The 57,671-nt window shown below is 55.9% G+C and carries 41 protein-coding genes and 1 tRNA gene (2 of these 42 running past the window's edge); 21 read left to right on the top strand and 21 right to left on the bottom strand.

The window, feature by feature from the left end; genetic code table 11:
* From ACNSPV_RS11440 to ACNSPV_RS11390, 11 genes are all read left to right on the top strand, one after another.
* Positions 1–444: the 3' end of an ATP-dependent RecD-like DNA helicase gene (locus tag ACNSPV_RS11440; protein WP_348583335.1), read on the top strand. It extends 1,776 nt beyond the left edge of the window; 444 of the gene's 2,220 nt are visible here — the last part of the coding sequence; the start codon falls outside the window, past its left edge; its stop codon occupies positions 442–444.
* A 152-nt stretch (positions 445–596) separates the two neighbouring features.
* Positions 597–1,622, top strand: a complete 1,026-nt coding sequence (locus ACNSPV_RS11435) for a rod shape-determining protein (protein WP_249236805.1) — start codon at positions 597–599, stop codon at positions 1,620–1,622.
* A gap of 187 nt (positions 1,623–1,809) precedes the next feature.
* The gene (locus ACNSPV_RS11430; RefSeq protein ID WP_348583338.1) at positions 1,810–2,169 is read left to right on the top strand and encodes an OadG family transporter subunit; all 360 of its coding nucleotides are present in this window, start codon (positions 1,810–1,812) and stop codon (positions 2,167–2,169) included.
* Positions 2,170–2,184: 15 nt separating this feature from the next.
* Entirely contained in the window at positions 2,185–3,393 is a 1,209-nt protein-coding gene (locus ACNSPV_RS11425) for a sodium ion-translocating decarboxylase subunit beta (RefSeq protein ID WP_348583340.1), read from the top strand.
* 402 nt (positions 3,394–3,795) lie between these two features.
* Positions 3,796–6,477 carry an ATP-dependent helicase gene (locus ACNSPV_RS11420; RefSeq protein ID WP_348583341.1) on the top strand — a complete coding sequence of 894 codons (2,682 nt, stop codon included), beginning with the start codon at positions 3,796–3,798 and terminating at the stop codon, positions 6,475–6,477.
* A 7-nt stretch (positions 6,478–6,484) separates the two neighbouring features.
* Entirely contained in the window at positions 6,485–7,264 is a 780-nt protein-coding gene (gene thyX / locus ACNSPV_RS11415; RefSeq protein WP_249236800.1) for an FAD-dependent thymidylate synthase, read from the top strand.
* Positions 7,261–7,926 (top strand): dTMP kinase, encoded by a 666-nt coding sequence (locus tag ACNSPV_RS11410; protein ID WP_348583344.1) that lies wholly within the window; start codon positions 7,261–7,263, stop codon positions 7,924–7,926. The genes thyX and ACNSPV_RS11410 overlap by 4 nt, the downstream gene beginning before the upstream one ends.
* Positions 7,927–8,232: 306 nt before the next feature.
* Positions 8,233–9,048 carry a hypothetical protein gene (locus ACNSPV_RS11405; protein WP_348583346.1) on the top strand — a complete coding sequence of 272 codons (816 nt, stop codon included), beginning with the start codon at positions 8,233–8,235 and terminating at the stop codon, positions 9,046–9,048.
* A gap of 18 nt (positions 9,049–9,066) precedes the next feature.
* Positions 9,067–10,212: an endolytic transglycosylase MltG gene (mltG, locus tag ACNSPV_RS11400; protein WP_348583347.1), complete on the top strand. Its 1,146-nt coding sequence runs from the start codon at positions 9,067–9,069 to the stop codon at positions 10,210–10,212.
* Positions 10,213–10,226: 14 nt separating this feature from the next.
* Positions 10,227–11,450, top strand: coding sequence for a U32 family peptidase (locus ACNSPV_RS11395; RefSeq protein ID WP_348583348.1), 1,224 nt, complete (start codon positions 10,227–10,229; stop codon positions 11,448–11,450).
* Between the two features lie 110 nt (positions 11,451–11,560).
* Positions 11,561–13,261, top strand: coding sequence for a PASTA domain-containing protein (locus tag ACNSPV_RS11390; protein ID WP_348583349.1), 1,701 nt, complete (start codon positions 11,561–11,563; stop codon positions 13,259–13,261).
* Between the two features lie 179 nt (positions 13,262–13,440).
* Here the strand turns inward: ACNSPV_RS11390 and ACNSPV_RS11385 are convergent, their stop codons facing one another.
* Together ACNSPV_RS11385 and gltB are read right to left on the bottom strand one after the other, a co-directional pair.
* Positions 13,441–14,919, bottom strand: a complete 1,479-nt coding sequence (locus tag ACNSPV_RS11385; protein WP_348583352.1) for a glutamate synthase subunit beta — start codon at positions 14,917–14,919, stop codon at positions 13,441–13,443.
* A 13-nt stretch (positions 14,920–14,932) separates the two neighbouring features.
* Positions 14,933–19,468, bottom strand: coding sequence for a glutamate synthase large subunit (gltB, locus tag ACNSPV_RS11380; protein WP_348583353.1), 4,536 nt, complete (start codon positions 19,466–19,468; stop codon positions 14,933–14,935).
* Positions 19,469–20,020: 552 nt separating this feature from the next.
* Here gltB and ACNSPV_RS11375 point away from each other — a divergent pair.
* Positions 20,021–22,792, top strand: coding sequence for a hypothetical protein (locus tag ACNSPV_RS11375; RefSeq protein ID WP_348583355.1), 2,772 nt, complete (start codon positions 20,021–20,023; stop codon positions 22,790–22,792).
* Between the two features lie 363 nt (positions 22,793–23,155).
* Here the strand turns inward: ACNSPV_RS11375 and hcp are convergent, their stop codons facing one another.
* The 3 genes from hcp to ACNSPV_RS11360 all read right to left on the bottom strand — a co-directional run bounded on the left by hcp (position 23,156) and on the right by ACNSPV_RS11360 (position 27,411).
* A complete protein-coding gene (gene hcp, locus ACNSPV_RS11370; protein ID WP_348583357.1) occupies positions 23,156–24,736 on the bottom strand; it encodes a hydroxylamine reductase in 1,581 nt (526 codons plus the stop codon).
* A gap of 112 nt (positions 24,737–24,848) precedes the next feature.
* On the bottom strand, positions 24,849–26,201 hold the full coding sequence (gene gdhA, locus ACNSPV_RS11365; RefSeq protein WP_348583358.1) for an NADP-specific glutamate dehydrogenase: 1,353 nt from the start codon (positions 26,199–26,201) through the stop codon (positions 24,849–24,851).
* Positions 26,202–26,580: 379 nt separating this feature from the next.
* Positions 26,581–27,411, bottom strand: a complete 831-nt coding sequence (locus ACNSPV_RS11360) for an Mrp/NBP35 family ATP-binding protein (RefSeq protein ID WP_249236790.1) — start codon at positions 27,409–27,411, stop codon at positions 26,581–26,583.
* Positions 27,412–27,603: 192 nt separating this feature from the next.
* Between ACNSPV_RS11360 and ACNSPV_RS11355 the strand changes: the two genes are divergently transcribed.
* The 4 genes from ACNSPV_RS11355 (at position 27,604) to ACNSPV_RS11340 (ending at position 33,327) form a co-directional block, all read left to right on the top strand.
* On the top strand, positions 27,604–29,187 hold the full coding sequence (locus ACNSPV_RS11355) for an oligosaccharide flippase family protein (RefSeq protein ID WP_348583360.1): 1,584 nt from the start codon (positions 27,604–27,606) through the stop codon (positions 29,185–29,187).
* Between the two features lie 227 nt (positions 29,188–29,414).
* Complete coding sequence (locus ACNSPV_RS11350) at positions 29,415–31,310, top strand: nucleoside-diphosphate sugar epimerase/dehydratase (protein WP_348583361.1); 1,896 nt, start codon at positions 29,415–29,417, stop codon at positions 31,308–31,310.
* A gap of 133 nt (positions 31,311–31,443) precedes the next feature.
* Positions 31,444–32,730, top strand: a complete 1,287-nt coding sequence (locus ACNSPV_RS11345; RefSeq protein WP_348583362.1) for a diaminopimelate decarboxylase — start codon at positions 31,444–31,446, stop codon at positions 32,728–32,730.
* A 192-nt stretch (positions 32,731–32,922) separates the two neighbouring features.
* Entirely contained in the window at positions 32,923–33,327 is a 405-nt protein-coding gene (locus ACNSPV_RS11340) for a hypothetical protein (RefSeq protein ID WP_097775441.1), read from the top strand.
* Between the two features lie 50 nt (positions 33,328–33,377).
* On the opposite strand, the gene ACNSPV_RS11335 is transcribed toward ACNSPV_RS11340, so the two are convergent.
* Both ACNSPV_RS11335 and ACNSPV_RS11330 read right to left on the bottom strand, forming a co-directional pair.
* A complete protein-coding gene (locus ACNSPV_RS11335) occupies positions 33,378–34,013 on the bottom strand; it encodes a CatA-like O-acetyltransferase (RefSeq protein WP_348583364.1) in 636 nt (211 codons plus the stop codon).
* Positions 33,991–34,998: an RluA family pseudouridine synthase gene (locus ACNSPV_RS11330; RefSeq protein ID WP_348583365.1), complete on the bottom strand. Its 1,008-nt coding sequence runs from the start codon at positions 34,996–34,998 to the stop codon at positions 33,991–33,993. The genes ACNSPV_RS11335 and ACNSPV_RS11330 overlap by 23 nt, the downstream gene beginning before the upstream one ends.
* Before the next feature lie 164 nt (positions 34,999–35,162).
* Between ACNSPV_RS11330 and ACNSPV_RS11325 the strand changes: the two genes are divergently transcribed.
* The 4 genes from ACNSPV_RS11325 to ACNSPV_RS11310 all read left to right on the top strand — a co-directional run bounded on the left by ACNSPV_RS11325 (position 35,163) and on the right by ACNSPV_RS11310 (position 41,173).
* A complete protein-coding gene (locus ACNSPV_RS11325; RefSeq protein WP_339395854.1) occupies positions 35,163–35,882 on the top strand; it encodes a JAB domain-containing protein in 720 nt (239 codons plus the stop codon).
* Positions 35,883–36,051: 169 nt separating this feature from the next.
* On the top strand, positions 36,052–38,109 hold the full coding sequence (gene uvrB / locus ACNSPV_RS11320; protein WP_339395855.1) for an excinuclease ABC subunit UvrB: 2,058 nt from the start codon (positions 36,052–36,054) through the stop codon (positions 38,107–38,109).
* A complete protein-coding gene (gene uvrA / locus ACNSPV_RS11315) occupies positions 38,096–40,960 on the top strand; it encodes an excinuclease ABC subunit UvrA (protein WP_348583367.1) in 2,865 nt (954 codons plus the stop codon). The genes uvrB and uvrA overlap by 14 nt, the downstream gene beginning before the upstream one ends.
* Positions 40,961–41,095: 135 nt before the next feature.
* Positions 41,096–41,173 (top strand) — tRNA-Pro (locus ACNSPV_RS11310).
* Between the two features lie 134 nt (positions 41,174–41,307).
* On the opposite strand, the gene ACNSPV_RS11305 is transcribed toward ACNSPV_RS11310, so the two are convergent.
* The 7 genes from ACNSPV_RS11305 to ACNSPV_RS11275 form a co-directional block, all read right to left on the bottom strand.
* Positions 41,308–42,405: a tyrosine-type recombinase/integrase gene (locus ACNSPV_RS11305; protein WP_242985239.1), complete on the bottom strand. Its 1,098-nt coding sequence runs from the start codon at positions 42,403–42,405 to the stop codon at positions 41,308–41,310.
* Positions 42,406–42,480: 75 nt separating this feature from the next.
* Entirely contained in the window at positions 42,481–42,681 is a 201-nt protein-coding gene (locus ACNSPV_RS11300; RefSeq protein WP_005927005.1) for a helix-turn-helix domain-containing protein, read from the bottom strand.
* A gap of 348 nt (positions 42,682–43,029) precedes the next feature.
* Complete coding sequence (locus ACNSPV_RS11295; protein WP_005936957.1) at positions 43,030–44,205, bottom strand: IS110 family transposase; 1,176 nt, start codon at positions 44,203–44,205, stop codon at positions 43,030–43,032.
* Positions 44,206–44,468: 263 nt separating this feature from the next.
* Positions 44,469–45,281, bottom strand: coding sequence for a DUF6551 family protein (locus ACNSPV_RS11290; RefSeq protein ID WP_348583368.1), 813 nt, complete (start codon positions 45,279–45,281; stop codon positions 44,469–44,471).
* Positions 45,272–45,946, bottom strand: a complete 675-nt coding sequence (locus ACNSPV_RS11285) for a type II toxin-antitoxin system PemK/MazF family toxin (RefSeq protein ID WP_005930921.1) — start codon at positions 45,944–45,946, stop codon at positions 45,272–45,274. The genes ACNSPV_RS11290 and ACNSPV_RS11285 overlap by 10 nt, the downstream gene beginning before the upstream one ends.
* Positions 45,947–46,014: 68 nt before the next feature.
* Complete coding sequence (locus tag ACNSPV_RS11280) at positions 46,015–46,242, bottom strand: hypothetical protein (protein WP_015538297.1); 228 nt, start codon at positions 46,240–46,242, stop codon at positions 46,015–46,017.
* A 348-nt stretch (positions 46,243–46,590) separates the two neighbouring features.
* A complete protein-coding gene (locus ACNSPV_RS11275; RefSeq protein ID WP_112146515.1) occupies positions 46,591–46,989 on the bottom strand; it encodes an RNA polymerase sigma factor in 399 nt (132 codons plus the stop codon).
* Between the two features lie 888 nt (positions 46,990–47,877).
* Here ACNSPV_RS11275 and ACNSPV_RS11270 point away from each other — a divergent pair.
* On the top strand, positions 47,878–48,237 hold the full coding sequence (locus tag ACNSPV_RS11270) for a helix-turn-helix domain-containing protein (RefSeq protein ID WP_418268279.1): 360 nt from the start codon (positions 47,878–47,880) through the stop codon (positions 48,235–48,237).
* Positions 48,238–48,324: 87 nt separating this feature from the next.
* Here ACNSPV_RS11270 and ACNSPV_RS11265 read toward each other — a convergent pair whose 3' ends face one another.
* The 7 genes from ACNSPV_RS11265 to ACNSPV_RS11235 all read right to left on the bottom strand — a co-directional run.
* Complete coding sequence (locus ACNSPV_RS11265) at positions 48,325–48,543, bottom strand: hypothetical protein (RefSeq protein ID WP_097773622.1); 219 nt, start codon at positions 48,541–48,543, stop codon at positions 48,325–48,327.
* Between the two features lie 138 nt (positions 48,544–48,681).
* Positions 48,682–49,113: a response regulator transcription factor gene (locus ACNSPV_RS11260; RefSeq protein WP_348583370.1), complete on the bottom strand. Its 432-nt coding sequence runs from the start codon at positions 49,111–49,113 to the stop codon at positions 48,682–48,684.
* An 83-nt stretch (positions 49,114–49,196) separates the two neighbouring features.
* A complete protein-coding gene (locus tag ACNSPV_RS11255; protein WP_055186328.1) occupies positions 49,197–49,658 on the bottom strand; it encodes a hypothetical protein in 462 nt (153 codons plus the stop codon).
* 7 nt (positions 49,659–49,665) lie between these two features.
* Positions 49,666–50,445 (bottom strand): ABC transporter permease, encoded by a 780-nt coding sequence (locus tag ACNSPV_RS11250; protein WP_055186327.1) that lies wholly within the window; start codon positions 50,443–50,445, stop codon positions 49,666–49,668.
* Positions 50,446–50,447: 2 nt separating this feature from the next.
* Positions 50,448–51,233: an ABC transporter permease gene (locus ACNSPV_RS11245; protein ID WP_007882992.1), complete on the bottom strand. Its 786-nt coding sequence runs from the start codon at positions 51,231–51,233 to the stop codon at positions 50,448–50,450.
* Positions 51,226–57,330: an ATP-binding cassette domain-containing protein gene (locus tag ACNSPV_RS11240; RefSeq protein WP_418268306.1), complete on the bottom strand. Its 6,105-nt coding sequence runs from the start codon at positions 57,328–57,330 to the stop codon at positions 51,226–51,228. The genes ACNSPV_RS11245 and ACNSPV_RS11240 overlap by 8 nt, the downstream gene beginning before the upstream one ends.
* Positions 57,331–57,491: 161 nt before the next feature.
* A protein-coding gene (locus tag ACNSPV_RS11235; protein ID WP_081028501.1) for a TnpV protein crosses the window boundary here: on the bottom strand, positions 57,492–57,671 show its 3' portion. 177 nt of this gene lie beyond the right edge of the window; only the last 180 of its 357 coding nucleotides appear in the window; its start codon lies off the right edge, out of view; its stop codon occupies positions 57,492–57,494.

Below are 57,671 nucleotides of genomic sequence, written 5' to 3'. Positions count from 1 at the left end.
CAGGTGCGCAACAATTACGAGATCATCTGGAACCGCATCGGCGGGGAACAGGGAGTGGGCGCCTACAATGGCGATATCGGCATCGTGGAGAGCATCAATCCCCGTGACCGCTCCATGGTGGTGCGCATGGATGACCGACGGTTGATCTATCCGGCAGAGAACCTGGGCGAGCTGGAGATCGCTTACGCCATCACGGTGCACAAGAGTCAGGGCAGCGAGTTCCCGGCGGTGATCCTGCCGGTGGCGCAGGTGCCGCCGCGGCTGTGCTACCGCAACCTGTTCTACACCGGTGTCACCCGCGCACGCAAGCTGTGCATCGTGGCAGGCCGGCGGGACGTTGTGAACCGCATGATGGGAAACGTCCGCCAGAATCTGCGCTACAGCGGCCTGTGCTATCTGCTGCAGGCAGAGCTGCCGCCGGGGCAGATAAAAACAGAGGAATGACCGATGCCTGCAGAGTAGAATCTGCCCGGGAAGCCGTTCAAAACCGGTATACTTTTTACGGCAACTATGCTATACTGTAAGCTGGTATGATTTCCGGCCTGCATCAACAGACCGTTGTTTCGATAGAGGAACCAGAAAGGAACAGAGAATTTATGGCACAGAACGATATCGGTATCGACCTTGGTACCACCACCATCATCATCGCACAGGCGGGGCAGGGCGTTGTACTCAACCAGCCCAGCGTTGTGGCAATGGACACGCGCAAAAACACCGTGCTGGAAGTCGGCGATAAGGCTCTGGCCATGGTGGGCCGCACCCCAAACTATATTTCCGCGATCTTCCCGCTGAAAGACGGCGTTATCAGCGACCACACCATGACCCGTGAGCTGATCTGCCGCTTTGTCAAGCAGGTATACAACTCCCATATGGTCAAGCCCCGGGTGGCAGTCTGCGTGCCTGCTGCGATCACCGGCATCGAAAGCGATGCTGTGGTGGAAGCTGTGGTGGCTGCCGGTGCCCGTCAGGTGTATCTGATCGATGAGCCCATTGCCGCCGCTCTCGGTTCCGGCATCGATATCACCCAGCCGGAAGGCCGTATGATCATCGACATCGGCGGCGGCACCACCGATATTGCAGTGCTGAGTCTGGGCGGTAAGGTCAAGGCCACCAGTGTGCGCGTGGCCGGCAACCACTACGACGAGGAGATCCTCAAGTTCGTTCGCAACAAGTACAGCGTGGCCATCGGCCAGCGTACCGCTGAGGAACTGAAAAAGAATGTGGCCTGCTGCCCCCAGAAGACCGATTTCCACGAGACCATGGAGATCAAGGGCCGCAGCCTGCTCACCGGCCTGCCGGTGCGCGTGAATGTTTCCACCGATGATCTCTACGATCCGGTCATGATGCTCAGCGAGCAGATCGGCACAGCAGCCCATCAGGTGCTGGAAAAGACCCCGCCGGAGCTGGCCGGTGATATCTACCGCAACGGTGTCATGCTCACCGGCGGCGGTGCACAGCTGCACGGCCTGACCGAGTACCTGAGCGAGGAGCTCAAGGTGGAAGTGACGGTTTCGCCCGACCCCGTGAACTGCGTGGCGCTGGGCACGGCCATGAGTCTTGGCCTGAACGACAAGCTGGAGACCGGTTTTATGGACGCAACGCCCCGCATCGGCCGCCGGTAAGCCCGACAGGCCGCAGCAGAGAAAAAGGCGGGCACGATTTCTCCATGCACCCGAATGAAAGCGGCAAAAAGAAAAATTGTCGGTTTTTATTGAAATGAATTGGAAAATAAGGTATAATATTTCCAAATTGATTTTCTGCTGACGACCTCGGGGCCGGATGCGGATTCTGAAAAACAGGAGGAAAACCATGGATTTAGGTTTTGACGTGGTCGTTACCATTACCGGCATCGTACTGGTGTTCTTGATCCTTATCCTGCTGATGGCCATCATCACGCTGGAAGGCAAGATCTTCGATTCGATGGGTACCAAGAAAAAGGCCGCAAAGGAAGCCGCCAAGGCTCCCGCCGCAAAGCCCGTTGCACCCGTGCAGCAGGCCGCAGCCGCTCCCGCTCCTCAGGTGGAAGAGGGCATTCCCGGTGATGTGGTCGCTGCCATTATGGCTGCGATCCACGCAATGGGCAACGGCAAGTACACCCTCAAGGCCGTGCGCCGCAGCAAGAACGGCTGGGGCAATGCGGGCGTGAATGACACCACCGCACCGTTTTAACAGAGGAGGAAGAGCATGACACAGTTTATTGATACTCTGGTCGGTATTTTCCAAAGTTCCGGCTTTGCACGCTTCGGCGAGCCGGGCGGCTACCTGTACGCGATCATGATCTGCGTGGGCTGCTTTTTGCTGTACCTGGCCATCGTCAAGGAATTTGAGCCGCTGATCCTGCTGCCGATGGCATTCGGCATGATCCTGGCAAACCTGCCCGGCAGCGGCGTCATCCACATGCAGTATTTCGTCGGTGACGGTCTGGAACACCCCATGTGGGTGGAGATCCTGAACAACGGCGGTCTGGCCGATATGCTCTATATGGGCGTCAAGCTGGGCATCTACCCGCCGCTGATCTTCCTGGGCATTGGCACCATGACCGACTTCGCACCCCTGATCTCCAACCCCAAGAGCCTGCTGCTGGGCGCTGCCGCTCAGTTCGGTATCTTCGGTACTTATATGGGCGCTCGCCTGCTGACCGCTACCGGTCTGGTGGACTTCACCCAGAAGCAGTCTGCTGCAATCGCCATCATCGGCGGTGCAGACGGCCCTACTGCCATCTTCGTCACCTCCCGTCTGGCTCCTGAGCTGCTGGGCTCCATCGCTGTTGCGGCGTACAGCTACATGGCTCTGGTGCCCGTCATTCAGCCGCCCATCATGAAGGCTCTGACCACCAAGAAGGAACGTACCGTCGTGATGAAGCAGCTGCGCACCGTCTCCAAGACCGAAAGGATCATCTTCCCCATCATGGTCACCATCATCGTTTCCCTGATCGTTCCGGATGCCGCCGTTCTGGTGGGTATGCTGATGCTGGGCAACCTGATGAAGGAGTGCGGCGTTGTGGATCGTATCCAGAAGACCGCCGGCAATGAGCTGATGAACATCATCACCATCTTCCTGGCACTGTCTGTTGGCTGCACCACCTCTGCAAACACCTTCCTGAACACCCGCACCCTGTTCATCATTGTGCTGGGCCTGATCGCATTCTCCTTCGGCACTGCCGCAGGTGTGCTGTTCGGCAAGCTGATGTATGTGCTGAGCGGCGGTCAGGTGAACCCGCTGATCGGTTCTGCAGGCGTTTCCGCTGTGCCTATGGCTGCCCGTGTTTCTCAGAAGGTCGGTCAGAGCGAGAATCCCTCCAACTTCCTGCTGATGCACGCAATGGGCCCCAACGTGGCCGGCGTTATCGGCTCCGCTGTTGCTGCCGGTATCCTGATCAACATTTTCAGCTAAGCGCTTTCTGAAAAGCATTTTTCCGCCCGTCGGTTCGCAAGAGCTGCCGGGCGGTTTTTGTTTTACGATTTGAAATGCCCGCCGCGTTTGCTTTGGGCATAAAATAAGGAAATTATATTATTTATTTCGTGTTTGTCGCAGCCTGCGGGCTGCTCCAAACACATTTTCACAAAAAGGCCGTAACGAAAAACGGCTGCTGTTTTATCAGATGCAATTTTTCTCTACGACCTCTTTCGTGAAAAAGTAACTCCGAAAAGCCCGCAGGCTTTTCGGAGTTACAAATTATAAAAATATTTTTTCCGCTGAAAATAGCCAGAGCGAACGCGGCGGCTATTCTCAATCGTTTTAAAATGTGGTATACTGTACTTTGATAGTATAAACATAAAAGGAACAGGGGAAACCATGGCAACAGATCTCACACAGGAATTCTGCGCTCTGCGCGATACCTATATCGAAAAACAGTTTGGCCGCCTGAACGATATGCAGCGGCAGGCGGTGTTCACCACTGACGGCCCGCTGCTCATTCTGGCCGGTGCGGGCAGCGGCAAGACCACTGTGCTGGTCAACCGCATTGCCAATCTCATCCGGTTCGGCTCAGCCCACGGCTCCAGACAGACGCCACGCCCGGCCACCGAGGATGATGTGAAGGCTCTGCGCAACGCCATTATGACAGGCACTGCCGCGCCCGGCTGGCTGGATGGGATGCTGCGCCAGAACGCGGTGCGCAGTTGGAACGTAATGGCAATCACCTTTACCAACAAGGCGGCAGGGGAGCTGAAAGAGCGTCTGCGCCGGATGCTGGGCGGTGAAGAAGGCGATGAGGTGTTCGCATCCACCTTCCACTCGGCCTGTGTGCGCATCCTGCGCCGCTGGGCAGAGGAGATCGGCTATCCCCGCAGCTTTACCATCTATGATACGGACGACTCCCAGCGTGTAATGAAGGCGGTCTACAAAGACCTGAATGTGGACGACAAATTTCTGCCCATCAAAGCGGCCATCAACCAGATGAGCCGCTGGAAGGATCAGCTGGTCAGCCCGGAACAGGCCCTTGCCAGCCCTGCAAAGGATACCAAGGGCGCGCTGACCGCCCGCATCTATGCCGCTTATGAAAAGCGCCTGAAGGAAGCCGGTGCCTTCGATTTCGACGACCTCATCTACCAGACCGTGCAGCTGCTGGCCGAACATCCGGATGTGAGGGAGTTCTACCAGAACAAATACCGCTACCTGCTGGTGGACGAATATCAGGATACCAGCGTGGCGCAGTTCCGTCTGGTCAGCCTGCTCACCGGTCCGGAGCGCAACATCTGCGTGGTGGGCGATGACGACCAGAGCATCTACCGCTTCCGTGGGGCTACCATTGAGAATATCCTCAACTTTGAAAAGCTCTATCCCGGCACAAAGACCATTCGCCTGGAACAGAACTATCGCTCCACCTCCAATATCCTGAATGCCGCCAACTGCGTCATCCAGCACAACACCGAGCGCAAAGGTAAGACCTTGTGGACCGACAACGGCGAGGGCGACAAGGTGCAGGTGTACACCGCCGAAAATGAGCAGGATGAGGCCAGCCACATCGCGGATGTGATCGGCCAGCACCTGAAAGCGGGCGGGCATCTGGCAGATCATGCTATTCTGTACCGTATGAATGCCCAGTCGGCCCCCATCGAAAGCTACTTTACCCGCGCGGGCATCCCTCACAAGATCGTGGGCGGCCAGCGCTTCAATGACCGCAAAGAGGTCAAGGATATCCACTCCTATATGTCTATTGTAGCGAACCCGCGCGATGATGTGCGCCTGCGCCGCATCATCAACGAGCCTGCCCGCAAGATCGGTGCCACTACCGTGGAGGTCATTGCCGATCTGGCCGGGCAGGAGGGTGTGAGTATGCTGGATATCATCAGCCACGCCGACCAGTACGCAAAGCTCAGCCGTGCCGTAATGCCACTGCTCAAGTTCTGGCAGATCTACCAGCGCCTGCAGGACTCTCTGGAGACCCGCACGCTGGACGAATTTGCATCCGATGTGATCGAGCTGACCGGCTATAAGGCAATGCTGGAAGCGGACGCTGCCAAGGGCCACGAGGACGCGGCAGACCGCCTGCAGAACCTTGGTCAGCTGGTGAACAACGTCAAGAACTACTGCGACCAGCACGGCGAGGAAGCCACGCTGGAAGGCTATCTGGAAGACATCGCCCTCATCAGCGATATCGACAGCTACAACGAGAGCGCAGATCAGGTGGTGCTGATGACCATTCACTCTGCAAAAGGCCTTGAATTCCCTTACGTGTTCCTCATTGGAATGGAAGAGGGCGTGTTCCCCAGTGAGATGAGCAAGTATTCCGAAGCAGACCTTGAAGAGGAACGCCGTCTGGCTTATGTGGGCATTACCCGCGCCAAAAAGGAGCTGTACATCTCCAACAGCGTTTCCCGGATGCTCTATGGCCGCACCCAACGCAATGAGCCCAGCCGCTTTTTGCGGGAGATCGAGCCGGAGTATATCGAGGAGACCCGCAGCCCGGTGCTGGAACAGCGCTCCCGCTTTGGCGGTTGGGGTGACAGCTATAGTGATACGGTGCCCGGCGGCGCATCCGGCTATTCCGGGCCGTCCGGCTGGGGCCGCAGCGCAGGCGGTTACGGGAACGGCTACAGCGCAGGCAGCCGCAGCGGTTATCTGAACCGGGAGTACAATGCAGGCGAGATCCGCGGCTTTGGCTCTGCCTACGCAAACCGGGGCGGCAGCACCGGCGGCTACGGTTCTGGCTACGGCCGCAGTGGTGGAAGCACTGGTTATGGTGCAGGCTATGGTTCTCAATATGGCTCTGGAAATTACAGCGGTGCAGCGCAGAAAAAAGCTGAAAAGCATATTTCCTTTACAGGCGCTCCTGCCCAGAAACCGGCCTCTGCCGGCCCCAAACACTACGAACCCGGCGACATTGTGGAGCACAAGGTGTTCGGCCGGGGTCAGGTGGTGGCTGTGAAGCCCGCCGCCGGAGATCAAATCGTGGAGATCAACTTTGAAAAGGTAGGCATCAAAAAGACCATGGCCAATTTTGCACCCCTCACCAAAATCACTGCGGAGGAATAACAAACTTATGATGACTGTTCGTTTGATTGCCCATACCCCGGAACCCGAAAAGGTAGTGGCCGCAGCGGCAAAGCTGTGCTATTCCGATGCCCACATCACCGATCTGCTGGACGGGCTGGACGAAGAAAAAACTGCAAAATTCCTGACGATGCTCAGCGATCTGGGCCATGCCAGCCCCATTGAGCACGCCAGCTTCACCTTTGGCATCGAGGGGGTCAGCCGCACCCTGCTTGCCCAGATCACCCGCCACCGTATCGCGTCCTTCAGCGTGCAGAGCCAGCGCTATGTGCGGCTGGATGATTTCCGCTATGTGGTGCCGCCGGAGATCGAAGCCATCCCGGAAGCAAAGGCGGCTTTCCTTGCCAGTATGGAAGAGGACGCCAGACGTTATCTTGATCTGGCTCACAAACTGGAAGAGGGCCACACCGCCCGCCTGATGGCCGAAGGAATGCCCGAAAAGCAGGCCCGCGCCAAGGCCAGCAAGCAGGCCAACGAGGACGCCCGCTTTGTGCTGCCCAACGCCTGCGAGACCAAGATGGTGGTCACGATGAACGCCCGCAGCCTGCAGAACTTTTTCCACCTGCGCTGCTGCAGCCGTGCCCAGTGGGAGATCCGGGAGCTGGCCGAAAAGATGTTTGGGCTGGTGTATCCGGTGGCACCGCATATCTTTGCAAAGTCCGGCCCGGCCTGCGTGAGCGGCCCCTGCCCGGAGGGAAAAATGTGCTGCGGAAAAACCGCTGAGGTGCGCGCAAAATATGCATCCATCAAGGAGGCTGCAGGCGTATGAGCAAGGGAAAACTGATCGCCATTGAAGGACTGGACGGCAGCGGAAAGGCCACGCAGGCAAAGCTGCTGGCCGGGTATCTGGCTGCACAGGGCCTTGCGGTGCGCGAGGTGAGCTTCCCGGACTACGGCAGTGACTCCAGCGCTCTTGTAAAAATGTATCTGGCCGGGCAGTTCGGTCAGCATCCGGACGATGTGAACGCCTACGCGGCCTCCAGCTTTTACGCGGTGGATCGCTACGCCAGCTACAAAAAAGACTGGGGCAGCTTTTACGAGAACGGCGGCATCGTCATTGCAGACCGGTACACCACCTCCAATGCGGTGCACCAGTGCTCCAAGCTGCCGCCAGAGCAGTGGGAAAGCTTTCTTGGCTGGCTGTTTGATTTTGAATTCCATCTGCTGGGCCTGCCTGCGCCGGATGAGGTGATCTACTTACAGGTAGACCCCGCCGTGAGCCAAAAGCTTATGACCCAGCGCTACCACGGCGACGAGAGCAAGAAGGATGTGCACGAGAAGGACACAGAGTATCTTGCCCGCAGCCGCCGCGCCGCCGAGTATTGTGCCGCGCACCTTGGCTGGGCCGTCGTGCATTGCACCAGCGGGGACAACATGCGCAGCATCGAAGATATTCAGGCCGAAGTGCAAAAAATCGTTCTAAAAAACTAAAAGACGAACAAGTTTGCAGGGCCTGTGTGTCGGCAGCTTTCTCCTCAGACACGAAATACGGGTTGCGGCACCCAGCAGCTGCTTCGCATCCGCTTGCATCTCGCTGGCCGCGGCCCTAACAACAGCTCCCTATTTCCGCCACTGGCGGCGGTCACTGTTGTTGCAAACCATTCCATCGCCCGCCCTGTTGCCTACAGCAACAGGGCCCCACTCCGGCGGACGGTCTTCGGAGAAACTACCGACCCGCAGACTGATGACAGTGTTTCTGACATACATAAATTTCGATAAGAGGGGGTATCCTGACAGATGTATCGTTTGATGCAGCCGGAAGATAAACCGGCAGTGCTGGCCTTGTGGCAGAGCCAGCGCAATGAATCGGAAGAATTTGCCAAAAAGGCCATTGAGCAGTTTGCAGGCGACCAGAACGTCTATGTCGCAGAAGAAAACGACGAGATCGCAGCTGTGGCGCTGGCAGTTCCTGTCACGCTGCAGGGCCGCACCGGTACCTATTTATATGGCCTGTGCGGCGAGGGAAGCCTGATCCTGGCGGGCTTGCTGGATTATCTGTGTGCCCAACAGAAGCTGCGCGGCGCAGGCTTTACAGTGGCCGTGCCCACTGGCCCGGAGCAGGCTGCGTTTTTGCAGGACAAGGGCTTTGCATGGGCATTCCCGCTGCGGTGTCTGCCCCGCGAGGTGGAGCGCAACTTGTGGAGTCAGGCGGAATTTGACTCGGTCACAGCCAAAAAGCTGTGCGAGCTGCGGGAGCGTTTCTGGCCCGATACGGTGCAGTTCAGCCCGGAGCGCATGGCGGTGGTGCTGGGCGACCTCTATTCTGCCGGTGCAACCATCGTTTCTACAGAACAGGCATACGGCATCTATTTCCGCAAGGAAGACACCCTCTATTTTGTGGAGCTGCAGGCTGACAATGACCGCGCTGCCGAAGTACTGATGGAAGCTGCCCGCGAGAAGGAAGTAATCGTGGAAAAGGCAGTCATCACCGTGGGCGCAGCGCAACCGCTGTTCCTCGGCGAGGGCAAGCGGCAGGAATACGGGATGATCCGCTTCGATGCGGAACCCTTCGATGTGAGCGAAAGCTACATGCGTCTGATGCTGGAAAACTGATATAAATAAGGAGTGCATATGGCACAAAAAAGCTCTCAAGCCGCCCGCAAAAAGGGTGGTGTATGGAAGATCCTGCTGGTGCTGGTGGTACTGCTGGCACTGGCCGTTGGCGGGGCGCTGCTGTTTGCGCGCAATGAAATCAGCGGCAATGGCAGACCCGGTGCGGAGGTAACGGTGAGCATCCCGCAGGGCAGCGGCGTTTCTGCCATTGCGCAAAAGCTCAAGGATGCGGGTGTGATCCGCTCGGCCTATCTGTTCCGCTGGTATGTGGGGCAAAAGGGTGCGGCGTCAAAGCTGCAGTATGGCGATTTCACCCTGCAAAAGAGTGCCTGTTCTTATGATGCCATCATTGCGGCCCTGTCCACCTACGCCAAAGCCGAGACGGTGCGCGTGACCATTCCGGAGGGAACGACTGCCATTGCCATCGCCCAGAAGATGGAAGCTGCGGGTCTGTGCAGCGCGGAGGATTTTTTGAAGGAAGCCAACGAGGGCGATTTCAGCAAGTACACCTTCTGGCAGTATGTGCCGGACGATGTAGACGCCCCTGACCGCTTTATGAAGTGCGAGGGCTATCTCTTCCCGGACACCTACGAATTTTTGAAGGATGATACTGTGCACAACTATGTGGCAACCTTCTATGCGCAGTTCGATGCACAGATCACAGAGGAAATGTACGCAGAACTCGAAAAGCAGGATATGACCCTGCCGGAGCTGATCACACTGGCATCGTTTGTTCAGGAGGAAGCAGGAAACAGTCAGGACTCCAATGTGGCGCAGGTGTTCCGCAACCGTCTGGCCGATGGCTCACCCTATCCGCGCCTGCAGAGCAACACCTCCAGCCACATCCAGAGCGACGATGACAACAATTATCTCTGGAACTGGGTGGCACCCTACTATGGCGGCTGGGATAAGATCCCGGAAAATATCGTGGCTGCGTATGATACCTACAGCCGCACCGGCCTGCCTGCCGGGCCGATTTCAAACCCCGGCCTTGCGGCTATCAAGGCTGCGCTTACCCCTGAGCCGGATGAGGCTGCAAAGAACGCGTATTTCTTTGTCACCGACCTCAAAGGCAGCTATTACTATGCGCATACCCTGAGCGAACACAACGCCAACTGCAAGACCGCAGCGGCGGTGAACAAATCTATGAATACGGAAAAATGAGAGGAATTTGAATTATGTTGCAAATCCCGGAACTGCTGGCTCCGGCAGGCGATCTGGAACGCCTGCGCTATGCCATCAACTACGGTGCCGACGCCGTCTACTGCGGCCTGCCTGAATTTGGCATGCGGTCGGCACCGGCCAATTTTACACCGGAACAGTTGGCAGAGGGCGTCATCTATGCCCATGCCCGGGGCCGCAAGGTCTACCTGACCATGAACACCCTGCCCACCAATGAGGAAGCAGACCGTCTGCCCGAGGCCATCAAGGAAGCGGCCAAGGCCGGTGTGGACGCCTTCATCGTCGCAGATCTGGGCGTGCTGGATGCCTGCAAGACCTTTGCACCGGAGATCGATGTGCATATGTCCACCCAGACGGGCATTACCAACTGGGCTGCGGCCCGCGCTGCCTACAATATGGGCGCAAAGCGCGTGGTTCTTGCCCGTGAAATGACCCTGCAGGATATCGCCATCCTGCGCGATAAAACGCCGCCAGAGCTGGAGATCGAAGCCTTTGTGCATGGCGCAATGTGCATGAGTGTCTCGGGCCGGTGCCTGCTTTCCAACTATATGGCGGGCCGCGATGCCAACCGCGGCCAGTGCGCCCAGCCCTGCCGCTGGAAGTACTACCTGAGCGAGGAAACCCGCCCGGGGCAGCTGTACGAGATCGGCGAGAACGAGAACGGGAGCTACATCCTCAACGCAAACGATATGTGCACTGCCCCCTTCCTTGACCTGATTTGCAAGGCAGGTGTGGACAGCCTGAAGATCGAAGGCCGCGCCAAGACCTTCTATTATGTGGCCAGCGTTACCGCTGCCTACCGCAAGGCGCTGGACGCCTATCTGGCAGACCCCGCTAACGACAACTTTGAGCTGCCTGCCGAGGTGTACGAGGAGCTCACCCGTACCAGCCACCGCCACTACTCGCCCGGCTTCTACTTTGGCCGCGAGCAGGCCAGACAGGCTACCGACAGTGCCACTTACATCCGCGAGTGGGAGTTTGTGGGCACTGTGGAAGGCTGGGAGAACGGCGTTGCTTCCTGCCAGCAGCGCGGCAAATGGAGCCTTGGGGATACGCTGGAGGCCCTTTGTCCGGATGGCCGCAGCATCCCGCTGAGCCCCGAGTGGATCGAGAACGAAGCCGGGGAGCGGGTGGAAAGCACCCCCCACGCCATGGAAAAATACACCATTCCCACGCCGGAGCTGCCGCCCATGAGCCTGCTGCGCCGCAAGACGGTGTAAAAAGCTGCGTCCATTCGGCGCACTCTGCCTGCAAAAATGGATCCTGAGCCATATTTTGGGCCAAACAGAGACGCAGCGAAAGATCATTGATTTAAGAGGAAAAAGAGACTATGGAAGCAACACGCCTGTGCCCCTACTGCCTGCAGCCGCTGCCCGATGGAGCACAAAGCTGCCCGCACTGCGGCAAAAGCTTTGCCGGACGCAACCCCGGCGGCACACTGCCGGTGGGAACGGTGCTGGCCGGGCGCTACACCGTAGGGGAAATGCTCAGCATCGATGGTGAGGGCATCCTGTACCGCGGCGCAGAAAATCTGGGCCGCTTCCGGGTGACCATCAAAGAGTACCTGCCAATCACCCTCACGGCAGAACGTACCGTCGGCAGTGTGCTCCGCCCCAAGACCGGCAGCGAGGTGCTGTTCAAGACCACACGTATGGATTTTGCAGATCTGTACCACTCCATCCAGCGCATCACACCGGCAAACGGTCTGGAAGCGGTGCTGGATGTGGTGGAAACGAACAACACCGTCTATGCCGTGCTGGAAAATCCGGGCGGGACCCCGCTGGATCAGTGGCTGGAAAACCACCCCGGCCCCATCCGTCCGGACGACGCCTGTGCGATGCTGCAGCCGGTATTTGAGGGCGTGGCTGCAATGCACAAGATCGGTCTGGTGCACCGGGGCATCTGCCCGGAGAACATCCGGGTGATGGAAAACGGCCGCTGCCGTCTGGCGGGCTACGCCACAGTGGGTCTGCGCACAGCGGGGAGCGGCCTGCACGAGCAGCTCTATGAGGGGTATTCTGCCCCGGAACAATACTCCACTGCACAGTTCGAGGGCCGCTATACCGATGAATACAGCCTTGCAGCGGTGTTTTACCGCATGGTGTGCGGGCAGGCTCCGGTGCCTGCAGCACAGCGTGTGGTCGCAGACTCCAACCCGAGGGCAAAGTCCGTTAACGGCAGCTTGCCGCTGTATGTTTCGCAGGTGCTGCAGCTTGGCCTGCGCCTGCGGCCCATGGAGCGCATCCAGACCGTGCCGCAGCTGTATCAGGCCCTTTCCTCCAAGGAATACACGGCAGAGCTCACCCGCACCATGAAACCGGAGACTCCTGTGCGCACGGCCCCGCCGGAACCGGAACGCAAGGAGCATCTGCTCAGCCTGAAAGCACTGCTGGCGGGTATCCTGATCCTGCTTTCCATTCTGATCCTGCTCACGCTGTGGGGCATTCTGGGCCGTAAAAATGAGTCCGCCTCCTCGGCAGTGGAGCCGGAGCCTGCCAGCAGCGAAGTGATGGTGCCGCAGAACCTTGTGCCGAACTTTATCGGCATGGACTACACGCAGGTGCAGAACAACCGGGAGTACACCAGCATGTATCTGTTCTACGTCACCGAGGAATACAGCGACACCGCCCCGGCGGGCCAGATCATCCAGCAGCAGCCGGATGCAGACACCGTGCTCAAGGCAGGGGAGACTATCCGTCTGGTGGTGAGTAAAGGCCCGCAGATGGTGGAAATACCCAACATCATCGGCTTTACGCAGGATGGCGCAGTGAAGGAGCTGGAAGCCCGGGGCCTTGTGGCCAGCTGCTTTATGGTGGTGAACGATGGCTCCTATGCATCGGGCTGTGTCGTGCGCACCAGCGAGGAACCCGGCACTCGTGTAGAGGTGGGCACGGTCATTACGGTATATATCGCGGCAGACCCCAGCGTGCAGATCACGGTCACGCCGGAGGAGCCTGCAGCGACAGAACCCACCACGGAGCCGGAAACGCCTGCGGCAGGTGCTGCCGACCCGGCGGTAGATACGGATTAAAATAGGCTCGCCCTCTCAGGCACTGACGAGCCGTAAGGCGTGACGGAGAGGGCGAGGACGCTGCCGATAACAGAATAACAAAAGCAGAAGCGGGAGCCTTTTCAGGCTCCCGCTTCTGCTTGTTTAGGATAGGAAAGAGAATGGCTTGGTTAAAAAATGCAGCTGCCGCCTTACGGAGCTTACAGGTTGGTGTAGCCCATCAGATAGCGGTCAACCTCGGCGGCGCAGTCGCGGCCTTCGCGCAGGCCCCAGACCACAAGGCTCTGGCCGCGGCGCATATCGCCGCAGACGAACACCTTTTCTACATTGGTCTTGAAGGTGTGGTCTGCCACGTTGCCGCGTGCGGTCAGCTCAACGCCGAATGCATCGGCTACGTAGTTTTCGCAGCCGGTAAAGCCTGCGGCGATGAACGCCAGCTGGCAGTTGTAGGTGAATTCTTCGCCGGTAGGCACCATGTTGGTGCGGCCGGTCTCGGGATCCCGCTCCGGCTTCAGGTAACTGATCACGGCACCGGTCAGATTGCCGGCATCGTCCTTCAGGAATTCCTTCACGGTGGTCTGGTAAACGCGGGGATCCTTGCCGAACTTGGCAAGGCACTCGGTCTGGCCGTAGTCCACCTTCAGCACACGGGGCCATTCCGGCCACGGGTTGGAAGCTGCACGCTCCTTGGGCGGCTGAGGCATCATTTCCAGAGCCACCAGATCGGTGCAGCCCTGACGCAGGGCCGTACCCTGACAGTCGTTGCCGGTGTCGCCGCCGCCGATGACCAGAACATTCCTGCCCTTGGCATCGATGGCTTTGCCATCTGCAAACTGGCTGTCCAGCAGGCTTCTGGTCACGCTGGTCAGGTAGTCCACCGCAAAGTGCACTCCGTTGGCGTCACGACCCGGTACGTTCAGGTCGCGGGCCTTCTTGGCACCGCAGCACAGAACCACGGCGTCAAAACTGTTCAGCAGTTCTTCGGCGGCGACCGCACCGCCCACGTCCATGTTGGTGCGGAACTCCACGCCCTCGGCCTGCATGATCTTCACCCGGCGCTCGATGACGGATTTGTCCAGCTTCATGTTGGGAATGCCGTACATCAGCAGGCCGCCCACGCGGTCGGCACGCTCGAACACAGTCACCGCGTGGCCGCGCTTGTTCAGGTATTCGGCTACCGAAAGGCCGGAGGGGCCGCTGCCCACCACGGCTACGCTCTTGCCGGTGCGGGAGGGCGGCGGTGCGGCGTGCAGCCAGCCCTTGGCGTAAGCCGTCTCAATAATGGCGTGCTCGTTCTCGCGCACGGTCACGCTGCTGCCGGTCACATCGCCGCAGGTGCAGGCTGCTTCACACAGGGCAGGGCACACCCGGCTGGTGAACTCCGGAAAACGGTTGGTAGCCATCAGCCGATGCATGGCCAGCTCCCATTTGCCATGGTAAACAAGGTCGTTCCACTCCGGGATGAGGTTATTCAGCGGGCAGCCGGAGGCCATACCGCCGATCATCATGCCGGCCTGACAGAAGGGAACACCGCAGTCCATGCAGCGTGCTGCCTGCGTCTGCTGCTCCTCGCGGGAGAGCCAGACGTGAAATTCGTTAAAGTTTTCAATGCGTTCCAGCGGCGGAACATCCGTGCTGGTTTTGCGCGTATAGTCGATAAATCCAGTTGTCTTACCCATAACGCTGCCCTCCTTACTTCTTCTTCTGCACCGTGTAGAATGCTTCGATCTGTGCCTGCTCGCCGTCCAGACCGCGCTCCTCAACGGATGCGATCACACGCAGCATACGGTCATAATCGTAGGGCAGAACTTTCTTGAACTTGGGCAGGAATTCGCTGAAGTTGTCAAGAATCTCTTTGCCGCGGGGAGAGCCGGTGGCCTCCACATGTTCGCGGATCAGCTCTTTCAGGGTGGCAACATCGTACTTGTGCTCCACAGGCTCCAGGCTGACGGTCTCCTTGTTCACGCGCTGGTAGAAGTCCCAGTTCTCGTCCAGCACGTAGGCGATGCCGCCGGTCATACCGGCTGCAAAGTTCTTGCCGGTCTGGCCCAGAACCACCACCGTGCCGCCGGTCATGTACTCGCAGCCGTGGTCGCCAACGCCCTCCACAACGGCGGTGGCACCGCTGTTGCGCACGGCGAAGCGCTCACCGGCCACGCCGGAAATGAACGCCTTGCCGCTGGTAGCACCGTACAGGGCCACGTTGCCGGTGATAATGTTCTCCTCGGGCTTGAACGTGATGCCCTTGGGCGGGCGCACGACGATCTTGCCGCCAGACAGGCCCTTGCCCATGTAGTCGTTGCAGTCGCCCACAAGATCCAGCGTCAGGCCGTTGGGAATGAAGGCACCAAAGCTCTGGCCGCCTGCACCCACGCAGTGGGCGGTGTATACGTCATCCGGCAGAGTGTTGCCGTATTTGCGGGTGATCTCACTGCCAAAGATGGCACCAAAAGCACGGTCGGTGTTGGAGACATTCAGCTCCACGCTCTGTGCAGCCTTGCTGTTCAGCTTGAACTTCTTCATCAGCACCTTCATGTCGAGGGTGTTTTCCAGATGGAAGTCGTAGGTGTCCTCCTTGACAAAGTGGACGTTGCTGTTCTCAATGGCAGGATTGTGCAGGATGCAGTCGAGGTTCATCTTGGAAGCACGGCTGCCGGATGCAGTCTCCTTCACGCGCAGCAGGTCGGTGCGGCCCACCAGCTCGTCGATGGTGCGCACGCCCAGCTTTGCCATGTACTCGCGCAGCTCTTCGGCCACGAAGGTCAGATAATTGATGATGTATTCTGGCTTGCCGTGGAAGTTTTTGCGCAGCTCCGGGTTCTGGGTGCAGATGCCCATGGGGCAAGTGTCCAGATTGCACACACGCATCATCACGCAGCCTTCGGCCATCAGCAGGGTAGTACCAAAGCCGAACTCTTCAGCACCCAGCATACAGCTGATAGCAACATCACGGCCGGAGAGCAGCTTGGAATCGCTCTCAATGCGCACGCGGGTGCGCAGACCGTTCAGGATCAGGGTCTGGTGGGTCTCGGCAATGCCCAGCTCCCACGGCAGGCCTGCGTGCTTGATGGAGGTGCGGGGTGCTGCACCGGTGCCGCCATCGTAGCCGGACACCAGAATGACCTGTGCGCCGCCCTTTGCAACACCGGCAGCAATGGTGCCGACGCCTGCCTCGCTCACCAGCTTGACGTTGATGTTGGCGTTGCGGTTGGCATTCTTCAGGTCGTAGATCAGCTCAGCCAGATCCTCAATGGAGTAGATATCGTGGTGCGGCGGGGGAGAGATCAGACCCACACCGGTGGTGCTGTGGCGGGTCTTTGCGATCCACGGATACACCTTGGCACCGGGCAGGTTGCCGCCCTCACCGGGCTTTGCGCCCTGTGCCAGCTTGATCTGGATCTCTTCGGCGCTCACCAGATACTTGCTGGTGACGCCAAAACGGGCAGAAGCCACCTGCTTGATCTTGGAATTGCTCTCGCTGTGGTAGCGCTCCTCAGGTTCACCGCCCTCACCGGTGTTGCTGCGGCCGCCCAGACGGTTCAGGGCGATGGCAATGGTCTCATGGGCTTCGCTGCTCAGTGCACCGTAGCTCATGGCTGCGCCCTTGAACCGCTTGACGATGGAGCTTACCGGCTCCACCTCTTCCAGCGGGATGCCGCCGTCAGGAGCATAGTTAAAGTCCAGCAGGCTGCGCAGATGCACGCCGTCAGCACCCATATTGTCCACGGTGCTGGTGAACTGCTTGAAAGCCGAGTAGTCGTTCGTCCAGCAGGCTTTCTGGAACAGGTGGATGGTCTGGGGGTTGAACAGGTGTTCTTCCTTGCCGCTGCGGAACTTGTGGGCACCGCTGTCGGCCAGCTCCATGTTGATGTCCAGACCCAGCGGGTCAAAGGCTGCATTGTGCAGGGCCTCCACATCGGCCTGAATGTCCTCAACGGTGATGCCGCCCACACGGCTCACGGTGCCGGTGAAGTACTTATCAATGACATCCTTGGAGATGCCCACAGCCTCAAAGATCTGGCTGCTCTGGTAGCTCTGGATGGTGGAAATGCCCATCTTGGAGGCAATCTTTACGATGCCGTTCAGGATAGCGTTGTCGTAGTCCTCCACAGCTGCGTAGTAATCCTTATCCAGCAGGCCCTCGTCGATGAGCTGACCAATGGTCTCGTGTGCCAGATAGGGGTTGATGGCGCAGGCACCGTAGCCCAGCAGGGTGGCAAAGTGATGCACCTCGCGGGGCTCTGCACTTTCCAGAATGAGGGCCAGTGCGGTGCTCTTCTTGGTGCGGATCAGGTACTGCGAAACCGCCGACACGGCCAGCAGACTGGGGATAGTCACATGGTATTCATCCACATCGCGGTCGGACAGGATGATGATATTGGCACCCTCCTTGTAAGCACGATCCACTTCAAGGAAGACACGGTCAATGGCCTTTTCCAGACTGGTGTTCTTGTAGTAATTGATGGAGACCGTGGCGACCTTGAAGCCGGGCACGTTCATGTACTTGATCTTCAGCAGGTCGGTGTTGGTCAGAATGGGGTTGTGCACCTTGAGGACCTTGCAGTTCTCGGGCTTATCCTCCAGCAGGTTGCCGTGGGCACCGATGTATACACTGGTGGAAGTGACCACCTTTTCACGGATGGCATCGATGGGCGGGTTCGTCACCTGCGCAAAGCGCTGCTTGAAATAGTTGAACAGCGGCGGATGCTGGTTGCTCAGCACGGCCAGCGGGGTGTCGGTGCCCATAGCGCCGGAAGGCTCTGCGCCTGCCCGGGCCATGGAGAGGATCATGGTGTTCACATCCTCATACTTGTAGCCGAACACCTTTTGCAGGCGGGTGAGCTGGCTGCCGGTGTAGCTTTCCACCTTCACATTGGGGATCTTCAGCTTGCTGAGCTGCACCAGATTGCGATCGATCCACTCACCGTAGGGCTCACGGCTGGCGTAGAACTCCTTGAGCTTTTCGTCGTCCACCACTTCGCCCTTGACGGTATCCACCAGCAGCATTTTGCCGGGGCGCAGACGATCCTTGACCAAAATATTATCCGGCTCGCATTCCAACACACCCACCTCGGAGGACAGGATCATGCGTCCGTCCTTGGTGATGTAATAGCGGCTGGGACGCAGGCCGTTGCGGTCCAGCACAGCGCCCATCACGTCACCATCCGAGAAGAGAATGGCAGCGGGGCCATCCCAAGGCTCCAGCATGGTGGCATAATACTGGTAGAAATCGCGCTTTTTCTGGCTGATGTTCTTGTTGTTCTCCCACGGCTCGGGAATGGTGATCATCACGGCCAGCGGCAGATCCATGCCGTTCATCACCATAAATTCCAGCGCGTTGTCCAGCATGGCGGAGTCGGAACCGGAAGTGTTGATGATGGGCAGGATCTTGTTCATGTCGTCCTGCATGATGGAGCTGGAAATGCTCTCTTCACGGGCCAGCATGGCATCCGTGTTGCCCTTAATGGTGTTGATCTCACCGTTGTGCAGGATAAAGCGGTTGGGGTGGGCGCGCATCCAGCTGGGGTTGGTGTTGGTGGAGAAACGGCTGTGCACCATGCCAATGGCAGACTCGTAATCGGGGTCCTGCAGGTCGGCATAGAACAGGCGCAGATCATGCACGAGGAACATGCCCTTGTAAACGATGGTGCGGCTGGACAGGCTGGGCACATAGGTGCCGTTGCTGGCCTGCTCGAACACGCGGCGCACGATATACAGCTTGCGGTCAAAATCGATGCCCTTGCTCACCTTGGCGGGCTTTTTGATGAAGCACTGCCAGATGGCAGGCATGCAGTCGCGGGCCTTCTGGCCAACGGCGTCCGGGTTCACGGGCACCTTGCGCCATGCCAGAAACTCGAGGCCCTCTTTGCGGGTGACCACCTCGAACAGCTTCATGGCCTGCGCCCGCAGATGCTCGCTCTGCGGGAAGAAGAACATGCCCACGCCATATTCGCGCTCGTTGCCAAGGTTGATGTTCAGTTCTTCGGCCACCTTGGAGAAGAACTTGTGGCTGATCTGCAGCATGATGCCCACGCCGTCGCCGGTCTTGCCTTCCGCATCCTTGCCGGCACGATGCTCCAGCCGCTCCACAATGGACAGCGCATCGTCCACCGTCTGATGGCTCTTGCGGCCCTTGATGTCTACCACAGCGCCAATGCCGCAGGCATCGTGCTCAAACTGTGGGTCATACAGACCAAGGGTGTTTTTCTGCTCTGTAAAGTTTTCCATAGACTTTCCCATCCTTATCTAAAATCCTCACCGGATGCGGCACCCTCCGCATTCTGACAAAAAAGAAAAGCGCCCCGCAAGGGCATACTTTACCCTTGCGGAACGCCTTTGTTCCGGTAACTATTATTATACAGAACGCTGAAAAATCTTCAAGTGACAGCTGCACCAAATGTGGGTACACCGACCCTCTTTTTTCTTGTTCAAAACAGACACACCCGGTGGGCAAAAGTATGGCTTTTTGCAGGCTGCTGCCGGGCCAAAACGCCGGACGGCCCCGGCAGGAGGCCTTTGAGGGTTCCCGCAAAATCGACAGTCTATGGTTCCCGCAAAATTGGAGGCCTGTGGAAACGATACCGGTTTTCCCGGGACTCCCGAAAAAGAGGATGATTTTTGATGCTTTTCGGCGTGATGTCCATAAATCTTGGCGAATTATCGCACAAGATGCACATAAAACTGCAGAAAATTTGGTAAAAAATGCTCTTGCGCACATGGAGTGGGGGGGTAGAATGAGAAAAAGCGGGCAACCCGCAAAACGATTGGGGGAAAAAATTTATGCGGTTACGAAAAAACATGAAACGGACGGCGGCGGCCGCCCTGGCCCTGAGTATGGCAGTCTCTACAGCAGCGGTACCTGCATCGGCTGGCTATACCATTGATATGTCCGATGCAAAGATCACCGGCGATGTGGAGATCAAGCAGGAGGCGGACGGCAGCGGCACAAAGATCACCATCAGTGTGGGCGGTGAAGATAAAACAAAAGATTTCTCAGACGGTAAAGAGGACGACAAGATCACCATTACCGGCGACAACACGGTCACAAAGTCTGCCGCCACCACAACGGCCGCTGCAGATGCTGCGAAGGATGATACCAAGGCCCCGGAGACCACGGTAACGGAGAACAAGGACGGCACCGTGATCAGCTATACCGGGGAGCTGGACGCTCAGCCGGATCAGGAGGTCTCCCGCCCGGACAGCCAGAATGACCAGAACGACCCGGAAGCCGACCAGAAGAATCAGGGCGACCAGGCCGACCAGAACGACCCGGAAGCCGACCAGAAGAATCAGGGCGACCAGGGCGACCAGGGCGACCCGGAAGCCGACCAGAAGAACCAGAACGACCAGAAGAACCAGAGCGACCCGGAAGCCGACCAGAGCGGCCAGAAGAACCAGAACAAGGACTCTGAGGATGCAGATGCGGGCATCATGACCTATGAGGCCCCGGCTCCAACGACCCTTACCAGTGCGGTGGCAGCTGCCGTCCGCAATGTCATCAAGATCATCAATAATGTCGCCGGAGAGAAAAATGCCCTCAATATCACGCTGGACAATGCAACGATCAAATCCGACAGCGACGATTGGGACGACGCTGTCATGAAAATTGCGGGTGAGGGCGATGTCAACATTGAGCTGAACGGCAGCAATGTCCTGACCAGCGGCCTGTGGAGTGCAGGTCTGGGAAAAAATGACAAGGACTCTACCGGCAGACTGACCATCCGGGATGACCTCAGGAACGATGGCACAGCGAAGACGGATGAGGAGAAAAAGGCCGAGGAAGATGCCGTTGCAGCAGGTAAGAAGGGCAGCGAGGTCGAGAACGTTGGCAGCCTGACGGCTACCGGTGGTAAATATGGCGCTGGTATAGGCGCAAGCTTCACTGGCGGTAATCAAAGTACCAGCAATATCGTTATCGAAGGCGGAACGATCAAGGCAACGGGCGGCGAGGAAGCTGCCGGTATTGGCGGCTCCGGTTATGGCGCTGGCGGCAGGGTCAATAAGGACGACCCGGATGACCGCAGCCAAACGATCACCATCAACGGCGGAAATATCGTTGCCAACGGCATTGGCGGCGGCGGTAGAGGCTCGAATGGTAGAGGCGGCTTCGGAGCAGTGACCATCAACGGCGGTCATATCCAGTCGGTGAATGACAAGGGCGCTGGTATAGGCGGAGGCTGGGGCATCCAGTATGCCGGCGGTGCAGATGTGCTGATCACCGGAGGCGAGATCGAGGCGGAGGGCCTTGGTGGTGCCGGTATTGGCGGCGGTGGCAGTCACAGTGACGGTGGCATTAACGAGGGCGTTGAGGGTGGAGATGCTAAGGTCAAGATCCGCGGCAAAAACACCATCATCAAAAAGGCCGTGGGCAGCATTGGTGCTGGCATTGGTGGTGGAAGCGCTTCCAATAGTCGACACCCTTACCTCTATGATGGCGGCTCCGCAGAGATAGAAATTACCGACGGAGCCACGGTGAAAGAGGCTGTTGGCGGCAGCGGCGGAGCCGGCATTGGTTCTGGTGCTGGTGACGGTTACCAATACTATGGATACGAAACGCATGCGCATGTGACGATCAAAAATGCTACGGTCGAGGTTGCCAAATCAGATTCTCCTTCGAAGAGTAATACCTACGGTGCTGGTATTGGCGGCGGCGGAACCAGAGGTTACTACTGGTTTGGCGAGAACGTGATAACGATCATCAACTCGGTCATTGGTCGGTTCCAACTGGATGCGAACGGCAACCGCCAAAAAGATGAGAACGGAAACTATCTTCTGGAAGATGGGACAGGGGCTTTAGGCACCAACGGATCAGAGGGCATCGGAAGAGGCGCAAATGAACGCGGAGAAATGTCTGAAATTCTGGATGGCAAAAACGACGTAATTATTGATAACTCCTGGGTCCCCGACGGAGACAAGATGAAACAGGAGTTTAATCACGATTGGCACGACACGGAAACGCTTCCTACCTGTACGGAAGATGGAGAAAAGGTCGAGGAGTGCAGCCGCTGTGGCATGAAGAAAACGGAAAAGATCCCCGCCCTGGGCCATGATTGGGGCGACTGGACAGTGACCACCCCCGCTACCTGCACCAATGAGGGCGTGGAGACCCGTATCTGCAACCGTAACTCCAGCCATGTGGAGACCAGAACCATCCCCACCACCGGCCACAACTGGGTGGACAACGGCAACGGCACCCACACCTGCACCAACTGCGGTGCCACCGAAGCCGTCGGCGCCCTTGAGCTGCGGGTGGTGGACGCCGAGGGCATGAATAAGTCCTTTACCGTGAGCCAGAACGGCACCCTGCGCACCTACACCGGTGCCTACGACACGGCCACCCTTACCGGCGACCTGAACACCCTGCGCTACCTGCAGGACCACGGCGCACAGACCATCCAGTTCGTCACCAATGGCCAGACCAGCAGCTTTGACATCAACGACCTGCTGGCACAGGGCAGCGGCAACGAGGTGTTCTACCTCACCCACCGTGGGACCGAAGAGCCCACCCTGCTGCTGGTGGAGGCAGACCACAGCGAACTGGTGAAAGACTAACCATCCCCGGAGGCGGAGTTTACCGCAAGGCTCCGCTTTCCTCCATATTGCAAAAGCAGGCCCCCCGGCACTTCCGCATGGTGCCGGGGGGCCTGCTTTGTCTTTGTTTGGGGCGGCGGGGCAAACCAAATAAAATCCTCACCGGATGCGGCACCCTCCGCATTCTGACAAAAAAGAAAAGCGCCCCGCAAGGGTAGACTCCACCCTTGCGGAACGCCTTTGTTCCGGTACTTATTATTATAGCGGCTCGTGAAGAATCTTCAAGTGACAGCTGCACCAAATATAACAACAGCTTTCCACTGCTTCTTGTGCGAAACGCCGCGTACGGCGGTCAGTTGTAGCTATAGTGAGAACAGTGCAGGCTCAATGTCTGCCCAGAATGGCCTGCAGGTCGGCTTCCGGGGTGGCAATGGGCTTGAGGCCGTACCGTTCCTGCAGGGTGCGCACCACCCCCGGCGAGAGGAACGGGGGCAGGGTAGGCCCCAGCCGGATGTTCCGGATGCCCAGCGCCAGCAGCGCGATGAGGATGCACACGGCCTTCTGCTCAAACCAGCACAGTACCAGCGAGAGGGGCAGGTCGTTGACGCCGCAGCCAAAGGCGTCGGCCAGCGCCAATGCGATGCGGATGGCGCTGTAGGCGTCGTTGCACTGGCCCACGTCCAGGATGCGGGGCAGGCCGGTGCCCGGCACGGTGCCAAGGGGCAGGTCGTTCAGGCGGAACTTGCCGCAGGCCAGGGTCAGCAGGATGGTGTCGGGCGGGGTAAGGCGGGCAAACTCGGTGTAGTAGCGGCGGCTGGGCCGGGTGCCGTCGCAGCCGCCCACCAGAAAGAAGTGCCGCAGCTTACCGTCCCGCACCGCCTGCACGATCTCGTCCGCGTGCTGCAGCACGGCGGTGCGGGCAAAACCGGTGGTCACCGTGGAGCCGCCGTTCAGGCCGGGCAGCAGGGTGTCCTGCGCGTAGCCGCCCAGCTCCAGCGCCTTTTCGATCACCGGGGAAAAGTCGCGCCCTTCGTCGATGTGGGGCACGCCGGGGTAAGCCACCACCGAGGTGGTGAACACCCGGTCGGCGTAGCTGGCGCGCAGGGGCATGATGCAGTTGGTGGTGAACAGGATGGGCGCGGGGATGTCCTCGAACTCCCGCTGCTGGTTCTGCCATGCGGTGCCAAAGTTGCCCTTGAGGTGGGGGTAGCGGCGCTTCAGCTCCGGGTAGCCGTGGGCGGGCAGCATCTCCGAGTGGGTGTAGACGTTGACGCCCCGGCCTGCGGTCTGTTCCAGCAGCTGCTGTGCGTCGTAGAGGTCGTGGCCGGAAATCACGATGAACGGCCCCTTTTCAATGGTCAGGGGCACCTGCACCGGTTCCGGATCGCCAAACGCGCCGGTGTTGGCCGCATCCAGCAGCTCCATGCAGCGGTAGCTGGCTTCTCCTGTGGCCTGCACCAGCTGCCACAGGGCGTCGGTGGTCTGGCCGGGGTCGCCCACGGCCTGCAGGGCGGTACAGAAGAACCGGTCCAGCTCCGGGTCGATGCGGCCCAGCACCCGGGCGTGGTAGTTGTAGGCGGCCATGCCCCGCAGGCTGAACAGCACAAAGCATTTCAGGCTGCGCCGGTCGGCGTCCGGTTCCCGCCAGAGGGCTTGCATGTCGTAGTCCGGGCCGGTGCCGGGGCTGGCGTCGTGCACCCGGCGGGTCAGCGCGTCCACGGCGGCGGGGTCAAAGTTCACGTTGGTAATGGTGGTGAACAGCCCCTGCATCAGCAGCCGGGCCTGTTCCGGGGCCGGGCCGCGCCCCGCCGCGATGAGCTGCCCGGCAAACGCGATGAGCGCCCCGGTGAGCCGGTCCTGTGCGGCGGCTGTCTCGGCCGACTTGCCGCACACCCCCGCTGCGCCGGTGCAGGCGGTGCAGCCCGCCGCCTGCTCACACTGAAAACAAAACATCTGCTCGTCCATACAAAACTCCCTTTCTGCCATAAGATACTGCCAGTGTGGGCAGAGCGGGGCGGGGTTATACCAAAAAAGAGCCGCGCTCCTCAGAACGCGGCTCTTGCGATACGATTGAAATTTAGTAGGTGATGCCCTGTGCCATCATGGCGGTTGCAACCTTCAGGAAGCCGGCGCAGTTTGCACCGACCATCAGGTTGCCCTCGGAACCGGCAGCCACAGATGCATCGTAGGAAGCATGGAAGATGCCCTCCATGATGCCCTTCAGCTTGGCATCGACCTCTTCAAAGGTCCAGCTCAGACGCTCGGAGTTCTGGCTCATCTCCAGACCGGAGGTAGCCACGCCGCCTGCGTTGGAAGCCTTTGCAGGTCCGTACAGGATGCCGTTGGACAGGTAGACCTCGATGGCCTCCGGGGTGCTGGGCATGTTGGCACCCTCGCACACGACGGTGCAGCCGCCCTTCACCAGAGCCTCAGCGGACTCCTTGTTGATCTCGTTCTGAGTTGCGCAGGGCAGGGCGATGTCGCAGGGGACAGTCCAGACCTTGGTGCAATCAGCCACATAGGTAGCACCGGCGTGGGTCTCGGCGTACTCCTTGATGCGGCCGCGGCGGACTTCCTTCAGATCCTTGACGTAGGCCAGATCGATGCCGTTGGGATCGTAGACATAGCCGTTGGAGTCGGACATGGTAACGACCTTGGCACCCAGCTGGGTAGCCTTCTCGCAGGCGTAGATCGCCACGTTGCCGGAACCGGAGATGACCACGGTCTTGCCCTCAAAGCTGTCGTTGCGCATGCACTTCAGAGCCTCAGCGGTGAAGTAGCACAGGCCGTAGCCGGTAGCCTCGGTGCGGGCCAGAGAGCCGCCGAAGGTCAGGCCCTTGCCGGTGAGCATGCCGCCCTGGAAGCTGTTGGTCAGGCGCTTGTACTGGCCGAACATATAGCCGACCTCACGGCCGCCGACACCGATATCACCGGCGGGGCAGTCCACGAACTGGCCGATGTGGCGGTACAGCTCGGTCATAAAGCTCTGGCAGAAGCGCATCACTTCCATGTCGCTCTTGCCGTGGGGATCGAAGTCAGAGCCGCCCTTGCCGCCGCCCATGGGCAGGGTGGTCAGGCTGTTCTTGAAGGTCTGCTCAAAGCCGAGGAACTTCAGGATGCCCTGATTGACAGAGGGATGGAAGCGCAGGCCGCCCTTGTAGGGGCCGATGGCGCTGTTGAACTGCACACGGTAGCCGCGGTTCACCTGAACCTTGCCCTGATCGTCAACCCAGGGCACACGGAAGGTGATGATGCGCTCCGGCTCGACCAGACGCTCGATCAGAGCGGCCTTCTCGTACTCGGGGTGCTTCTCCACAACGGGCTGGATGCTCTCCAGAACCTCGCGCACAGCCTGCAGGAACTCAGGCTCGTTGGCATTGCGCTTTTCCAGACCTTCGTAAACGCGCTTCAGGTATTCATTTGTCAGCATAGTAGAATACTCCTTTTCCCAATTACTCTATAAAATTTGAAAAAGACGAGACCGCCCGGCCCGCCACACAGCGGACGCGCTGCTAAAACGCTTTGGGGACGATCCCGGATTTCCGTTCTTACACACCGGCCTGCTTATGGCTGCAGACCGCTTTATTATTATAAAGCTTTCCTGTGGGTTTGACAATAGCGAAAAAGCAGAAAATGTTTCAAAAAAACAGATGAAAAGTTGAAACCGCTTCACAAAACGAAAAATAAAAGAAAAAAACCGCATGACGCCTTGTTTTTTAAAGCGGAAAAGAATGCCTTTTGCACAGATGTCGCTTCCGGCAGCAAAAAGGCTGCTGCACAGCAGTTTGTGCAGCAGCCAGAGGGTCAGATCATTTCAGCAGCTTTTCGCAGGCGTCTGCGGCACCTTCCAGATACTCGCCGCCGTAGGTCTCGATCATGCCGGCATCGGACAGCTGAGCCAGCTGGGGATCGATGGGACACTTTGCCAGCACGGGCAGGTGATGCTTTGCGGCCACCTCGTCCACATGGCTGTTGCCGAACACATTGATGTGCTTGCCGCAGTCGGGGCAGACGATGTAGCTCATGTTCTCCACGATGCCCAGCATGGGCACCTTCATCATTTCAGCCATGTTCACGGCCTTGGCCACGATCATGCTTACCAGCTCCTGCGGGCTTGCCACCACCACGATGCCGTCCACCGGCAGGCTCTGGAACACGGTCAGGGGCACATCACCGGTTCCCGGGGGCATGTCCACGAACAGGAAGTCCACGTCCTTCCAGACCACATCGGTCCAGAACTGCTTGACGGCACCGGCAATGACCGGGCCGCGCCACACAACGGGGTCTTCCTCATTTTCCACCAGCAGGTTGATGCTCATAACATCGATGCCCATGCGGCTCTGGATGGGCCAGCAGCCCTTGTCGTCGGCCATGGCGCGGCCATGGATGCCGAAGAGCTTCGGGATGGAAGGGCCGGTGATGTCGGCATCCAGAATGCCGCAGTGGTAGCCGCGGCGTGCCATGGCGCAGGCCAGCAGGGCGCTGGTCATGCTCTTGCCAACGCCGCCTTTGCCGGACACAACGCCGATGACCTTTTTGACGCTGCTGTTGGGGTTGGGTGCGTCATGCTTGGGCGCTGCATCGCGGGAAGAACATGCTGCTCCGCAGCTGGAGCAGTCATGGGTGCATTCTTCGCTCATTCTCTTTTTGCGCACGGCGGGCGCGGGGCGTTTGCCGTGTGCTTCCTCCTTGATCAGAATACGGCTGCAAAGGCCGCCCCTTTACTATACCATAAAAGTGCGCGGGAAACAACCCGCCGCGCCGCTCGTCTTTTTCAGAGCGCAGATGCATAGGCTGAAAAGAGAGACTGTGACCGTCAGGAGGGATGCACCATGCGGCAGAGCTATTTAAAAAATGCGGCGCTGCTTACCGGCACAGACGTGGTGCTGCGGCTGGCCGGTATGGGGCTGCGCATCTGGCTGGCAAACGAGCTGGGCGGCGAGGGGATGGGCCTGTATCAACTGGTGCTGGCGGTGTATTCGCTGTTCATCACGCTGGCAACGGCGGGCGTCTCGGTGGCAGCTACCCGGCTCATGGCCGAAGAACTCAGCGGCCCGGACTCTGCCCGCGGTGCGGCCCGGGGAATGCTGCGGCGTCTGCTGGCGGCGGGGCTTCTGCTGGGGCTGTTTGCCGCCGCGCTGCAGCTGGCAACAGCGGATCTTGCAGCCCGGTGGTGGCTTGGCGATGTCCGCGCTGCCGGAGCTTTGCGCGTTTCAGCGCTGGGAATGCCGTGGATGGCAGTGTCTGCGGTCCTGCGGGGCTTTTTCATCGCCCGGCGGCATGTGGCCCCCAATGTGTTCAGCCAGCTTACGGAGCAGACGGTGCGCATCGCGCTGGTGGCACTGGCGCTTACCCGCACCGAGGGCCTTGCGGTGGGCGTGCGCTGTATGCTGGTGCTGGGAGCTACTGCCGTCAGCGAAGCGGTGTCGGCGCTGTGCATGCTGATCTTTTACCGGCGGGATGCCCGCAGCGCTTTTGCGGGGCAGAGAGCCGTCCGCCCGGCAGACCCGGCCCGCCGTCTGTGGGAGATCCTGTGGCCGGTGGAGGGCGGGCGGGTGCTGGCAAGCGCCCTGCACACCGCAGAGAACATGCTGGTGCCCGCCTGCCTTGCGGTATATCTGGCAAAAGCAGGCGGGCGCAGCGCAGCACTGGAGCAGTACGGGGTGCTCAAGGGCATGGCCCTGCCGCTGCTCACCTTTCCCTTCGGGCTGCTGGGAAGCCTTTCGGTGCTGCTGATGCCGGAGATCACGCAGGCACATATTCTGGGTCAGACCAAACGTCTCAATGCGCTTTTGAATCGGATGCTGCGGCTCACCGGTTATTTTTCTGCATTGGCGGGGACGCTGTTCTGGGTGTGGGGACGCCCGCTGGCGCAGCTTTTATACCGCAGCGCCGAAGCCGGGCTTTATCTGGAAACGCTGGCCCCCGCCATGCCGCTGATGTATCTGGAAAGCATGGTGGACGGAGCCATGAAAGGGGTGGGGGAGCAGAAGGCCGCGTTCCGCTACAGCGTGTGGGACTCCATCCTGCGCATTGGCGGGGTGGTGGTGCTGCTGCCGCGCTTTGGCATGAAGGGCTTTCTGGCAGTGATCCTGCTTTCCAGCCTGTACACCTGCATTGCCAACACCGGGCGGCTGTTGTTTTCCAGCGGCACGCGGCACGCTTTCCGCCGCTGGCTGGGTGCGCCTGCTCTGGCGGCGCTGCTGGCAGCAGGGGCGGGTGCTTTTTTGAAAGGGCTGCTTGCGGACGGACTGAGGTCGGAACTGCCCATGCAGCTGGCGGCTCTGGGGGCGGGCGGCTGCATGACGGCGGCAGCATTCCTGCTGGCGGCATGGCCGCTGGGGCTGGGGGAGGAAGTGAAAGCCCTCCGGACAAAAAGCAGGCAGCCTGCTGCGGGGCGCACCCGCGCCGGATGAGGGGGATTTGGGGTAAAATACTGCTGTCCTGCGCCCTCATCAGCCGCCTGAGGCGGCAGCTTCCCGCAAGGGGACGCCTTTCCTGCAAATTTTCTGGACATTCCCTGCGCTTCTGAGTATAATATAAAGATAGGGCTGCCCGGTGCGCCGGGCAGGACGGAACGCCGGAAGCTCCTTCCGGAAAAAACAGCGGCGTTTTACGCCGTGTGCAAAAAGAGGACTTTTTTGTGAAAGATAAAAAGAACACGCCGCAGGTGCTTGCGCGCCGGGCGCTGCTTGTGCTGCTGGATGCAGCCATTGTTGCATTCAGCTTTTATTTTGCGCTTCTGCTGCGGGCAGACGGAGCAGTGGAAGCTGCCTGGTGGCCGCATAACCGTGAGCTTCTGTACGAAAATCTGCCATGGATCGTGGCGGTGTACATTGCCAGCTTTCTGTTCAGCGGGCTGTACTCCGTACTGTGGAAGTATGCCGGTGAACGTGACCTGATGCGTCTGGCGGGAACGGTGGCTGTGCCTACCGTTATCGTCTACGGTGTCAACCGTCTGTGCATCCACGGTGTGCTGTTCAACTCTGCCAACTGCATGGCAGCGGTGCTCATCTTCCTGCTGGTGGGCGGCAGCCGTCTGGCATGGCGGCTGTTCCTGAACCACCCGCTGGGCGAAAAGCTGCGCGGCTCTGCCAGCAGAGACCCCAACCGGCCCGTGATGATCGTGGGTGCAGGAGAGGCCGGTGCATGGGCCATCAACGTGTGCAAGTCCAATAAGGAATACGGGCATGCTGTGGTGGCGGTTGATGACGACCCCGCAAAGCTGAACCAGACCATCCACGGGGTGCCGGTGAAGGGCACGCTGGAGGATATCCCGGAGCTGTGCAATCGCTACGGCATCCACAGCATCATCATTGCCATCCCTACCCTGAAGGGCAGCAAACTGAACCATGTCATCGACCTGTGTGTCAGCACCCATTGTGCGGTGCAGCTGCTCAGCGACCCGCAGCTGGTGGGCAGCGGCGCACCTCAGCAGGGAGCCTTCCGCGAACTGAACCCGGCGGATTTCCTTTCCCGCGATGAGGTGACGCTGGATACGGATCAGATCTCCGGCTACCTTACCGGCAAGACTGTTCTGGTCACGGGCGGCGGCGGCTCCATCGGCAGCGAACTGTGCCGTCAGGTGATGCGCTTCAAGCCCGGCAAGCTGCTTATTTTTGATATCTACGAGAACTGCGCCTATGAGCTTTTGATGGAGCTGCAGCAGAAGTACGGCCGGGATATCCCGGTAACGGTGCTGGTGGGCTCCATCCGGGACAAAAAACGGCTGGACGAGGTGTTTGAGACCTATCACCCCACGGTGGTGTTCCACGCGGCGGCTCACAAGCATGTGCCGCTCATGGAGGTGAGCCCTGCCGAGGCCGTGAAGAATAATGTTCTGGGAACCAAGAACCTTCTGGTGAGCGCCAGCGAGCACGACGTGGAGCGGTTCGTGCAGCTTTCCACCGATAAGGCTGTGAACCCCACCAGCGTGATGGGCTGTACCAAGCGCATCTGCGAAATGCTCATCCAGACCTTTGCGGGCAACACGGATATGAAGTGTGTGGCTGTGCGTTTTGGCAATGTGCTGGGCAGCCACGGCAGCGTCATTCCGCTGTTTGAGGCCCAGATCAAAAAAGGCGGGCCTGTCACCCTGACAGACCCCAACATTGAGCGTTACTTTATGACCATTCCGGAAGCGGCCCAGCTGGTGCTGCAGGCCGGTGCGCTGGCCGAAAGCGGCAATATCTATGTGCTGGACATGGGCGAGCCGGTCAAGATCATGGATCTGGCAAAGCAGCTCATCCGCTTTTACGGCTATGAGCCGGGCGTGAATATGGAGATCAAGATCGTGGGTCTGCGTCCGGGCGAGAAGCTCTATGAAGAGCTGATGATGGACGAGGAGCAGGACAAGATGCGCCGCACCCAGCATAACAAGATCTTTGTAGCCTCGCCCCGCAGCATTGACCTTGCCGAGTTCTACGAGCAGCTGCAGGAGCTTGCCAAAGCCGCCCAGCACAACGATGAGGGTGTGGTGCAGCAGCTGGCAAAGATGATCCCCACCTTCACCCCCACCCGCCAGAATCTGAAGCTGTAAACTCCCCCAATCTGCTGCGCAGACAGCCCCTTCAAAGAGGGAGGTGGCATCGCGTCAGCGATGACGGAAGGAGCTTCTACCAACGTCACTGCGGCAATCGGCCGCGTGTATATAAAATGAGAGGGATGTTACTATGGAAAAGAAACCGTTTCTGACCGAGGCGATGGCACAGGAGATCATTCAGGATGTGCCCACGCCGTTCCATGTCTACGACGAGAAGGGCATCCGTGAAAATGCCCGCCGCATCAACAAGGCATTCAGCTGGAACAAAGGCTTCAAGGAGTATTTTGCTGTCAAGGCTCTGCCGAACCCTGTCATCCTGCAGATCCTCAAGGAGGAGGGCTGCGGCGTGGACTGCTCGTCCCTGACCGAGCTGATGCTCAGCGAGGTGTGCGGCTTCTCCGGCAGCGATATCATGTTCTCCTCCAACCAGACTCCCGTGGAAGATATGAAGAAGGCCTACGAGCTGGGTGCCTATATCAATCTGGACGACGCCACCATGGTGGAATTTCTGGAGCGTGTTGCCGGCGTGCCGGAGAACATCTTCTGCCGCTATAACCCGGGCGGCACCTTCAGTCTGGGCGAGAGCGAAGAGGGCTTTCAGGTCATGGACAAGCCCGGCGATGCCAAGTATGGTATGACCGAGGAGCAGATGATCGAAAGCTACAAGAAGCTGGCTGCAAAGGGCGCCAAGAACTTCGGCATCCACGCTTTCCTGGCCTCCAACACCATTTCCGATGAATACTATCCGGAGCTGGCAGGCATCCTGTTCCAGCTGGCAGTCCGGGTGCAGAAGGCCACCGGCGTGCACATCGGCTACATCAACCTGTCCGGCGGTGTGGGTATCCCGTACCGTCCGGAGCAGACCGAAAATGACATCATGGCCATCGGTGAGGGCGTGCGCAGAAAGTTTGAGGAGATCTTGGTGCCTGCCGGCATGGGTGATGTGGCGATCTTTACCGAGATGGGCCGCTTTACCACCGGCCCCTACGGTGCTCTGGTGGCAACGGCCATCCACGAAAAGCATATCTATAAGGAGTACATCGGGCTGGACGCCTGCGCTGCCAACCTGATGCGTCCCGCCATGTATGGCGCATACCATCACATCACTGTGCTGGGCAAGGAAAACGAGCCCTGCGACCACATGTATGATGTGGTGGGCGGTCTGTGCGAGAACAACGACAAGTTTGCCATCGACCGTATGCTGCCCAAGATTGATATTGGCGATATCGTCTATATCCATGATACCGGTGCACACGGTTCTGCCATGGGCTACAACTACAACGGCAAGCTGCGCAGCGCAGAGGTGCTGCTGTGCGAGGACGGCACCCACCGTCTGATCCGCCGTGCCGAGACGCCGCGTGATTATTTTGCAACGCTGGACTTCCTGCCCCTGATGAAGCCGCTGTTTGAGGATTGACCCTCTCAGCTTCGCTGCGCTCAGCAGCTCCCCCGAAGGGTGGAGCTTTTCCTCTGCTGACCGAAAGGTTATCCTCCCAACGATGGGAATACTTTCCCGTTAGTGCATAAGAGCTCGTCCTTCGGGAGAGCAGGCAAAGCCGACAGGCTTTGCCTGAGAGGGTTATAAATTCAATACAACGAGGTACAACAGATGTTTTTTGGTTTTCAGCTCACCCTTGGCCTGATGATGGTATTCTACGGCTATTCGGTCATGAAAAATCCCCGTGTCTGGGGCGATCAGGGCCGCCGTGCCGTCAAAGCGGAGCACTTTGAGGAATACTGCCGCCAGAATGGCCTGTTCTTCCTGAAGGCAGGCTGTGTGGTGGCGGTGATCGGTGCACTGGATGCGCTCATCACGCTGGATGCCCTGCTGTACGCTCTGCTGTACCTCTTCGGTCTGGCCTTCGCGTTCTATCCGCTGGTCAAATGGTGCCGCGAGAATGAGGGCTTCAGCTGGCCATGGCCCCATGTCCAGAGCGAGAAAAAGCGCATCAAAGAGCTGCGCCGTGAACAGGAATCGCAGGAAAAGGCGGAGCAGGACTCCGACAAAAAGTAAAGAACAAAGAGAAAAACGGCTGCTGTACGGTAAAGTACAGCAGCCGTTTTTTACAATTCATCAATGCTTTTTTGAAGCGTTTGATAAAACTGCCCCAGGTGATATCCATCGATGAACCGGTGGCTCACCTCAAGGCTCATGCCCAGCATTTCGCGGCCGTTTTCCGGGACATACTTGCCCCATGTGATGCGGGGGATGGCGTCGTCTTTGTCAAAATCCCGCTCGTTGGTGCAGCTGGTCAGATCAAACCACGGCGTGGTGGAAATGTAGATCAGCGCGTCCGTCTCGCAGTCCTGATCCAGAAAGCTCTTCTGTGCAGCACTCTTAGCTTTTGCGGCGCAGCAGAACTCGTCCAGCGTGCCGGCCTTGGGCAGTGTGACGATGTGGAACTGCTCACTGCCGGGCTTCAGGTCGGTCAGGCTGGGGATGCGCTTATCCAGAAGCCAGACCTCGCCGTCCCGGATGGTATAGCGGAAATTCACCACGCTGTTCACGGCATCGGTCACGAGATAGCCGAGGGCATAATAAAAGGAAATGCCGCGGGCTTTGGTGTAGGCATGGAGATTCGTCACGTCCACCCGGAAGGTGACACTGTAAAATGGCTGTGACACTCCGGAAAAGAACCGGAACAGCTCTGCCCGCGGCCACGTGTTCATGTCGATTTTATGCATGGCTGTTTTCTCCATCTGCCTTGCTCCTGTCCAGTGCATCAAACTGCTTCACGATCTGCGGGTCCTTCAGCTTGACGACCTTACCGGAGAGGTAATGCAGGCTGTTCTCTTCAGGAATGTCCAGAAAGCTGACGCGCACGGCGCACAGGGCCTGCGTTTTGGCGCCGGTGCGCTCGTTCATTTTGCGGTTGCCGTACTTGATGTCGCCCAGTACCGGGCGGCCAAGGTAGGCAAGGTGGGCGCGGATCTGGTGGGTGCGGCCGGTGATAAGGCCGATCCGGCACAGCGCAAAAGGCCCGGCGGTACGCAGTACGTCTACATCCGTAATGATCTGCTTGCGGCGCTCGTCCTGCGACTGGTGTGCGTGGATGCTCACCTTATTGTTCTTTTCGTCGTGCTCCCACCATGCGGTGAACCGTCCTGACTGCGGGATGCCCACCGTGATGGTGTAGTATTCCTTCTTGAGCAGATCGGTGCGGATGATCTCATTCATGTCCCGCAGGGCGGTATAGCTCTTGGCTGCGATCACAAGGCCCTCGGTGCCGCGGTCCAGCCGGTTGCAGATGCCGGGCTTGAAGCGGTTCTCGCCGTGGGGGTCGTATTCGCCTTTTTCGGCCAGATACTGGGTAAAAGCGTCCACAAGGTTTGCGTCGCCGGTGCGGTCACTATGGCACAGCAGGTGGGTGGGCTTGTACAGAACAGCAATGTTTTCGTCCTCGTAGATGACAGTCACCTTGGGCTGATTGGGCTGCTTTTTGGGGGCAGCCTTCTGCACCGGCTTTGCACCCTCCGTCGGGAAAAACTCGTCGTTGATGTACAATTCGATCAGATCCCCCGTCTGGATGCGGTACTCCGGCGCGGCCTTTTTTCCGTTCACCTTCACACGCTTGTTGCGGAAGCTCTTGTACAGCAGGCTGGTGGGAAAATCGCGGGTCACGCTCTGCACAAAGCGGGAAAGACGAACGCCGTCGTCGTTGGCGGTTGCGGTATACTGTTTCATAGATGGTTCCTCAAATCTCAAAAGATACCTTTATAGTAATACAGCCACGGCTGCAAGTCAACGCGGAAACGTCCCGGATCAAAACTATTTTTCCCCAAAGCCTTGAGTTCCCGATGCAAAATGGGTACTATTATAGGGAATGAACAAGAAGGAGAGTACCGGCAATGGCAGAACACAAACGGCATCAGGGGCATCGCCAGCGGATGCGCGAACGGGTGCAGAACTACGGGCTGGACAGTCTGGCCGAGCACGAAGCACTGGAATATGTGCTGTACCTCACCAATGCGCAGAAGGACACCAACGGCATCGCACATGACCTCATTGATCGTTTTGGTGATTTTGCGGCGGTACTGGAGGCCAGTGAGGAGGAGCTGTGCACCGTGGAGGGTGTGGGCCCTGCCACTGCCCGGATGCTGCATCTGCTGCCGCAGATCTGCCGTTATTACAGCCGCAGCCGAACCAGCACCACCCGCTGCATCAAGACTACCGAGCAGATGGGCAGCTACCTCATGGCAAAGTTTGCATGGTCAGACTACGAGCGCGCCATGCTGGTGAGTCTGGACAGCCGCAAACGGGTGCGGGCGGCGGTCTGGCTGCGGGAAGGCACCTCTGATCGGGTGAGTCTGGAGATCAAGAGCGTGGTGGCTGCGGCTATCAAGGGCGGCACCGACACGGTAGTGCTCTGCCACAATCACCCCAACGGTGCGGCACTGCCCTCCATGGAGGACATAGAAGCCACCGGCAGCATCGCTCAGGCACTGGGTCTGGTGAACATCTATTTGCTGGATCACTTCATCCTGACCGATACGGAATATTTCTCCATGCGGGATGCCAACCGTCTGCCGATCTATGATTTCAGGACCGGTACGTTGTTCTGGCCGTGAGCTTTATCGGAAACGGGAAGCGGCTTTCATCATGTGCCGGCCGAATTAACAGCTGTCAGGATGGTTTTCACAAAGAACTGTTTACATTATAAAACTGCTGTGCTATAATCAAAACATAAAATACAACTGATTGTGGTTCTTTGCGCAAGGGCCGGAGAGGAGAGGGAAGATGGCAGACGAAAAATTTGAACTGGTATCCTCTTACCAGCCCACCGGCGACCAGCCGCAGGCCATTGAAACACTGGTGGAGGGCGTGGAGCGCGGCGACCGCTGCCAGACCCTGCTGGGCGTTACTGGCAGCGGCAAGACCTTTACCATGGCAAATGTGATCGCAAAATGCAACCGCCCCACGCTGGTGCTGGCCCACAATAAAACACTGGCGGCGCAGTTGTGCACCGAGTTCCGCTCCTTTTTCCCCAACAATGCGGTGGAGTATTTCGTCAGCTACTACGATTACTACCAGCCGGAAGCCTATATCCCCAGCACCGACACCTATATTGAAAAGGACAGCGCCATCAATGACGAGATCGACCGTCTGCGCCACTCGGCCACGGCGGCACTTTCGGAGCGGCGGGACGTGATCATCGTAGCTTCGGTGTCCTGCATCTACTCGCTGGGCGACCCTATCGACTACCGCAGCATGGTCATCAGCCTGCGCCCCGGCATGCAGATGGAGCGCGATGCGCTGTGCCAGAAGCTTGTGACGCTGCAATATGAACGCAATGATGTGAATTTTGTGCGCAATAAGTTCCGCGTCCACGGCGATATCGTGGACATCTACCTTGCCTATATGAGTGAGCTTGCCATCCGGGTGGAGTTTTTTGGGGACGAGATCGACCGCATCACCGAGTTCAATCCGCTTACCGGTGCCAAGCAGAATGTGGTCAAGCATGTGGCCATCTTCCCGGCCAGCCACTACATCGTCAGCGCCGAGAAGAAGGCGGCAGCGCTGGAAAAGATTCGTGCCGAGTGTGACGCGCAGGTGAAGCAGTTCACCGCAGAGGGCAAGCTCATCGAAGCCCAGCGCATCGCTCAGCGCACCAATTACGACATTGAAATGCTCAACGAGGTGGGCATGTGCAAGGGTATCGAGAACTATTCGGCAGTGCTCTCCGGCCGAAAACCGGGCAGTATGCCCACCACACTGCTGGATTATTTCCCGGACGATTTTCTGCTGTTTGTGGATGAGAGCCATGTCACCCTGCCGCAGGTGCGCGCCATGTACGGCGGAGACTACGCCCGCAAAAAAACACTGGTGGAGTATGGCTTCCGACTGCCGTCGGCTTTTGATAACCGACCGCTCAAGTTTGAGGAAGTGGAATCCAAGCTTAACCAGATGATCTTTGTTTCGGCTACGCCTGGCGACTACGAGCGTCAGAACAGCACGCAGGTGGCGCAGCAGGTCATCCGGCCCACCGGCCTTCTGGACCCGCTGATCTCGGTGCGTCCGGTGGAAGGGCAGGTGGTGGATCTGCTGGGCGAGATCAACACCCGCATCCAGCGGCATGAGCGTGTTCTTGTGACCACCCTGACCAAGAAAATGGCCGAGGACCTGACCGATTACCTCACCGAGCAGGGAATCAAGGTCAAGTATATGCACCACGAAGTGGATACCTTCGAGCGGATGGAGATCATCAAGGATCTGCGGCTGGGCAGCATCGATGTTGTGGTGGGCATCAACCTGCTGCGCGAGGGTCTGGACCTGCCCGAGGTGAGCCTTGTGGCCATTCTGGACGCGGATAAAGAGGGCTTCCTGCGCAGTGAGACCAGCCTGATCCAGACCATTGGCCGCGCAGCCCGCAACGCCGAGGGCCTTGTGATCATGTATGCGGATGTCGTCACCGACAGCATGGACCGCGCTATCACCGAAACCGAACGCCGCCGCGCCATCCAGATGGCCTATAATCAGGAACACGGCATCGTGCCCAAAACCATCGTCAAGGCCATTGCAGACAGCATTGAGATCAGCGATAAAGCGGAGAACGCTAAGCTGAACACCCGCCGCATGGGCAGGATGGAGCGGGAAGCCGCCATCGAGCGCCTGACCCGTGAGATGAAGGAGGCGGCGAAGCTGCTGGAATTTGAGCATGCAGCCTTCCTGCGTGACCAGATCGATCGCCTGCGCCGCGGCGAGAACCCGACGGTAGACTCTGCCGCTGAGACGGAGCGCAAACAGAACCATTCACAGACACAACGAAAAGGGAGAAAATACCTTGGCAAACGATAAGATCGTCATCAGAGGTGCCCGCGAGCACAACCTGAAAAATGTAAATCTGACCCTTCCGCGGGAAAAGCTGATCGTCATGACCGGACTTTCCGGTTCGGGCAAATCGAGCCTTGCTTTTGACACCATCTACGCCGATGGTCAGCGCCGCTATGTGGAAAGCCTTTCCAGCTACGCACGCATGTTTCTGGGCCGAATGGATAAGCCCGATGTGGACGAAATCACCGGCCTCTCGCCGGCAATTTCCATCGACCAGAAGACCACCAGCCACAACCCCCGCTCTACCGTGGGCACTGTGACCGAAATCTACGATTATCTGCGTCTTTTGTACGCCCGCGTGGGCGTGCCCCACTGCCCGGTATGCGGGCGAGTGATCAGCCAGCAGACCGTGGACGAAATGGTGGATGCGGTGCTCAAACTGGAAGAAGGCACCAAATTTCAAGTGCTGGCACCGGTGGTGCGGCAGCGAAAGGGCACCCAGCAGAAAGAGCTGGATGCCGCCCGCCGCGGTGGTTATGCCCGCGTGAAAATTGACGGAAACATGTATGATCTGGACGAAGAGATCAAGCTGGAAAAAAACATCAAGCACACAGTGGAGATCGTGGTGGACCGTCTTGCCCTGCGCAAGGGCATCCGGGGCCGTCTGGCCGATTCTCTGGAGACTGCGCTGGCGCTTACCGGCGGCATCGCCGAGGTGGATGTGATCGGCGGCGAGTGCATGACCTTCAGTCAGAACTTTGCCTGCCCGGAGCATGGTATTTCCATCAGCGACCTGTCGCCGCGGCTCTTCTCCTTCAATAACCCGCTGGGAGCCTGCGAGAAATGCACCGGCCTTGGTACTTTTATGCGGGTGGACGAGGAGCGCATCCTGCCCAACCGGAATCTTTCCATCCGGGAGGGAGCCATCAAGGCCAGCGGCTGGTACTATGCTGAAGGGTCTGTGTCCGAAATGTATTATCTGGGCCTTGGGAAAAAGTACGGTTTCACGCTGGATACGCCCATCAAAGAGATGAGCACCGAGGCCGTCAATGCGTTGCTGTACGGCACCAATGGCGAAAAAATTGAGATGCACCGCACCAACGAGTTCGGCAGCGGAGTGTATTATAATACCTTCGAGGGCATCGTGGAGAATCTGGAGCGCCGCTTCCGCGAGACCAACAGCGAGTGGATGAAGGAGGAGATCGGCAGTTTCATGTCCGGCGTGGAGTGTCCGGACTGTCACGGCAAGCGTCTGAAACCGGTAGTTCTGGCCGTGACCATTGGGGATAAGAATATCAGTGATTTCTGCGAAATGTCCATCCGGGATGAGCTGGCCTTCATCAAAGAAAATGAGCCGCACCTGACCGAAAAACAGAAGCAGATCGGCGGGCAGATCATGAAGGAGATCCGGAATCGCCTGCAGTTTTTACAGAGCGTGGGTCTGGATTATCTCACGCTGGCCCGTTCCGCAGGCACCCTTTCCGGCGGCGAGAGCCAGCGCATCCGCCTGACCACCCAGATCGGCAGCGCACTTTCCGGTGTGCTCTATGTGCTGGACGAGCCCAGCATCGGTCTGCATCAGCGTGATAATGACAAGCTCATTGCTACGCTGAAAAATCTGCGGGACCTCGGCAATACGGTGATCGTGGTAGAGCACGATGAGGACACCATGCGCAGCGCGGATTATATCGTGGATGTAGGCCCGGGGGCCGGTGTTCATGGCGGCGAGATCGTGGCTGCGGGCTCTGTCAAAGATATCTGTAAGGCAAAGCGCAGCATCACTGGCGATTACCTCTCCGGCCGCAAGCGCATTGCCGTGCCGCAGACCCGCCGCACCGGCAACGGCAATTTCCTCACCGTGAAGGGCGCACGGGAAAACAACCTGCGCAACATCGACGTAAAATTCCCGCTGGGCGAGTTTATCTGCGTCACCGGTATTTCCGGCTCCGGTAAGTCCAGCCTGATCAACGAGATCCTGTACAAGACCCTTGCCTGCGAGCTGAACGGTGCTCGTTCCCGCGCGGGTAAGTGTGATGGGGTAGAAGGGCTGGAATTTGTGGATAAGGTCATCGGCATCGACCAGCAGCCGATCGGCCGTACGCCCCGCTCCAATCCTGCCACTTATACCGGTGTGTTCAATGATATCCGCACGGTGTTCTCCCAGACGCAGGATGCCAAAATGCGCGGCTACGGCCCGGGGCGTTTCAGCTTCAACGTCAAGGGCGGCCGCTGTGAAGCCTGCGAGGGCAACGGCATCCTACAGATCGAAATGCACTTTCTTCCGGATGTGTATGTGCCCTGCGAAGTGTGCAAAGGTGCACGCTACAACCGTGAAACGCTGGAAGTGAAGTATAAGGAAAAGACCATCTCCGATGTGCTGAACATGACGGTGGAGGAAGCAGTGGTCTTCTTTGCCAATCAGCCCAAGATTGCCCGCAAGCTGCAGACCCTGCTGGACGTGGGTCTTGGTTATGTAACACTGGGTCAGAGCGCCACCACTCTTTCCGGCGGCGAAGCCCAGCGCGTGAAGCTGGCAAATGAGCTGGCCCGCCGCAGCACCGGCAAGACCGTGTATATCCTCGACGAGCCTACTACCGGCCTGCACATCGCAGACGTGCACCGCCTGATCGAGGTGCTGCAAAAGCTGGTGGATGCGGGCAACACGGTCATTGTCATTGAGCACAATCTGGATCTGATCAAGTGCGCCGATCATATTATCGATCTTGGCCCCGAGGGCGGCAGTGCAGGCGGTGAAATCGTGGCCGAGGGCACGCCGGAACAGGTGGCAGAGGTGCCGGGCAGCTTTACCGGCCAGTATCTGAAACCACTTTTGGAAAAAGATAAGATCCTGCAAGAAAAAGAGCAAAATAAATAAAGCGCGTACTTTCGCAAAAATCAGACTTTTTGCAAAAAAAGCAAAGAAAATTGCAAAAATCAGTTGACAAAACTGTTGCATCTGAGTATAATATTTCATGTCGCCACGCTTCGGTAGGGAAGCGGCGGTCGATATCCGGGTGTAGCGCAGTTTTGGTAGCGCGCTTGAATGGGGTTCAAGAGGCCGTGAGTTCGATTCTCGCCACTCGGACCAAAAATCCAACGATTTCACGTTAGAAATCGTTGGATTTTTTTGTTTGTGGGCTGACCTCATTTGGTTTTGACCACAATTTTGACCACAATGCCAACGATTTTATCTGGTCTAATTAGTGCCGTTCCGTCCAATTTTCAGGCCGAAAACGCCTCATTGAACAACTGGATCGCACTCTGCCGAATGGATTCCTGAACATGGAGATAATGCTCAGTCATTTCGGTATCGGCATGGCCTACGATGCTCTGGATGGTCTGAATATCCACGCCCAACGCCTGCATCTGCGACACATAGGTGTGGCGGCAACTGTGCGGCGTGAGCAAGCGGACATCGCCCGCTTCTTCCAGAGATTTGCGGAATACATCCCGGAAATGGGTGGGATTGCAGGGCAAGCCGGTCTTGGGGCTTTCCCAGATGAACTGGTCGGTGGTATCCCGCAGCTTGATGGCGCACGGGCGAACATTCAGCGGCACCGGAATATCCCGGATACTGTCTTTGGATTTCGGACTGCCGATGCTGACTGTACCTTTTACGACCTTTACTGCCTGCCGGATGTGAATGACAGAGCCATCTTCTTCAATAAACTGCGGCTCCAAAGCCAGAAGTTCCTGCATTCTCATTCCAGTGCCGAGCAAAAGCCGGATGCTCAAGCCCATGCGGTCATCGGGGAGAACTTTCATTAAGTGGGCGACTTCCGCTGTGGTAAAGGCTTCCTTGCGCTTTGCGGTGCCGGTTGCCCGCATCTTTTCAGCAAGCCGGACCGGGTTACGGCGCACAAGGTCATTGGCTTCTGCCTTTTGGAAAATCTGGTAGAGCATTCCTCGTGCCTTGCTGATGTAAGAATCCGAGCGGCCATCGCGCCGCATCACTTTCAGGAAATTTTCAATGTCGATGGGGCGTATGACGGTCAAGGGGCGATGATAAAATCCCTCTTTGAGCATTTTCAGGCAGTATTTATAGCTTTCCTGTGTCGTGGGAGCGATATTATCCTTGTGACCCTCGAACCATGTATCTGCCCAATCCTCGAAGTACAGGATCGTGTCCAGCTGGACACCGCTGATAAGCGCATCCTGATACTCTTTCAGTTTGAGCTTGACCTCCTTCTGAGTCTTGCCATAGAAGGTCTTGAAGCGCGGCGAACCATCTTTCTGGTAGCCGTCCATCATACGTAATTCCCAGCGACCATCGCTGCGGTGGCGAAGCGTACCCTCGCCGTGTGAACGTTTGCTTGGCATATTGCCTCCTTCCTGATGTCAAGTCGTTTCGGGAATAGTATAGAAAAAGAAACCTCTTGAATCAAGGATGTCAAATCAGCCATTTACGCTGTCCGTGATCCACTGAAGAAAACGGTCTTTGGGTACGACCATCCGCTTACCGATGTGGAGCGTGGGAAAGCCGTCCGAACGGAGCAGGATGTAAGCGTTGGCGCGGGAGATGCCCAGCGCAGCAGCAACATGATCGGCTGTCAGGGTGATGGGAAGCTGCTCATACGAAGTGAACTGAGAGCGCATAGAATACCTCTTTTCTCTATATGTTGTGTTAAACGAATACAGGAACACTATATATTGCACTTTGATATGTAACAAGGGGCATCTGCGGTTTGCGGATGCCCCTTGTGTATATGGGAGACTAACTATTAAAAGTCAAGCCCCAAAATGAAAAAATCCGTCTGCCGACCGCTGCCCCTGACAAACAGCATTCAAATGCCATAATCAATGCAGCGAGGGCGACGGAGAGAATAGCAAAGCAAGCCCGGCCAACCCTCGCAGAAACAGAATAGCATTTGAATGCTTCGGTTTGTCAAGGGTTCGCTGCGCCAGCTAAGTTGTTCTTGGATTTGGCTCAGGCTCTGGAGAGAATCAGGCAGCTACAAGATATGCTTTGCCAGATTTCTGCAAGGCATAGATTAGCCGCACAAGTTTCTTCGTGGCATGGGATAAGGCAACATTGTAGTGCTTTCCTTCAGCACGTTTCTTGGCAAGATATTCAGCAAAGACGGGATTCCAGTGGCAGACGTACTTGGTTGCGTTGTAGAGGGCATATCGCAAATAACGAGAACCACGCTTCTCCATGTGAGCGTAACAGTTTGTAAGTTTTCCGGACTGGTATGTAGATGGAGAGCAGCCAGCGTAAGCAAGGATTTTGTCAGGAGATTCAAAGTTGGAAAAATCACCGATTTCAGCAAGAATCATGGCTGCTGACTGGATACCGACACCGGGAATAGAAAGAATCGGTGGATTCAGTTCATCCATGATTTTCTGAATAGAAACTTCAATTTCATCAATCTCGGAGGTGAGTTCCCGAATGAGTTTAATGGTATGCTTCAGTTCCAGAAATTTAGCAGGCATAACGGAACCAATGGAAGTTCTGGCAGCATCTCGAATCTGGATAGCCTTATCTTTGCCATAACGACCCTTGGATGCTGTCGCAAGAAGGTTTGTCAGCTTGGTGAGATGAATTTCTGAAATCTGTTTTGCACCGGGATATTCACTGAGGAGCGCATAAACCGAAGCAATATGGAGAGAGGGAACGAGCTTCTCCAGTTCTGGAAACAGAATCGTGACCAGTCTGGACACTGACTGCTTCAGCTTGGCTCTTTCACGAACCTTATCGAATCGGTATCTTGTTAGTGACTTTAACTCTTCGTTATGGTATGCTGTATCCGTGTAGGACTTGAGGTCTACATCGGACAATAGCATAGTTGCAATCGTTCTTGCATCCACACGATCGGTTTTGGTTTTGCGAAGGCTGAGACTTTTTCGGTACAGGTTGGTGTGCAAAGGATTCATGACATAGACGGCCAGGTCATTGTCAAGAAGAAATCCAAGAATGTTGTAGCTGTAATGTCCGGTAGCCTCAAGTCCTACTTTTATTTTGTCTGACTTTTTGGTACAGTCTCGAATCGTCTGAAGCAGCTGCTTGAAGCCATCCATGTTATTGGGGATGGTAATGCAGTCGGCACGAATCGTTCCGTCCGAGTCGAGAATACAGCAGTCGTGCTTATCCTTGGCAACGTCAATTCCAACACAAACCATTTTGATACCTCCGGCGTATTTATTTCGATGCTGTTCAGGACCACAGACTTCTTTGCTCTTGTAACCTCGTTCTAAATAAACCGTCTGGCGGTATCTAACTGATTAACATTTCAACAAAGAAGCTGTGGTTGGAGCCTCCCAAAAACCGTCTTTGCGGTAGTAACGCCTCACCAATCCACAGCACCCTGAAACTATTGTAGCATTCCGCTGGAGAGCGGTCTATAAATACTACTATTTTATTATACGAGGTATGCCTGAAAATGTCAGAATTTCATCGGCAGTGCGTCTTTTCTGCACTTGCCGTTGTAGGCGGTGTAGATGGGAAAAACGTATTTTTTCCATCCGCGCAGCTTTGCGGGGTCGTCCTGCCCGATGCGGTAAATATCGACCGGGTGGATGTTGCGCAGCGCACGGAGCAGCCGTTCTTCACTGAACTCGCCGTGGTACAGCTCCACAAAGTGCATCATGCCTTTCAGAACAGATGCCCGGAACGAATCGGGCTTGCCCTCCCATGCTGCCACGATCAGCCGCATCGTTTCACAGTAGAGCGGTTCGCCCATCTGCTTGTAGAGCCGGAAAGCCGTACCAACGCAGCCGATGCGGTAATCGGTCAGCTGCTGGCTGTCATAATTGAGGCTCAATCCCACCCGGTTGGTGGCTGCGAGAAAGGCTTTGGAGATGGCATCGCCGCCCACCACTTTGGCACGGAGCTTGATGCCTGCCGTCAGCGGCGCAGAGAAGCCGTTCTGCTCGGCAAAGAGCAGGGCTTCCTGCTCCACGGTTATGCCTGTGTACACCTTGCAGAGAATCGGCAGATCTTTGCCGCCGTTGCGGAGGATGCGCCCCTCGATGGTGTGCTGCCCATCCGTTACGATGAACTGACCGTTGCGGAAACTGACCTTCGGCTCATTTGCCACATATTCGTTGAAGTGGGCGGCAATCAGTTCCACACGCTTGCGCTCCACACCGCGCTGATACAGTTCGCGGGGGTAGACCAGCTTGCTGCTGTGGATGACCATGAGCTGGTACGGCGGGTTGACATGGATGAAGGGATTGGTGTTGTCTTTCAGGCGCATCGCATTTCCTCCTTGATTCTCCAGATGTACGTTTCGGCTTCTTTCAGGATTTCAGCAACCTGCTGCTTACGCTTCGGGATGGTGAGCAGACTTGGGTTGAATGTGAAGCTGTATTCCAGCCGCTGGATCATTGCGTGTACCGCAGCTTCCAGTTCGGTGTACAGCATCATGTCCTCGACACTCCCAGCATCCTCAAAGGACGATTTGATGGGCGTGTAGGGATAGAGGGGCGGCTTACCGTCAACCACCTCAGGCGGCGCGTAAGCCGCCGTAGAACGGATGATGGGCGGAAGCCGCTGAATACTCCCCATCGGGTTCAGGGCAAGGCTGGCACGGACCGCATCATCCACCCGGCTCATTTCTTCCGGGGTGAGGTGTCCGAGATATTTCAGAACCCTGCTCTTGTCTACGGTAAAAATCTGCTCTGCCTGAACGATGGACGGAACGGAGAGAAACTCGTTCACCAGCAGGCAGTGGGTCGGCTGGGTATACTTTTTTGCCGCCTTGCTTGTCAATGTGGCCACGATCAGCGTGGGCGAGTAAAAATTTCCCACATCGTTCTGAAGAACGACTGCCGGACGATTCCCGCTTTGCTCTGAACCGATGGCGTTGTCGAAACGGGTGAAGAAAATGTCTCCACGTTGGAATTTCCAGTTTTGAATCAATAGCTGCCCTCCTTTTGCAATATGTACACCGCCCGCTGCACCTCCTTGGCAGTGTGCGGTGTGTTTGTTCAACGGTTCATCACAACGTAGTCATGACCGCGCCGGGTCTGGCAGACTGTGCAAGTGTCCATGCTCCGGTCTGCGCTGGGAACAATGGCGATTTTGAACGCCTTGGATTCTACAAAACTACAAAGGCAGACACCGCAGAGCGTGCGGATGGACCGGATCATCTCCGGGGTCAGTTCCATTTCCTCGTAGATCGCTTGCTCTAAGGTGGTACGGTCGTTTTCGTTCATAAAACCTCCTATGTAGGACGAAAATGTGGATATATGGAATAAGTAAAAAGAACAGGCGTGGACGAAGACCGAAAACAGCATTCGGCCACGCCTGATTTAATAAGTTAAGGTCTCGCATATTCGCCCTCGGCTCCCTGCGAGTGGGGCATAAACATCTGGCAGCGGACTTGTACCGCTTCATTGGCATTTCAGCCACCCCGTCTGCTTTGTGACCGGGCCGCGAATTACGGAAGTATCATTATCGGAGTACCAGATGACGGAACTATTCAGTTTTCAAGGTCCGTGAGAGGTCTGTGTGGCAGACCTTTCACTGTTAACAGAAAACAAGGGGTAAAACGGGGGGTGTTTTCAAAAATATTTTTTGAATTTTTTTCGAGCAGCCTGAATGGATTCTCTTACAGTGGTGCGATCAGCGTGTTGAACACGGGCAATCTCTGTGATGCTCATACCTTGAGCCAGCATCAAAATTCGCTGACGCTGGTTTTCACTTAAATGTGCAAGGCAGTCAAGCAGATGCTCCCGATCTTCCAGTTCCTCCATCAAATCATCCGGGGTTTTCTCGGAAACCAGATTTGTTCCCTCGTAATCCTCGGAATCCAAAGAAAAAGCCGTATGATAGCGTGAACGCTCGTTGCTGGCGTGTTCCATGCGGCGGGAATCGTAGATAACCTCCGCAATCTCGGCAGAAACAGTAATATTGACACTTTCACCAGTGACAAACTCGTAGTGAAGAATGCGAGAGTCCATGTGTAACCTCCAAATTTTCGATAAAACGTGAAATGTCGAAAATCTGGAGACACTACGGATATTTCGCCGCTTGGGGTAGCCATGAAAAGAGGGCAAACATAAAACCTGCTCCTTTTCGGGAGCAGGCCATCTGAAGCTATAAAAATAGCCGGACAACAGCCGACCGAAAGATTGGAAATCTTTCAGTCAAGCTGCTGCCCGGCTATTTGGTGCTACGTTTCATACATCACCCGGAGGTGACGGCCCGTTGCTCGGTGCGAACAGTCCATATTCAGAGTGCGTTGCACCCGATTTTTATGAAACCAATGCTTACTTGGCTCGAATGGAAAGGTTGAGCCATAACATTTCCCGGCAACGCCAGCATTTTATGTGGATGAATCCAGTGCAGTCGGCGGTCATTCGATAAAGTTTTAAGTTGCACTTGGGGCAAAACTGCCAGTGTTCCGTAATCGCTTCCTTCTTATGATCGAGCATGACTTTCCCTCCCAAATATAAAGTTTACTGCTGTATCATAGGAGAAACGGTGGACTGCGGCACTTTGGCTCCAAAAGCGCAAAAACGCCAGCCTCCCATGGCGGGAAGCTGGCGCAATATAACACATCGGCACGATTGTGGATGGTGGAGCGGAACGATTGTGCTTGTTTCGGGGCGGTCTGGTCTACGGCAGCAGACAGGCTTTTTTTGATGCGTTACCCCAATAAAAAATCACAGTACCCTCCATAGACGGTAACTGTGATCTTGTGGCGCAAGGAATCGCCCGGACGAGTTACCGTTTTTTTATAACTCGACCGGGAAACGCAAAAATCGGCATTATACTTCCTGCTCGCAGGAAATACAAGGTTATACCGCATCATTCACCAGAACGATACAATACTATTGAGGTGAACGATGATGCCGAATTCCGACTTGAAGTTACTTGGAGAAAAGGTTCGCACGGAGCGCAAGCTGGCAGGTTTAACACAAGAACAGCTTGCTGAACGTTGCCATGTTTCAACAAAGCATATTGCCAACATTGAAAAAGGTAGCATGAATCCATCTTACGAAATTCTTTTGGCGATTGCTCGCGTTCTGCCGATTTCGCTTGATGCACTGATTACTCCGGGAATGGACAAGACGGAAGTAGAATTAAAAGAGTTCAACCGAATCTATCTTTCCTGTCCAGAAGCGGTGCGAGAAACCTTAATGGACTCGACCCGCACACTGGCAAAGCATCTGACAGAGTTTTACAGTAAGATTGAAAATCCCTGAAAATGTTTTGCTTGTGGTACAGTATAGCACATTTTTCAAAGTCACTATACCAAAACGAACCCAAAAACAAACCAATTTCATACCAATTCAGTCGATTCCCAAGCTGATCTGAATCTCTGTTTCCAAATCATTTGCCAATGCCGTATATAGTTCTTGTGGTGTGCGGCAAAGAATTGCATTGAAATTGATAGGGTCGCCCTCATTGAAAAGCCTTACATATCCCCAGCGGCATGGAACAACGTCCAAATAGGTCGCAGACTCTAAAAAGCTATGGAAGTGGGTCAATACTTCTTCAAATGTTTGCATGGTTTGACCTCCTGAATTAAGTTATCTCTATTTTAGAATATTCTTGGTCATCTATGCAAGGATGCCGATTTCGTACAGCGTAGAAAACGATAAAGCCATACCGAAGAATCCTACTAGGATCTCACGGTATGGCTTTTATTACAGATTGCGATTCAATCGCACCGATTCCGATGATGGGACAAATTGATATCCAATGTTGGAAACCGTTTTAATATAACGGGGGTGATCTTTGTCATCCTCTATTTTCTGGCGGATTCGACCGATCGTGCTGGTGACGGCTCTCAAATAGCTTTCGCTGTCCTTATGCCAGACTGCTTCAAAGATCTGCTCCTTTGTAAACAGTTTGCCCGGATGCTGTGCCATCAAACTCAAAACACCGTATTCATAACGACTCATGTACACCTCTGTTCCGTGTTTGAAAACACGGTGGTGTTCCAAGTTGATTTCCAGATCGGGACGGCTCAGAGCGTCTGTGGGATTCCGCATCAAATCGAACCATTCAAAAATCGTCTGCTCTTGCGGTGGGCAGTGATCCTTTGTGATGCGAACAACAACTTCGATTCTTTGCATACAATAGACAATCCTCCCCCAAAGCCAAATCTATATCACTCGATACGACGGCTTTTTTTCTTTTGCCGTCGTCCGGCAGAATGTTATTCAATATTTAATTCAATGCTTCCTGTGAAACTCTCGCATTCAATTCCGATATAATTTCCACCATCAGGAAGTGTAATTGTGTCACTATAAGTTCCGGTTGTTTCAATCAAAGTGACTGCTTTATCAGATCCAGAAATCCAAAATACTTTTGCAGTACCTTCCGTAACCTCCAAAGTGCAGTCAATAGACAGTTCCTTACCGGCTTCTCTTTTTATGGAAGTTCCTCCGAACAAATACTCTGTATCTGAAAAATCCTCATAATCAGCCGTATAAGTTCCTGTATAATCATCGATTCCTTTTTCTTTTGTTCCTTCCAAAGATGACTTTCCTGTAAGCTCTATGGCTCCAGCCGACTGAACGATATTATTATAATGATCGAGAATTTCATCTTTTGAACAGTCAGAAAGCATAAAACTTCCCAAAAGGACAAATGCCAATGCTAAAACTATTTTCTTCATAAAATCATCACCAGCCTTTCTTTGGAGCTACCTTTTTGGCCTTTTTCTTTGTTTGGGTTGCTTCTCGTTCTTTCATGCACAAAATCAAGATGGCAGAAATAACGACAGCAAGCGCAAGACTGCAAGAACAGGTTCCGATATTCCAGTTGACTGCGGTATCATAGCTACGGTAGCCTACCATTCCAAGACTTGCGGTAATCGGATAAAGGTTTGCTAATGTCATATTTCCTGCGGCAAACATCCCTCCATATCCATAGACAAAAGCAATGATTACACCGACTAAAAAGCTGCCTGCCCTCCGACAAGTAAGAGCGATAATCGGCAGAACCGCAAGATATAAAAAGAAATTAACCGCAGTAATCTGCAAGGTTGCTTTTAGAGCTAAGGAAATCTCAAAGCCGGGAAATCCCACAATCATTTCTGCTATGATTGTAAACAGACTGCATATCAGCCCGAAAATAATAGACAATACGCCGCACACAATCAATTTTCCGGTCAGCAGTTTCTTAAAAGAAATCGGCACAGTCAGAATATTTTTCAATGTATCATCCGTCTGCTCACGAGAAATCATATATCCAGCAATTAGGCTGATACACATCGGAAAAATCATGGACATATTGTTTTTGATGACCTGTTCTGTAAGATAGGCGAAATCCCAAACGGAACCATCATTCGCCATAGAGGTAAACAAGGTCAGCAGGACGGATAGGAGCATGAGTGCAACGCCCGCCCAAAGGATATGATACCTTTTCAATTTATAAAATTCTGTTTTTACAATGCGAACCATGTTTATTCCCCCCTCTGCTTATATAATCTGTCAATTAGTAAGAACGAAACCAATGCCATGATCCCAAGAATGAATACAACTTGAAATGTTGAAGGAATTAGCCCTGTCATTTGCTCCAAGTCCATTTTTATTCCATGAGCCGCCATATCTCCTGCACTCCAAAATGTAGTCAGTGGCGTGGGCAGAAGCCATAACATGGTTTTAGGCAGCGTGTCAAACAATGCCGTAGCACTCATGTTCAGAACACTGTAAAAGACACACAGCAAAATGGAAAAAACGTAGGTCTTACTGAAAAAGACAACAAGAACGATCAACGGGAGTGTTCCTGCCGTAATGAAAATTCCTGTTTCAACCGCTAAAAACAATTTATAGCCTATTCCATAAACTTCCAATGTTCCAAATCCGCAAAGAATTGTTGCAATGGTAGAAGCCACACAAAAAACAATTCCAAAGAGAAACAGGACAATAATTTTTGCAAGCACCATTTGCGTGCTGGTTACGGGAATTGTACGCAGATTTTTGAATGTGTCGTTGTCGCGTTCCATAAAAAACAGGATAGCGGCAATCACACCGATAATGCAGGGCAGTAAAAACTGGATACCATATCCCAACACCATGTTAAATAGTCCGTCGAAAGCATCTGCCCGATCCGTATATCGCTCCATCATAGAGGGCGTTGTCATCAGATAAGTCAGCGGGATTGGAAACAGGAACGCAGCCAAAATAATCAGCGGAATAAATTTCTTCCGTTTCAATTTCAAAAATTCGCATTTGATTAGTTTAAGCAATTCCTTCGCCCCCTGTCACACGCTTGAAGTAATCTTCAAGACTTTCTTCACAGGTATGTGCTTCTGATACCTCCAATCCGTTTTCTACAAAAGCAGTTACAATTTTCCCCACGGGTAGCTCCATATTGTGTAGACGCAGATTGTGGTCGTCTTGTATGGAAAAATGGGTTTCATGGAAATTGCGTTCCAAAATTCTTGCCGCCTGTGCAGTATCAGAGAGCGTAAACCGGATATGTTTACTGCTTTTTTGCTCCAACTCAGCAAGGCTTTCTTCTTCCAGCAATGCACCGTGGTCAATAATTCCAATATCGTCAGCCAGCAAGGAAATCTCCGAAAGAATGTGACTGGAAATCAAAATAGTTTTTCCTCTTGCGTCGCAAAGCTCCCGAATAAAGGAGCGTACTTCTGCAATACCGATGGGATCGAGGCCGTTGATCGGCTCATCCAAAATCAAAAGCTCCGGATCGTGCATAACGGCAAGGGCGATGGCAAGCCGCTGCTTCATACCAAGAGAATACTGTGAAAAGAGCTTTTTATCTTTGTAGGGCAGTTCTACCAGATCCAGAGCATCTTTGATAGCATGATTGTTTGGTACGCCCCGCAGAGTAGCAAAGATACGCAGGTTCTCTGTGCCGGTCAGATTGGGATAAAAACCGGGGGACTCAATCAGGCTTCCGATACGGGGCAACAGCTTCTTTTCGTTCCCTTGCAAAGACGTTCCCCAGATTTTGACCTCCCCGGAAGTCGGCTTCGTTAAGCCCAACAGCATTTTCATGGTAGTGGTTTTTCCGGCTCCGTTTCTGCCCAGCAGACCGTAAATTCTCCCAAACTTCACATGGATATTTAAGTCAGCCACACTCTTTTGTGAGCCGTATTGCTTCGTCAGATTTTTTGTTTCAATGATATAATTTGTATCCATATTCAAAACCTCCTGTTCTGCTTTCTTGTTCTCCGTATCTGCGTTGTGGATGAACTCGATCTCCTGTTCGGGCACACCAGCATTGAGCAGCTTGGAGCGGATATCATCATAGACGTTGAACGAACCGTCGCCCTTTGGAGTAGACATATCGCAGAAAATCAACTGGGTCAGCTTCTGCTCCTTGGTGTCGTTCCAGATGCGCAGGACGTTGTTGACGCAGGCGTTCAGCTTGCTGTTGGGGTCATCGGGCAGAGCGGAATTCATCAACCGCTGGTCAAGACCGATTTTGCGGCCATCCGATGTGATTTTCAGCATATTGTCCACCGAGGGGTCAACAGAACCGCTGTGGACTTCGGCTGCACGTTCGCTCAACGCCTGCACCATATCCTGTTGGATTTCCGAAGGTTTGACCACTACCGTCTCAAATTTTGCATCCGGCACCGGGAGATGAAGCTGGTCGCTGGTCTTGATATCTGCTGCTTCTTTGAACATCGCCATCAGTTCAGGCAAATTGAAGAACTTCGCAAAACGAGTGCGTGCACGGTATCCGGTGCCTTCTGGGGCAAGTTCGATGGCAGTAGTAGTTTCACCAAAAGTAGAAGCCCACGCATCAAAATGGGTCAACCCTTTCTGCTGCAAGGTGTTGTACTGGAGGTAGCGCATGAGGGTGTACATCTCGGTCATACTGTTGCTCAGGGGTGTACCCGTTGCAAAAATCACGCCACGGCCACCGGTGATTTCATCCAGATAGCGACACTTGCCGAACATATCGCTGGATTTTTGTGCCTCGCTCGTACTCAAACCTGCGACATTACGCATTTTCGTGTACAAGTAGAGGTTCTTAAACGCTTGGCTCTCATCCACAAACAACCTGTCTACGCCCAATTGTTCAAACGTAACCACATCATCTTTACGGTCTGCGCCTTGCAGCTTTTCCAGTTTCTGTTTCAGAGACTTGCGCAACTTTTCCAGCTGCTTTACTGTGAAATGCTCGCCAACCTGTGCTTTCGCTTCTTCGATGGCCTCCTCGATTTCATCCATCTGTTCCTGAATCAGACGCTCCTGTCGTTCTGCGGACAAGGGTATCTTTTCAAACTGGCTGTGTCCGATGATAACTGCATCGTAGTCACCGGTCGCAATTCTCGCACAGAATTTTTTTCGATTACCGGGTTCAAAATCTTTCTTGCTGGTAACCAGCAGCTTCGCATTGGGGTACAGGCGTAAAAACTCGCTGGCCCATTGTTCCGTCAAATGGTTTGGCACGACAAAAAGACTTTTCTGACACAAGCCCAGACGTTTCAGTTCCATAGCGGAAGCCGCCATCTCAAAACTCTTGCCGGCACCGACTTCGTGCGCCAAAAGGGTGTTGTACCCATACAGCACATGGGCAACCGCGTTGCGCTGGTGCTCTCGCAAATTGATCTCCGGGTTCATGCCCACAAAATGAATGTGGGAACCATCGTATTCACGGGGGCGGGTGCTGTTAAAGAGCTCGTTGTACTTCTTCACCAATAAGGCACGCCGCTGAGGGTCTTTCCAGACCCAGCCAGCGAACGCATCCTTGATGGCCTGCTGTTTCTGCTGGGCGAGGGTGGTTTCGTTTTGATTCAGCACACGCTTTTCTTTCCCATCCTCCTCGATGGTATCATAAACGCGGCTGTCACGCAAATTCAAGGTATCCTCCAAAATCTTGTAAGCGTTGGCTCGGCGGGTACCGTAGGTTTCGGTGGCCATAATGTCACCGAAGCCAGTAGCAGATTTATTGCTGATTCGCCATTCGGAAGTGTAAGGGGAGTAGCGAACGGTGATGGCATTGTTGTAGCGGATACGATAGGGCGGCTGAAAAGTTTCCATCATGAACTGCTGCACGATGGAGGGGGCAAGCCAAGTGGCACCCAAACGCACATCAATTTCGGAGGCTTCCAGTTCTCTTGGCTGCGCCTTAGTCAGCGCATCCACATTGACGGCAAATTCCGGGTTCGTTTCGGCGGCAAACTGCGCCATCCGCAGCTTTGCCCGGACATCGCCGGACAGGTACTCGTCTGCCATCTGCCAGCCGGCTTCCGGGTCGGTAGGATCAGCGGCAGGGTCTTTGAAGATCACACCGGACAACTCTGCGGTAATGCGCCCGTACTCGCCGGGTGTACCCAGCAGTTCTGCCATATAGGGCAAGTCCACTTTGCCATGCTCACCAATAGATACCGCCAACGCTTCGCTGGGGGTGTCCACGCTGGTGACGGTGCGCTCCGGGCGAATGGTGCGCTTGGTGAACATATCCGCTTTGCTTTTCAGCTTCTTATTTTCGTCCAAGTTTTCCAACGAGCAGAGCAGATAGTAGGAACTATCGTCATCGAACAGGCGGGCATTTTTCTTGTCGTTGATCAGCCCGTATTTTGCAGTAAAGGCATCGTAGGCGGCGTTCAAACGCTCCTGCGTTGCCTTAATGTCCTCGTCCGGGTAGTCGTTCAACTGCTGGTCAATCAGTTCGTTGACGATCTGCCGCAACTCCACCATACCAGCTACACGGCCTTTGGCATTGTCGGACAGTTCGATCTGCGTCATGATAGAGTTCTCTCGGTAGTAGATCTCGCCATCAACAACCGTATAGCTAAAATTCTTCACAGTCGGGTCTGCGGGCAGCGTTTTGCGCTGTGCTTCCGCATCTGCGACGTCCGGGGCAGCAATCTCCACCGCAGTGTAATTGCCCTCGATGTGCTGCACCGCCTCGGCAAGCTGGTCTGCAAGGCTGGTGCCCTCGATGGGTACAACGGTCAGGTCATGACCATATTGGGTGCTTTCCAGTTCCAAATTTCCCAACACCATTTCCGGGTGGTCTACAAAATAGCTGTTGAGAGTAAATCCATCCTCAGTCTGCCCCAACTGCACCCATGCGGGCTCGATATCCGCGGGGCGGTCACGCTTCTGCAAAAAGATAATGTCACTGACAACATCCGTACCAGCGTTGGCACGGAACGCACTGTTGGGCAGACGGATAGCACCCAGCAAATCGGCACGTTCTGCCATGTGCTTGCGGGCGGTGCTGTCCTTGCTGTCCATAGTGTAGCGGCTAGTGACAAACGCCACCACGCCGCCCGGACGCACTTGGTCGATGGCCTTGGCGAAAAAGTAGTTGTGGATAGAAAATCCCAGCTTGTTATATGCCTTGTCGTTGACCTTGTACTGACCGAAAGGCACATTGCCCACCGCCAAATCGTAGAAATCACGGCGGTCGGTGGTCTCAAAACCAGCAACAGTAATATCAGCCTGCGGATACAGCTTTTTGGCGATGCGCCCGGTGATGCTGTCCAGCTCTACGCCGTACAGCCGACTGTCTGCCATGCTGTCCGGCAGCATCCCAAAGAAGTTGCCCACACCCATACTAGGTTCCAGAATGTTACCGCTGCGGAAACCCATACGCTCCACCGCATCGTAGATACCACGGATCACGGTGGGGCTGGTGTAGTGGGCGTTCAGAGTAGAAGCGCGAGCGGCGGCGTATTCATCCTCAGAGAGCAGTTCTTTCAGCTGGGTGTACTCGGCAGACCAATTTTCCTTGTTGGGGTCAAAAGCGTCTGCCAGACCGCCCCAGCCCACATATTGCGAAAGCACCTGTTGCTCCTCGGCGGTGGCACCCCGGTGCTCCTCTTCCAGCTTGAACAGGGTACGGATGGCTTCGATGTTCCGGGCGAATTTCTGTTTGGGGCCTCCGACACCCAAATCATCATCCGTGATGTGGAAGTTCCCGGCAAGTTCAAGTGTGGGGCGTTCCGCTTCAACTGTGGGCGATTCTGTGCTTATCGTCTGAATTACAATGTCAAACGGCAGATTGTTTTCCTTGGCGGGGTATACGGCAACCGTTTTTTCAGTACGAACTGGCCGGGTAGAATTTGGTCCGTTCTGCCGCAAGCTCTCCTCGAATTGTTGCTTATTGATAACTTCGTTATCCCATGACTGCCCGTGCGCACTGGTGTCGATACGAACATCCGTTTCACCTACATAGCCAATTTTCCCTTCGATGGTTCGGGTAGGAAAATCAACGATAACGTTGTCACCGACCTTGTAATCGGGCAGGGTGTGTTCCATCACATCCTGTTCCTGCTCGTACAACTCCCGGACAAGAGCCAGCGGTTCCTCCCGGAAAACTGGCATTCGCATTTCTGCCAGTGCCACATCCTGCAGGGTCACGCTACCCCTATCATAGTTTACCGTATCCACTCGGAAGGCTCGTCCCTCCATGTGGATGGTAGTGCCCAGCGGCAGATAATCTTCCCGGCGCAGATACTTGGTCTGGTGGTGGGTGCCGTCCTCGTTCAGTCCGGCAAGGTAGATGTTCTCGCCGCACTTCCACAGTTGTTTGGCACGGTATGCCCACTGGTCGCGGGGAAAACCGGTGACCGGGACTGTGCCCAATTCCGTTTCCTTTTCCAGCAGCTTTCCACCTACAAGTTCGCAGACCTTCCGGGCATCCTCGCCGTAAAACTCAAACTGACCGCCCTGTTCAAAACCCACCAGCGCATCCGGGTGCTGCTCCTTCAGGGTGTTATACTCGGTGGCGGCATCCAGCGGCAACAGTGCCGGGTGCTCCTCCGCCTTGTTGTGGTAATGCTCCAGTTCCTCGTCCGTAACGCTGACCAGTTCCGAAAAATCCAGTGCTTCCAACTCGGTCTCGGTCAGTTCTTCCAGACTTTCGTACTGGCGTTCGTCTATCAGCACCTCGCCCAGATACCGCTCCACACGGTATCCCACCAAATCCACATTAACTTGAATGGGAATATCCTCATCGGTGGCGTGGGTGTAGGCAATGCCGATTTTAGTCAGATCGGAAAAGTCCGGCTCGGAGTCGTACTCCTCCTGACAAAATTCCCGGATCAGGTTTTTGGCATGGGTCAGGGTGGCATCTGGCTCTGCGCTGACGGGCGGCGTGTAATGCTCCTTTTCCTTGTCCGTCAGGTAGCGGTCGGACTGGATCATCAGGTCGATATACTTTTCCACCTGTGCCCATTTCAGGGTGATTTTCTGGTGCTCAGGGTAATGGTCAAATTCCAGCCCCTTCCAGTCGTGGTTCACGAAGCCTCGACTGCCGTCCAGAAAATCGTGGGAGTGCCCACCGATTCCGTACTCCTTTGCCAACGCTTTGGCGCGGAGGTTGCGGTCGGGCTGGGTCTGGTACAGTGCCATAATGCGCTGTTTGCCGCCCATAAATCCCGAACCATGCTTACGCAACTCGTTCTCAATTTCAGCCTGTGACAAAACAAAAGCGGAGGGCGTTTTTTCGCTCTCCGCTTGGTCGATGGTTTCGATTTGCTGGGCTTCGGTGGGGATGTGGGCATCAAAGAAACTTAACTGTAAATCAATTCCATCAGCACCAGTTCCTCTGCCTGCGCTTTCAGGCTGTTCATGTGCTGCACCCATTCCATTTGCCGGTTCTCCTTGTCCGGGGCCGGGGTCTGTTTCAGAAGCTGCTCCATGGTCTGCTGCATCCGGCTCTCTGCCGTCTGCTCCACTTCCATCAGGTGCGG

Origin of the sequence: Faecalibacterium sp. 3, from assembly GCF_048323735.1 — a bacterium.
GTDB classification, from domain to species: Bacteria; Bacillota; Clostridia; order Oscillospirales; family Ruminococcaceae; genus Faecalibacterium; species Faecalibacterium wellingii.
This window is presented reverse-complemented; position numbering and strand designations above follow the sequence as displayed.

Bases quoted from the DNA above. Each gene is read 5' to 3' on its own strand.
- ACNSPV_RS11435 (WP_249236805.1), top strand. From the start codon at position 597: ATGGCACAGAACGATATCGGTATCGACCTTGGTACCACCACCATCATC.
- ACNSPV_RS11430 (WP_348583338.1), top strand. From the start codon at position 1,810: ATGGATTTAGGTTTTGACGTGGTCGTTACCATTACCGGCATCGTACTG.
- ACNSPV_RS11425 (WP_348583340.1), top strand. From the start codon at position 2,185: ATGACACAGTTTATTGATACTCTGGTCGGTATTTTCCAAAGTTCCGGC.
- ACNSPV_RS11420 (WP_348583341.1), top strand. From the start codon at position 3,796: ATGGCAACAGATCTCACACAGGAATTCTGCGCTCTGCGCGATACCTAT.
- thyX (WP_249236800.1), top strand. From the start codon at position 6,485: ATGATGACTGTTCGTTTGATTGCCCATACCCCGGAACCCGAAAAGGTA.
- ACNSPV_RS11410 (WP_348583344.1), top strand. From the start codon at position 7,261: ATGAGCAAGGGAAAACTGATCGCCATTGAAGGACTGGACGGCAGCGGA.
- ACNSPV_RS11405 (WP_348583346.1), top strand. From the start codon at position 8,233: ATGTATCGTTTGATGCAGCCGGAAGATAAACCGGCAGTGCTGGCCTTG.
- mltG (WP_348583347.1), top strand. From the start codon at position 9,067: ATGGCACAAAAAAGCTCTCAAGCCGCCCGCAAAAAGGGTGGTGTATGG.
- ACNSPV_RS11395 (WP_348583348.1), top strand. From the start codon at position 10,227: ATGTTGCAAATCCCGGAACTGCTGGCTCCGGCAGGCGATCTGGAACGC.
- ACNSPV_RS11390 (WP_348583349.1), top strand. From the start codon at position 11,561: ATGGAAGCAACACGCCTGTGCCCCTACTGCCTGCAGCCGCTGCCCGAT.
- ACNSPV_RS11385 (WP_348583352.1), bottom strand. From the start codon at position 14,919: ATGGGTAAGACAACTGGATTTATCGACTATACGCGCAAAACCAGCACG.
- gltB (WP_348583353.1), bottom strand. From the start codon at position 19,468: ATGGAAAACTTTACAGAGCAGAAAAACACCCTTGGTCTGTATGACCCA.
- ACNSPV_RS11375 (WP_348583355.1), top strand. From the start codon at position 20,021: ATGCGGTTACGAAAAAACATGAAACGGACGGCGGCGGCCGCCCTGGCC.
- hcp (WP_348583357.1), bottom strand. From the start codon at position 24,736: ATGGACGAGCAGATGTTTTGTTTTCAGTGTGAGCAGGCGGCGGGCTGC.
- gdhA (WP_348583358.1), bottom strand. From the start codon at position 26,201: ATGCTGACAAATGAATACCTGAAGCGCGTTTACGAAGGTCTGGAAAAG.
- ACNSPV_RS11360 (WP_249236790.1), bottom strand. From the start codon at position 27,411: ATGAGCGAAGAATGCACCCATGACTGCTCCAGCTGCGGAGCAGCATGT.
- ACNSPV_RS11355 (WP_348583360.1), top strand. From the start codon at position 27,604: ATGCGGCAGAGCTATTTAAAAAATGCGGCGCTGCTTACCGGCACAGAC.
- ACNSPV_RS11345 (WP_348583362.1), top strand. From the start codon at position 31,444: ATGGAAAAGAAACCGTTTCTGACCGAGGCGATGGCACAGGAGATCATT.
- ACNSPV_RS11340 (WP_097775441.1), top strand. From the start codon at position 32,923: ATGTTTTTTGGTTTTCAGCTCACCCTTGGCCTGATGATGGTATTCTAC.
- ACNSPV_RS11335 (WP_348583364.1), bottom strand. From the start codon at position 34,013: ATGGAGAAAACAGCCATGCATAAAATCGACATGAACACGTGGCCGCGG.
- ACNSPV_RS11330 (WP_348583365.1), bottom strand. From the start codon at position 34,998: ATGAAACAGTATACCGCAACCGCCAACGACGACGGCGTTCGTCTTTCC.
- ACNSPV_RS11325 (WP_339395854.1), top strand. From the start codon at position 35,163: ATGGCAGAACACAAACGGCATCAGGGGCATCGCCAGCGGATGCGCGAA.
- uvrB (WP_339395855.1), top strand. From the start codon at position 36,052: ATGGCAGACGAAAAATTTGAACTGGTATCCTCTTACCAGCCCACCGGC.
- ACNSPV_RS11305 (WP_242985239.1), bottom strand. From the start codon at position 42,405: ATGCCAAGCAAACGTTCACACGGCGAGGGTACGCTTCGCCACCGCAGC.
- ACNSPV_RS11300 (WP_005927005.1), bottom strand. From the start codon at position 42,681: ATGCGCTCTCAGTTCACTTCGTATGAGCAGCTTCCCATCACCCTGACA.
- ACNSPV_RS11295 (WP_005936957.1), bottom strand. From the start codon at position 44,205: ATGGTTTGTGTTGGAATTGACGTTGCCAAGGATAAGCACGACTGCTGT.
- ACNSPV_RS11290 (WP_348583368.1), bottom strand. From the start codon at position 45,281: ATGCGCCTGAAAGACAACACCAATCCCTTCATCCATGTCAACCCGCCG.
- ACNSPV_RS11280 (WP_015538297.1), bottom strand. From the start codon at position 46,242: ATGAACGAAAACGACCGTACCACCTTAGAGCAAGCGATCTACGAGGAA.
- ACNSPV_RS11275 (WP_112146515.1), bottom strand. From the start codon at position 46,989: ATGGACTCTCGCATTCTTCACTACGAGTTTGTCACTGGTGAAAGTGTC.
- ACNSPV_RS11270 (WP_418268279.1), top strand. From the start codon at position 47,878: ATGATGCCGAATTCCGACTTGAAGTTACTTGGAGAAAAGGTTCGCACG.
- ACNSPV_RS11265 (WP_097773622.1), bottom strand. From the start codon at position 48,543: ATGCAAACATTTGAAGAAGTATTGACCCACTTCCATAGCTTTTTAGAG.
- ACNSPV_RS11260 (WP_348583370.1), bottom strand. From the start codon at position 49,113: ATGCAAAGAATCGAAGTTGTTGTTCGCATCACAAAGGATCACTGCCCA.
- ACNSPV_RS11255 (WP_055186328.1), bottom strand. From the start codon at position 49,658: ATGAAGAAAATAGTTTTAGCATTGGCATTTGTCCTTTTGGGAAGTTTT.
- ACNSPV_RS11250 (WP_055186327.1), bottom strand. From the start codon at position 50,445: ATGGTTCGCATTGTAAAAACAGAATTTTATAAATTGAAAAGGTATCAT.
- ACNSPV_RS11240 (WP_418268306.1), bottom strand. From the start codon at position 57,330: ATGGCACTGTACCAGACCCAGCCCGACCGCAACCTCCGCGCCAAAGCG.